Origin of the sequence: Streptomyces sp. NPDC007205, from assembly GCF_040634095.1 — a bacterium.
GTDB lineage: Bacteria > Actinomycetota > Actinomycetes > Streptomycetales > Streptomycetaceae > Streptomyces.
In genome coordinates, this window is the sequence record NZ_JBEYEW010000006.1 from 104271 (window position 1) to 160743 (window position 56473).

49 protein-coding genes, 1 tRNA gene and 2 pseudogenes are annotated in these 56473 nt (G+C 71.2%); 19 read left to right on the forward strand and 33 right to left on the reverse strand.

All coding sequences use genetic code 11. The features are described from left to right. The 5 genes and pseudogenes from ABZ624_RS13090 to ABZ624_RS13110 form a co-directional block, all read right to left on the reverse strand. Positions 1 to 238 (reverse strand): annotated as a pseudogene (locus tag ABZ624_RS13090) (hypothetical protein); the annotation flags it as partial. Then, positions 196 to 1533 (reverse strand): AAA domain-containing protein, encoded by a 1338-nt coding sequence (locus tag ABZ624_RS13095; RefSeq protein ID WP_360086360.1) that lies wholly within the window; start codon positions 1531 to 1533, stop codon positions 196 to 198. The pseudogene ABZ624_RS13090 and the gene ABZ624_RS13095, both read right to left, overlap by 43 nt. Next, a pseudogene (locus ABZ624_RS13100) lies at positions 1530 to 3119 on the reverse strand (hypothetical protein). Before ABZ624_RS13100 ends, ABZ624_RS13095 begins: the two are co-directional and overlap by 4 nt. Further along, positions 3110 to 4222 carry a hypothetical protein gene (locus tag ABZ624_RS13105; protein WP_360086940.1) on the reverse strand — a complete coding sequence of 371 codons (1113 nt, stop codon included), beginning with the start codon at positions 4220 to 4222 and terminating at the stop codon, positions 3110 to 3112. The pseudogene ABZ624_RS13100 and the gene ABZ624_RS13105 overlap by 10 nt, the downstream one beginning before the upstream one ends. Further along, positions 4215 to 5168: a phosphatase PAP2 family protein gene (locus tag ABZ624_RS13110; protein WP_360086363.1), complete on the reverse strand. Its 954-nt coding sequence runs from the start codon at positions 5166 to 5168 to the stop codon at positions 4215 to 4217. Before ABZ624_RS13110 ends, ABZ624_RS13105 begins: the two co-directional genes overlap by 8 nt. Before the next feature lie 215 nt (positions 5169 to 5383). On the opposite strand from ABZ624_RS13110, the gene ABZ624_RS13115 reads away from it, so the two are divergent. Continuing rightward, complete coding sequence (locus ABZ624_RS13115) at positions 5384 to 5980, forward strand: histidine phosphatase family protein (protein ID WP_360086366.1); 597 nt, start codon at positions 5384 to 5386, stop codon at positions 5978 to 5980. Between the two features lie 108 nt (positions 5981 to 6088). Here the strand turns inward: ABZ624_RS13115 and ABZ624_RS13120 are convergent, their stop codons facing one another. Then, positions 6089 to 7558 (reverse strand): hypothetical protein, encoded by a 1470-nt coding sequence (locus tag ABZ624_RS13120; RefSeq protein WP_360086369.1) that lies wholly within the window; start codon positions 7556 to 7558, stop codon positions 6089 to 6091. Positions 7559 to 7824: 266 nt separating this feature from the next. Between ABZ624_RS13120 and ABZ624_RS13125 the strand changes: the two genes are divergently transcribed. Together ABZ624_RS13125 and ABZ624_RS13130 are read left to right on the forward strand one after the other, a co-directional pair. Then, the gene (locus tag ABZ624_RS13125; RefSeq protein WP_360086372.1) at positions 7825 to 8238 is read left to right on the forward strand and encodes a hypothetical protein; all 414 of its coding nucleotides are present in this window, start codon (positions 7825 to 7827) and stop codon (positions 8236 to 8238) included. Positions 8239 to 8272: 34 nt separating this feature from the next. After that, positions 8273 to 9160, forward strand: coding sequence for a fused MFS/spermidine synthase (locus ABZ624_RS13130; protein ID WP_360086375.1), 888 nt, complete (start codon positions 8273 to 8275; stop codon positions 9158 to 9160). 4 nt (positions 9161 to 9164) lie between these two features. Here the strand turns inward: ABZ624_RS13130 and ABZ624_RS13135 are convergent, their stop codons facing one another. Further along, positions 9165 to 9671, reverse strand: a complete 507-nt coding sequence (locus ABZ624_RS13135) for a hypothetical protein (protein ID WP_360086378.1) — start codon at positions 9669 to 9671, stop codon at positions 9165 to 9167. A 99-nt stretch (positions 9672 to 9770) separates the two neighbouring features. Between ABZ624_RS13135 and ABZ624_RS13140 the strand changes: the two genes are divergently transcribed. The 4 genes from ABZ624_RS13140 (at position 9771) to ABZ624_RS13155 (ending at position 13933) form a co-directional block, all read left to right on the forward strand. Further along, positions 9771 to 10490, forward strand: a complete 720-nt coding sequence (locus ABZ624_RS13140; protein WP_360086381.1) for a response regulator transcription factor — start codon at positions 9771 to 9773, stop codon at positions 10488 to 10490. Further along, on the forward strand, positions 10487 to 11869 hold the full coding sequence (locus ABZ624_RS13145; RefSeq protein ID WP_360086384.1) for a HAMP domain-containing sensor histidine kinase: 1383 nt from the start codon (positions 10487 to 10489) through the stop codon (positions 11867 to 11869). The genes ABZ624_RS13140 and ABZ624_RS13145 overlap by 4 nt, the downstream gene beginning before the upstream one ends. A 132-nt stretch (positions 11870 to 12001) precedes the next feature. Continuing rightward, positions 12002 to 13468, forward strand: coding sequence for a cellulose binding domain-containing protein (locus ABZ624_RS13150; protein WP_360086387.1), 1467 nt, complete (start codon positions 12002 to 12004; stop codon positions 13466 to 13468). A 93-nt stretch (positions 13469 to 13561) separates the two neighbouring features. Continuing rightward, positions 13562 to 13933 (forward strand): trypco2 family protein, encoded by a 372-nt coding sequence (locus ABZ624_RS13155; protein ID WP_360086390.1) that lies wholly within the window; start codon positions 13562 to 13564, stop codon positions 13931 to 13933. A gap of 22 nt (positions 13934 to 13955) precedes the next feature. Here ABZ624_RS13155 and ABZ624_RS13160 read toward each other — a convergent pair whose 3' ends face one another. The 4 genes from ABZ624_RS13160 to ABZ624_RS13175 all read right to left on the reverse strand — a co-directional run bounded on the left by ABZ624_RS13160 (position 13956) and on the right by ABZ624_RS13175 (position 18721). After that, positions 13956 to 15374, reverse strand: a complete 1419-nt coding sequence (locus ABZ624_RS13160) for a GH1 family beta-glucosidase (RefSeq protein WP_360086393.1) — start codon at positions 15372 to 15374, stop codon at positions 13956 to 13958. 109 nt (positions 15375 to 15483) lie between these two features. Then, on the reverse strand, positions 15484 to 16368 hold the full coding sequence (locus ABZ624_RS13165) for a carbohydrate ABC transporter permease (RefSeq protein WP_360086396.1): 885 nt from the start codon (positions 16366 to 16368) through the stop codon (positions 15484 to 15486). Then, on the reverse strand, positions 16365 to 17390 hold the full coding sequence (locus ABZ624_RS13170; protein WP_360086399.1) for a sugar ABC transporter permease: 1026 nt from the start codon (positions 17388 to 17390) through the stop codon (positions 16365 to 16367). The genes ABZ624_RS13165 and ABZ624_RS13170 overlap by 4 nt, the downstream gene beginning before the upstream one ends. Then, entirely contained in the window at positions 17387 to 18721 is a 1335-nt protein-coding gene (locus ABZ624_RS13175; RefSeq protein WP_360086402.1) for an ABC transporter substrate-binding protein, read from the reverse strand. The genes ABZ624_RS13170 and ABZ624_RS13175 overlap by 4 nt, the downstream gene beginning before the upstream one ends. 404 nt (positions 18722 to 19125) lie before the next feature. On the opposite strand from ABZ624_RS13175, the gene ABZ624_RS13180 reads away from it, so the two are divergent. Next, complete coding sequence (locus ABZ624_RS13180; protein ID WP_360086405.1) at positions 19126 to 20181, forward strand: LacI family DNA-binding transcriptional regulator; 1056 nt, start codon at positions 19126 to 19128, stop codon at positions 20179 to 20181. Positions 20182 to 20337: 156 nt separating this feature from the next. Here the strand turns inward: ABZ624_RS13180 and ABZ624_RS13185 are convergent. The 4 genes from ABZ624_RS13185 to ABZ624_RS13200 all read right to left on the reverse strand — a co-directional run bounded on the left by ABZ624_RS13185 (position 20338) and on the right by ABZ624_RS13200 (position 23192). Continuing rightward, positions 20338 to 20410, reverse strand: a tRNA-His gene (locus tag ABZ624_RS13185). A 104-nt stretch (positions 20411 to 20514) separates the two neighbouring features. Further along, on the reverse strand, positions 20515 to 21117 hold the full coding sequence (gene orn / locus ABZ624_RS13190) for an oligoribonuclease (RefSeq protein ID WP_360086408.1): 603 nt from the start codon (positions 21115 to 21117) through the stop codon (positions 20515 to 20517). A gap of 187 nt (positions 21118 to 21304) precedes the next feature. Beyond that, complete coding sequence (locus tag ABZ624_RS13195) at positions 21305 to 22522, reverse strand: helix-turn-helix domain-containing protein (RefSeq protein WP_360086411.1); 1218 nt, start codon at positions 22520 to 22522, stop codon at positions 21305 to 21307. A gap of 379 nt (positions 22523 to 22901) precedes the next feature. After that, positions 22902 to 23192, reverse strand: a complete 291-nt coding sequence (locus tag ABZ624_RS13200; RefSeq protein WP_360086414.1) for a hypothetical protein — start codon at positions 23190 to 23192, stop codon at positions 22902 to 22904. Between the two features lie 315 nt (positions 23193 to 23507). Between ABZ624_RS13200 and ABZ624_RS13205 the strand changes: the two genes are divergently transcribed. Continuing rightward, positions 23508 to 24035, forward strand: coding sequence for a universal stress protein (locus tag ABZ624_RS13205; protein WP_360086417.1), 528 nt, complete (start codon positions 23508 to 23510; stop codon positions 24033 to 24035). Between the two features lie 136 nt (positions 24036 to 24171). Then, a complete protein-coding gene (locus ABZ624_RS13210) occupies positions 24172 to 24732 on the forward strand; it encodes a GPR1/FUN34/YaaH family transporter (RefSeq protein WP_360086420.1) in 561 nt (186 codons plus the stop codon). 71 nt (positions 24733 to 24803) lie between these two features. Here ABZ624_RS13210 and glmS read toward each other — a convergent pair whose 3' ends face one another. Beyond that, positions 24804 to 26621 carry a glutamine--fructose-6-phosphate transaminase (isomerizing) gene (gene glmS / locus ABZ624_RS13215; RefSeq protein ID WP_360086423.1) on the reverse strand — a complete coding sequence of 606 codons (1818 nt, stop codon included), beginning with the start codon at positions 26619 to 26621 and terminating at the stop codon, positions 24804 to 24806. A gap of 12 nt (positions 26622 to 26633) precedes the next feature. Further along, complete coding sequence (locus tag ABZ624_RS13220) at positions 26634 to 26891, reverse strand: hypothetical protein (protein ID WP_031159739.1); 258 nt, start codon at positions 26889 to 26891, stop codon at positions 26634 to 26636. 166 nt (positions 26892 to 27057) lie between these two features. Here ABZ624_RS13220 and ABZ624_RS13225 point away from each other — a divergent pair, with 166 nt between their 5' ends. Beyond that, positions 27058 to 28623, forward strand: a complete 1566-nt coding sequence (locus ABZ624_RS13225; protein WP_360086426.1) for a metallophosphoesterase family protein — start codon at positions 27058 to 27060, stop codon at positions 28621 to 28623. A 177-nt stretch (positions 28624 to 28800) separates the two neighbouring features. On the opposite strand, the gene ABZ624_RS13230 is transcribed toward ABZ624_RS13225, so the two are convergent. Then, a complete protein-coding gene (locus ABZ624_RS13230; RefSeq protein WP_360086429.1) occupies positions 28801 to 28947 on the reverse strand; it encodes a hypothetical protein in 147 nt (48 codons plus the stop codon). A 17-nt stretch (positions 28948 to 28964) separates the two neighbouring features. Between ABZ624_RS13230 and ABZ624_RS13235 the strand changes: the two genes are divergently transcribed. Beyond that, the gene (locus tag ABZ624_RS13235; protein ID WP_360086432.1) at positions 28965 to 30569 is read left to right on the forward strand and encodes a beta-N-acetylhexosaminidase; all 1605 of its coding nucleotides are present in this window, start codon (positions 28965 to 28967) and stop codon (positions 30567 to 30569) included. On the opposite strand, the gene ABZ624_RS13240 is transcribed toward ABZ624_RS13235, so the two are convergent. From ABZ624_RS13240 to ABZ624_RS13295, 12 genes are all read right to left on the reverse strand, one after another. Continuing rightward, a complete protein-coding gene (locus ABZ624_RS13240; RefSeq protein ID WP_360086435.1) occupies positions 30533 to 31276 on the reverse strand; it encodes a hypothetical protein in 744 nt (247 codons plus the stop codon). The two genes, ABZ624_RS13235 and ABZ624_RS13240, sit on opposite strands and share 37 nt — an antisense overlap. A 42-nt stretch (positions 31277 to 31318) precedes the next feature. Beyond that, the gene (locus ABZ624_RS13245) at positions 31319 to 33088 is read right to left on the reverse strand and encodes an IucA/IucC family siderophore biosynthesis protein (RefSeq protein ID WP_360086438.1); all 1770 of its coding nucleotides are present in this window, start codon (positions 33086 to 33088) and stop codon (positions 31319 to 31321) included. Continuing rightward, positions 33085 to 33630: a GNAT family N-acetyltransferase gene (locus tag ABZ624_RS13250; protein WP_360086441.1), complete on the reverse strand. Its 546-nt coding sequence runs from the start codon at positions 33628 to 33630 to the stop codon at positions 33085 to 33087. Before ABZ624_RS13250 ends, ABZ624_RS13245 begins: the two co-directional genes overlap by 4 nt. Further along, positions 33627 to 34913 carry a lysine N(6)-hydroxylase/L-ornithine N(5)-oxygenase family protein gene (locus ABZ624_RS13255; protein WP_360086444.1) on the reverse strand — a complete coding sequence of 429 codons (1287 nt, stop codon included), beginning with the start codon at positions 34911 to 34913 and terminating at the stop codon, positions 33627 to 33629. Before ABZ624_RS13255 ends, ABZ624_RS13250 begins: the two co-directional genes overlap by 4 nt. After that, entirely contained in the window at positions 34897 to 36339 is a 1443-nt protein-coding gene (gene desA, locus ABZ624_RS13260; RefSeq protein WP_360086446.1) for a lysine decarboxylase DesA, read from the reverse strand. Before desA ends, ABZ624_RS13255 begins: the two co-directional genes overlap by 17 nt. Before the next feature lie 114 nt (positions 36340 to 36453). Beyond that, positions 36454 to 37275, reverse strand: a complete 822-nt coding sequence (locus ABZ624_RS13265) for a siderophore-interacting protein (RefSeq protein WP_360086449.1) — start codon at positions 37273 to 37275, stop codon at positions 36454 to 36456. A gap of 10 nt (positions 37276 to 37285) precedes the next feature. Further along, on the reverse strand, positions 37286 to 38332 hold the full coding sequence (locus ABZ624_RS13270; protein ID WP_360086452.1) for an ABC transporter substrate-binding protein: 1047 nt from the start codon (positions 38330 to 38332) through the stop codon (positions 37286 to 37288). Positions 38333 to 38447: 115 nt separating this feature from the next. Then, positions 38448 to 38864 carry a hypothetical protein gene (locus tag ABZ624_RS13275; protein ID WP_360086455.1) on the reverse strand — a complete coding sequence of 139 codons (417 nt, stop codon included), beginning with the start codon at positions 38862 to 38864 and terminating at the stop codon, positions 38448 to 38450. A 590-nt stretch (positions 38865 to 39454) separates the two neighbouring features. Then, positions 39455 to 40615: an acyl-CoA dehydrogenase family protein gene (locus tag ABZ624_RS13280; RefSeq protein WP_360086458.1), complete on the reverse strand. Its 1161-nt coding sequence runs from the start codon at positions 40613 to 40615 to the stop codon at positions 39455 to 39457. Positions 40616 to 40620: 5 nt separating this feature from the next. Then, on the reverse strand, positions 40621 to 41556 hold the full coding sequence (locus ABZ624_RS13285; RefSeq protein WP_360086943.1) for a hydroxymethylglutaryl-CoA lyase: 936 nt from the start codon (positions 41554 to 41556) through the stop codon (positions 40621 to 40623). A gap of 17 nt (positions 41557 to 41573) precedes the next feature. Beyond that, the gene (locus tag ABZ624_RS13290) at positions 41574 to 43499 is read right to left on the reverse strand and encodes a biotin carboxylase N-terminal domain-containing protein (protein WP_360086461.1); all 1926 of its coding nucleotides are present in this window, start codon (positions 43497 to 43499) and stop codon (positions 41574 to 41576) included. An 11-nt stretch (positions 43500 to 43510) separates the two neighbouring features. Continuing rightward, positions 43511 to 45127, reverse strand: coding sequence for a carboxyl transferase domain-containing protein (locus tag ABZ624_RS13295; protein ID WP_360086464.1), 1617 nt, complete (start codon positions 45125 to 45127; stop codon positions 43511 to 43513). A gap of 109 nt (positions 45128 to 45236) precedes the next feature. Between ABZ624_RS13295 and ABZ624_RS13300 the strand changes: the two genes are divergently transcribed. From ABZ624_RS13300 to tesB, 4 genes are all read left to right on the forward strand, one after another. Continuing rightward, positions 45237 to 45833 (forward strand): TetR/AcrR family transcriptional regulator, encoded by a 597-nt coding sequence (locus tag ABZ624_RS13300; protein ID WP_360086467.1) that lies wholly within the window; start codon positions 45237 to 45239, stop codon positions 45831 to 45833. Positions 45834 to 45858: 25 nt separating this feature from the next. Next, entirely contained in the window at positions 45859 to 46431 is a 573-nt protein-coding gene (locus tag ABZ624_RS13305; protein ID WP_360086471.1) for a Uma2 family endonuclease, read from the forward strand. A gap of 100 nt (positions 46432 to 46531) precedes the next feature. After that, complete coding sequence (locus ABZ624_RS13310; protein WP_360086474.1) at positions 46532 to 47689, forward strand: acyl-CoA dehydrogenase family protein; 1158 nt, start codon at positions 46532 to 46534, stop codon at positions 47687 to 47689. A 47-nt stretch (positions 47690 to 47736) separates the two neighbouring features. Further along, positions 47737 to 48603, forward strand: a complete 867-nt coding sequence (gene tesB, locus ABZ624_RS13315; RefSeq protein ID WP_360086477.1) for an acyl-CoA thioesterase II — start codon at positions 47737 to 47739, stop codon at positions 48601 to 48603. 63 nt (positions 48604 to 48666) lie between these two features. Here the strand turns inward: tesB and ABZ624_RS13320 are convergent, their stop codons facing one another. Then, a complete protein-coding gene (locus ABZ624_RS13320) occupies positions 48667 to 49455 on the reverse strand; it encodes a phosphatase (protein ID WP_360086480.1) in 789 nt (262 codons plus the stop codon). 62 nt (positions 49456 to 49517) lie between these two features. Continuing rightward, complete coding sequence (locus ABZ624_RS13325; protein ID WP_360086483.1) at positions 49518 to 50984, reverse strand: helix-turn-helix domain-containing protein; 1467 nt, start codon at positions 50982 to 50984, stop codon at positions 49518 to 49520. 134 nt (positions 50985 to 51118) lie between these two features. Between ABZ624_RS13325 and ABZ624_RS13330 the strand changes: the two genes are divergently transcribed. Genes ABZ624_RS13330 through ABZ624_RS13340 form a run of 3 tightly spaced genes read left to right on the forward strand, consistent with a single transcriptional unit; the run spans position 51119 to position 55304 of the window. Then, on the forward strand, positions 51119 to 52579 hold the full coding sequence (locus ABZ624_RS13330; protein WP_360086486.1) for a sodium:solute symporter: 1461 nt from the start codon (positions 51119 to 51121) through the stop codon (positions 52577 to 52579). A gap of 56 nt (positions 52580 to 52635) precedes the next feature. Continuing rightward, on the forward strand, positions 52636 to 53616 hold the full coding sequence (gene speB, locus ABZ624_RS13335; protein ID WP_360086489.1) for an agmatinase: 981 nt from the start codon (positions 52636 to 52638) through the stop codon (positions 53614 to 53616). Continuing rightward, complete coding sequence (locus tag ABZ624_RS13340) at positions 53613 to 55304, forward strand: thiamine pyrophosphate-binding protein (protein ID WP_360086492.1); 1692 nt, start codon at positions 53613 to 53615, stop codon at positions 55302 to 55304. The genes speB and ABZ624_RS13340 overlap by 4 nt, the downstream gene beginning before the upstream one ends. 216 nt (positions 55305 to 55520) lie before the next feature. Here ABZ624_RS13340 and ABZ624_RS13345 read toward each other — a convergent pair whose 3' ends face one another. Beyond that, positions 55521 to 56420 carry a LysR family transcriptional regulator gene (locus ABZ624_RS13345; RefSeq protein WP_360086495.1) on the reverse strand — a complete coding sequence of 300 codons (900 nt, stop codon included), beginning with the start codon at positions 56418 to 56420 and terminating at the stop codon, positions 55521 to 55523. Between the last annotated feature and the right edge of the window lie 53 nt (positions 56421 to 56473).

Genomic DNA, 56473 nt, shown 5'->3' on the forward strand with positions numbered 1-56473 from the left:
GCGGGCCGGCGCTCGGGGTGCTGGTCAGGGCCGCCAGATCACTCGGTGCTCGGACCAGTGGTCCCATGTGGACATCATCGCCTCCCAGCCGTCCGGGCTGTTTCCCATGGCCGCCTCCGGCGGCGGGCCGGACTCCGTCCGGCGAGGTGGCGGCGGTGAGTTCGGTGCTTGTCGGGCCGGCGCTCGGGGTGCTGGTCAGGGCCGCCAGATCACTCGGTGCTCGGACCAGTGGTCCCATGTGGACATCATCGCCTCCCAGCCGTCCGGAAACTTCACCAGCGTGCCCAGCTGGACCGGTTCCGTGGACGGGTAGTCGTCCAGGAGGTCGCCGACGCCCGCGCGGCAGACCACGATGCAGGCGTGGCGGTGCCGGGAGGCCAGGACGCACAGGCGGCCGGTCTCCAGGTGGAAGGCGGTGGCGTCGGGGCGGCCGGAGAGCGGGTGCAGGACGACCGTGACGTCGTACTCCCGGCCCTGGAGACGGTTCGCGGTGTCCACCGTGACATCCGCCACGCCCAGCTCGGCCAGCGCCGTGCGGACCGCCGCCGCCTGGTCGCGGTGGGCCGTGCCGACGGCGATGCGGTCGGCGGTGAGCGGAACGGGAGAGGGCGAGCGCTCGGAGGTCGCCGCGCCGCCTCGGTCCAGCAGGCGGCGTACGACCGTGGCCACGGCCCGTACCGCCTCCGGATCCGTGCGCGGGGTGTGCCGGGCGGGCAGCTCCAGCAGGCCCCAGCCGGATGCCGCCGCCTCGTCGATCACCTGGTCCGGGCCGGAGCCGTCCGAGGGGATCGCGAAGGTCAGCCGGCGGTCGCCGTGATCGGTGCCGCTGCGGAAGGGCGTGTAAGGGTAGAAGGCGTCCGAGACGAGGGGGGCCGCTGAGGCCGGGAGGCGCCAGGAGACCGGCAGGCGGTGCTGGGGCAGGCCAGGGTTGTGGGCCAGGAGGGTGGTCACGGCGGATGACGAGGGGTCGTACGACAGGCCCGCCCACTGCTCGCTGCCGACGATCGCGAACGGGTCCAGCTGGCCGGGGTCGCCCACGAACAGCGCCCGCTCGAAGAGCCCCGCCACGGCCAGCAGGGAGTCGGACCGCATCTGGTACGCCTCGTCCACGATCGCGTGCCGCCATGGCTCGTCGACCCTCACATGCGCCCACTTCGCGGCCGTGGACAGCACGACCTGCAGGCCGTTCAGGTCGGCCGCCTTCGCGGACGTGCGCACCTGCGGCAGATCGTCCAGCGCCTTGTCGTAGGCGTCGGTGTCGCTGCTGTGCAGCCGGCCGACCGGCAGGTCCGGGCTCTTCTCGGCGAGCCGGAGGACGAGATCGTCCACCTGCGCGTTCGTCTGCGCCACCACCATCAACGGACGGCCCGCCCCGGCCAGTTCCAGCGCCGCGCGGACCACCAGCGTCGACTTGCCCGCGCCGGGCGGGGAGTCCACGACCACACCGCGCTCGCCGCCGTGCAGGGTGTCGTGGAGGATCGCGTCGGTGGCACGGTCGGCGGCGGCCCCGGGATCGAAGTCGGCCCTCGTCACAACACGTCCTCCTCGGTCACCGAGTCGGGGACCTCCGGTACGGCCTCACCGGGCGGCCCGCCGTGCGTCCACGGGGTCTCCTCCGGGTCGGGCAGCCTCGCCCCGCCGCGCTGCTCGTGCTCGAAGAGGGTGAAGCACACCCGGTCGCCCTTCTCCGGCACGGACCCGGGCTCCGGCTCCTTGCCGCGGCCCATCTTGTCCATGACCCGCAGCACGAGACCGTCCTCGGAGTCGGGTCCGACGAACTCCGCCGACTGCGGCCTGCCGCCCAGCGAGCGGTACACCTTCGCGCGCTCCGCCAGATGCGGCCGGTCGTCCGTGCGGACCGTCACCAGCGGGCGCGGGCTCGGCCGCCTGCCCTCGCTGTACGCCATCACGACATCGGTCACCTCGCCCGCGAACGCCTCCCCGGCCAGCCGCCGCCCCGCCATCACCAGCGGATCGTCCAGCGCCTCCTGCGCCTCAAGACGGGCCTGCTCGCGCTCGCGCGTGGCCAGCTTGTTCGCCGCCGTCACCGCGTCGTCCCGGCGCGGCTGCGGGGGCTCGCCGGCCAGCACCCGGTCGCGGTGGCCGGTGAAGGACCAGCGGTCGCGGGTCCAGCGCTCCTCCACGTGCGCGCCCTCCGGCAGCGCCCGCAGCAGGTCCAGGCCCCGCCACACCGCGTCCCAGGTGGGCCGGGTGCGGCTTGCCACCAGGTCGCGGATCTCCCCTTCGGCCGCTGTGAGCGCGGCCAGCCGGTCGTCGGCGGCCAGGGCGTCCTCGGCGGCGGCGAGTGCCCCGCGTGCGCGGTCGTAGCGCTCGATCGCCGGGGCCAGCAGCCTGTTGTCGAACGCCGGGTCGGTGGCGGGACCGGCCGGCGGGCACAGCAGCTGGCCGGCCGCGTCCCGGGCCAGCTCGGCCCGGCGCGCGGCCTCGGCGCCGGAGGTGCCCTCGGGAGGGTCGATCCAGGCGAGCAACGCCCCCAGGTGCTGGTCCTCCAGACCGGACTGGCCGGTCGCCCAGTGCCGGGACAGCAGATCGGTCAGGGCCAGGAGGAGCGAGGAACCGGGGACCCGGGACCGCTCGCCCTAGTGGGTCAGCCAGCGGCCGAGCAGCGGCACCCGGGGCGGCGCCGGGTAGGGCGCCTCCGGGTCCTGCTCCGCCGTACGGCGGAACCGCATCGAGCGGCCCAGCAGCCGTACGAAGTCCAGGCCAGCGCGGCTCGGCACGATCAGCTGGGGCGCGTCCGCGCACAGCTCCACCTCGACCTTGACCCGCTTGCCGGTCTCCGGGTCGGTCTCGGTGCGCTCGGCCGCCTCCACGGACCCGGCACAGGAGTCGATGTACGGCAGGACGGCATCGGCCAGGTCGGCGAGGAACGTGAAGCGCAGATCGCGGTCGCGGGGCTGCGGTACGACCAGCAGGCGCGGCGCGTCCCGGTCGGTGCCGACGAGCGCGCCGAGCGGGGCGCCGGCCTCACCGGCGGTGGTGAGCGGCACGAACACCAGGGGGCGCGCGGACAGATGCCGGTGCCGGACGGTCGCGGCGGGCTGGGCCCGGCCGGTGGCGACGGCCTCGAGCCGGGCGAGAGCGGTGATCAGGGACACGGGGCGACCTCCCGGTGCGCCGCGTCCGTCAGCGCCTCCGCGCGCAAAGCCGCCGCCCGGCGCAGCGCCGCGACCGCGGGGTCGTCCGGGTCGCCGGTCTCGCCGCGGGCCGCCGCGAGGACGTCCTCGACCGTGCTCAGACCGCCCAGTTCGGCGCGCAGGGGACGGCCGAGACGGGTGACGGCGCCCTGTGCGCGGGAGCGTTCCCGGCAGTGGAAGGCCAGTTCGCAGGCGGACAGGCACTCGGGCGCGTACGTCGCAGGGACTGCCTCGACGGCCGCCGTCAGCTCCTCGGCGTCCCGGTCGGGCGCGAAGCACAGGCCCTCGGGCAGGGCCCCCGCGATCTCCTCGATCCGGGTGAGCCGGGCCAGCTGGCGGGCGGTGACCCCGCGCTGCTTGCGGACGTCGACGGCGGAGCCGGCGGGCAGGTTCGAGAAGTCCTTCGGGCACACGAGCAGGATCCGGTGCCGTACGACCGGGGCGGGGGTGTGCTCTTGGGCGCCGAGCCGCGCGGCGACCTCCTCCAGTGCCAGCACGTACACCGCCGCCTGCCGGGCCGCCGCGCCGACCTTCGCCGGGTCCGCCGAGCCGTCCAGCAGGGGGAAGGACTTGATCTCCACGACGGACCAGCTGCCGTCCGGGTGCACCACCACCGCGTCCGGCTCCAGGAAGGCGAGCGAACCGGCCACGTCCAGCGCCAGCATCGGATGGTCCAGCAGCGTCCAGCCGCCCGCGCGCGTGGCCTCGCGCAGCGCCAGCGCCGTACGCGCCGTACGCCCCTCGGGGCCGTGCGCGGTCAGGTCGGGTACGGCGGCCCCTTCCGGCGCCGTGGCGCCCGGGTCGAGCCGGGCGTGCGTCAGCCGCAGCAACTCGGCACCGCCGTCGGCCTTCACCTTCGCCTCGAACGCGTTCCCGCGCGTCAGCGCGAACTGCGACTGACCGAACGCGGACGGCGCGCCCAGCGCGCTCGCCAGCCGCGCCTTGTCCACCCCGGCGCCGTCCAGGACCGCCCGCCTGGCGCACCCGGGGTTCGCGGCGAGCGCCGCGAGGGCGCGCGCGTCCAGGGCCTTGGCCGGTACGTCGGGACCGCGCAGCTCAGCCAGCCGGTGTCGGAGCCCCTTCTCCCGCGTCGCTGGGGGAGATGTCCGGCTCGGCCCCGGCGTCGAGCCGCGACTGGCGCTGCCGTGGAATTCGCTCACCCGCGGAAGTCTGGCATCCGGCACTGACAATCGGGGAACCCGTGCCGTCCGTGACCGGGGTGCGGCGCGGGAACAGCCGGGGCAGGCGGGCCCGGAGCAGGCCCACGGCCCGCATCACGGGCGGCGCCAGCAGGTGGCCGACGCCCATCACGGCGACACCCGCGACCGCGTCGAGGAAGTAGTGGTTGGCGGTGCCCATGACCACCAGCGCGGTCCCCAGCGGATAGCCGACGGCGACGGCCTTCGCGAGGCGGGTACGGCCGTGGCGCCACAGCATCAGCCCGCACCACAGCGCCCAGCCGACGTGCAGGCTCGGCATCGCCGCGTACTGGTTGGTCATCCCGCCCATGCCGCGCGGCGCGCTCGCCTCGCTGCCCCACCAGCCGTACGAGCTGTAGTGCGCCATGGTGTCCACGAAGCCGTGACCGGCGGAGAGCAGCCGGGGCGGGCAGGTGGGCAGCAGAGTGAAGCCGATCAGGCCGATGAGCGTGGACGTCATCAGCCAGGTGCGGGCCCGCCGGTAGTGCTCGGCGTGGGCCCGGAACAGCCAGATCAGGAGGGCGGGCGTGACCAGGTAGTGCAGCGAGGCGTACCAGAAGTCCGCCGGTACACCGAGCCAGGGCGCGCGCGTGAAAAGCCGGTTGAGCGGGTGCTCCGCGTCGAGGTGCAGGGCCTTCTCGAAGCGCAGGATCGCCAGGCCGTGGTCGACGGCGGAGGGCACGTCACCGCGGGCGAGGAGGCGGCCGGCCGAGTAACAGCCGTAGACCAGGAGGATCAGCGGCAGCTCGGTCCACCAGCGCAGCCGGGGTCGCGCGGTCACCTCGGTGCCCGGTGTCTCGGTCTGCGGCATCCGATCGCCCTCCCCCTTCTGCGGTGCGGCGCCCCCCGGAGGGCGGCCGTGCCACTTTACGGTGTCCGTATCCCGCCCATGCGGGCGCTCCGGCCCCCAAAGACGCTGAGAACGCCCGCCGGGTTGCCCCGAACGGGTGTGAGCGATGATGGAGAAGTCCTCTCTCGTCCCTCTCGTGGCGTCCGTGTGACGTCCTCCTCCCGGAAAGGTCTCCCATGGCACCGCGCATCCTGCTGGCCCGGCACGGACAGACGGAATGGTCGCTGTCCGGCAAGCACACCGGCAGGACCGACGTGCCGCTGCTGGAGGAGGGCCGGCGGGGAGCCAAGCTGCTCGGCGAGCGGCTGCACCGCGCTCCGCTGGACGGGCTGCCGGGGGTGGAGGTGCGCACCAGCCCGCTGGCACGCGCGCGTGAGACGTGCGAACTGGCCGGCTTCGGGGACCGGGCCACCGCGTGGGACACGCTCATGGAGTGGGACTACGGCGCCTACGAGGGGATGACGCCGGCCGAGATCCAGGCCGTGCGGCCGGGGTGGCTGATCTGGCGGGACGGGGTGCCGGAGGGCGAGAGCCTCGCCGAGGTGACCGCGCGCGCGGACGAGGTGGTCTCCTGGGCCCGCTCGTCCGACCGCGACGTCCTGGTCTTCGCCCACGGGCACATCCTCCGCTCCATCGGAGCGCGATGGCTGGGCCTGCCGCTGGACTTCGCGGCACGGATACGCCTGAACCCGACCTCGCTGTCGGTCCTCGGCTGGGCTTACGGCGAGCCCGCCGTCGAGAGCTGGAACGACCTGGGGCATCTGGCCGGCTGAGCCGGGGCGGGGTCGCTCGCCCGCGCGTGCCGGGTGCCGCTGAGCGCCCTGAAGGGGCCGGGGGGACTGGCGATCAGCCCCCGCCGGTCCGCGGCCGGCGCCTGCCTGTCACGCCCTCCCCGTTCTCGGCATCGACGCATGCCGGTCCAGGAACTCCGACACCCCGGACGCCCGCCGGTGCGGCAACAGCACCCGAGCCGTTCCCGCCAGCATCCCCTGGACGCGGGAGGACTGGACCTGGTCCAGCAAGGCCAGCACCCGAAGCCCCGCCGCAGCCGCCTCGTCGGGACGACCCTCGCGGGCCAGGTCGTCCGCCAGTTCGGCCATGTACAAGGCGATGTTCCGGGTGAAGTGCGGATCCTGCAGATGGGCCGCCCGGCGCGCGTGCCGGGACGCGCGCCGCCAGTCACCCAGCATGGACCAGCACTGCGCCTCCAGCCCCTCCAGCTCGGCCTCTCCGTAGAAGCTCATCCACTCGGGGTCGGCGTCCGAGCGGCCCCGCGCGAACAGCGTCTGGGCCCGGACGAGTGCCTGTTCACAGCCCGTGCGGTCGGCGAGCCCCGCCCAGCCGCCGGCTTCGCGCAGCGCGAGCAGGGACATCAGGCGCGCTGAACCGAGCGGAGCGGCCGCACGCTGGGCGGCCTGCGCGGCACGGACCGCCTCCCGCGGGCGGCCGGCGTCCCGCGCCAGGAACGCGGTGTTGCAGAAGGCGTGTGCCTCCAGTGCCGGGTCCCCGGTCATCCGGGCCGTGGCCAGCGCCTCCGCATAGTGCGAGCGGGCGTCGTCGAAGCGGCCGGAGTCGTGTGCCAGCCAGCCGACGGAGATGGCGAGTTCACCGGCGCCCGAGTGCAGCCGGTCGGCGGTGGTCTGCCGGGTCGCGCCGGCGTCCAGCAGCGCGTAGGCCGCGCGCAACGGAGTCGCCGCGCGCCGGTAGAGGCCGTCCGCGCCGTGCCGGTCGTCGAGCAGCCGGATCCGGCGGACCGCCTCCTCCAGGGCGGCCGCCTCGGAGGTTCCGGGCCGGCGAGTGGTCCGGACCGCCGCGGCGGCGTCCGGGGTGAGCCCCAGCGGGCCCAGCGTGGCGGCGGCCACCGTGGCGCCTCCGCCGGTCATGAATGCGCGACGCAGCACGTCGCTCTCCTCGTGGTTCGGATGGTCTTTCGCGTACGGCTCGTGCGTGCCGTACGGGTCCTGCCTGTCATACGGTTCGAACGCCGCCGGCGTCTCACCGGCCTCCTGGCCCTCACCGGTGATGAGCCCCTCGGGCGCGGCCGCCGTCGTCCGCGCCGCGCGCCCGCGGACGGACGAGCGGGACGCGAAGCCGAGGTCGGTGAGCGTACGGCCGGGGAACATATGCAGAAACACCCGTTCGTACGCGTAGTTCGGGCAGCGGATCTCGCCCGCCTCGACCCTGCCGACGTACCGCGCGTCACAGCTCACCCGCTCACCGATCTCGCGCGCGGCACGGCGTACCAGTGCTGCGAACTCGGCCGGTGAACGACTGCCACGCAGATGCCGGAAGGCGAGGTTCGGCCGGGGTGGCCGTTCGGGCTGTGACGCGGTCTCGGTTGACGACGCCATGGCCGGGTCCTCTCGTGCGAACCGTCGAACCATGCCGGACCCGGGGCGGATTCGGGACGAGTTGCCCGAGTGACGCCCTGGTTCCGGCGGGCATGAACGTACCTGCTGTGCAGGACCCGCCACGCTGTGTTTGGCTACAAACCGGATATCTCATGCACGATCTGCCATGAACTGCCATCCTTTGCGGCGCACTTGTGCCGTAGCCGTTGACGCGTTCACGCGTTGGACCCCATGGACCGCAACAGGGCTGTGTGGTGGAGGCCGGCATGGAGACCAGCCAGAGCAACGAACCTCGTACCTCGCCGTCGTCGGCCGTGCAGACCGCGGCGGCCGCGGCGGCCTGCGACCTCGTGACGGTACCGGCCCGGCAGGGCCTCGAGGCGGTCGACATCCTGCGGCGCGGCGCCGGTGACGCGATGGGACCCGTGCTGCACGACGGCGGCTGCGCCACCCTCGGCTTCCTGGTTCCGGCCGGCACGGCGGCCTGCTGGGACATGCCGGGCAGCACCTGTACGGAGACGGACGGGCGTGGACTCAGACTCGACCCCGAGCCACCGGTGGCGGGCTCCGACTGGCTGCTGCCGCCCGGCGAGGCCGACCTCGCCACCGACCCGGTGGTGCTGCGCCGGGCCCTCGGAGAGGCGGCCCGGCTGATCGAGGCGGCCGACAGCTGCCGGTGAGGCGCCCGCCCGGACCGGCTGCGAAAATGGTCCGATGGGCAGGTCCAGGAGCACACGGCAGACACGGGACACGCGGCGCGGGGCGGCCGCCGTCGAAGCCGTCGTGGAGGCGGTCGACGGCGGGCTCGCACAGCTCGTGCCCGACCCCGACCGCAACCGGGCCTGGACGCTGCTGATCGACGGCGCGCCCCAGTCGCATGTCGACCTGGACGACCCCGCGTATCTGTCCTTCGAGTACCAGCGCCGCCTCGGCCATGTCATCGACCTTCTCGCCCCGCCCGGCAAGCCGGTGCACGCCGTGCACCTCGGCGGGGGCGCGTTCACCCTCGCCCGGTACACCGCCGCGACCCGCCCCCGGTCCACCCAGCAGGTCGTCGAACGCGACGCGGCCCTGGTCCAACTGGTACGCCGGGAGCTGCCGTTGGACTCGAACGCGCGGATCCGGGTGCGCTCGGCGGACGCCCGCGCGGGGCTGGCGAAGGTCCCGGACGGGTGGGCGGACCTGGTCCTCGCGGACGTCTTCAGCGGCGCCCGCACCCCCGCCCACCTCACCTCCACCGAGTTCCTGGACGAGGTCCGCCGGGCTCTGAAGCCGTCCGGGGTCTACGCCGCCAATCTGGCCGACGGCCCGCCGCTCGCCCATCTGCGCGGCCAGATCGCCACCGCCGCCGCCCGGTTCGCCGAACTCGCGCTGATCGCCGACCCGGCCGTCCTGCGCGGCAAGCGCTTCGGCAACGCCGTCCTGGTCGCCTCCGACGCCCCGCTCCCGCTCGCCGACCTCACCCGCCGCGCCGCCTCCGACCCGCATCCGGGCCGGGTCGAACACGGCAAGCCGCTGCGGGACTTCACCGGCGGCGCGCTCCCGGTGACGGACGACACGGCGGCGGCCTCCCCAGCGCCGCCACCCTCCGTGTTCCGCTGAGCGTTCAGTAGTTTCCGATCTCCACGTGCGGCGGGCCGTCGTGCCAGGTGCACATCACCGACACCCGGTCCGTGCCCTTGGTGAACTCCACCCGGATCCAGGTCGAGGTCTTCCACACCTGCATCGACCAGCCCGTCCCCGGCGTCGCCGACACCAGCGTGGCGTCGGCCGCGCCCAGCTCGAACACCGCCCGGCCGCCGCCGGTGTCGTACGACTTGACCTGCCCGGACGCGGAGGCGGCGGCGCTTGGGGAGGGACCCTGCGTCCGCGTGGGCGGCGGGGTCGGTGCCGTCGGGCTGCTCGACGGCCGGTGCGACGGGGACGGCCGGTGCGTCGGCGGGGCAAGGGCCTTCGTGTCCTGGGCCGTCGCGCCGGACTCCGTGACCGGCAGGGCGCGCGGGGGGTCGTACGCCGTCCCCGCCATCACCGTGTGCACGCCCCACCACGACAGCGTGACCGCCGCTCCCGTCGCGAGCAGCCATGCCAGTACGTGTACGAGTCCTCTGCGCATCGCGGGCCATACTGCCTCAGGGGGACCGCGGTGCGCACATGCTCCGAGTTGTCCACAGGCGCCCGCCCGGTGTGGTCCGCATGGCGTACGGTGCGGCGCATGGCAAGTGTGCTCGTGGTCGAGGACGACCAGTTCGTACGCTCGGCGCTCATCCGGCATCTGACCGACGCCGCACACACCGTGCGCAGCGTCGGTACGGCACTGGAGGCGCTGCGCGAGGTCGCCCATTTCCGCTTCGACGTGGTCATCCTGGACCTCGGACTGCCGGACCTGGACGGCTCCGAGGCGCTGAAGATGCTCCGTGGCATCACCGACGTGCCCGTCATCATCGCCACCGCACGCGACGACGAGACGGAGATCGTCCGGCTGCTCAACGCCGGTGCGGACGACTATCTGACCAAGCCGTTCTCCGTCGAGCACCTGTCCGCCCGGATGGCGGCCGTACTGCGCCGGGCCCGCTCCGGCGGCGGGGAGGCCCCGCCCTCGTCCGTGCTCCGCGTCGGCGGCCTGACCGTCGACCCGCTGCGCCGCCAGGCCGAACTGGACGGGACCCGCCTCGACCTCACCCGCCGCGAGTTCGACCTGCTGGCCTTCCTCGCCGGGCGGCCCGGGGTTGTCGTCCCGCGCAAGGAACTCCTCGCCGAGGTCTGGCAGCAGTCCTACGGCGACGACCAGACCATCGACGTACATCTGTCCTGGCTGCGCCGGAAACTGGGGGAGACGGCCGCCCGGCCCCGTTATCTGCACACGCTCCGGGGTGTCGGTGTGAAGCTCGAACCCCCCGTGGAACCATCCGCGGACGGGGAGCCGGTGCGATGAGATGGGCCCTGGTCAAGGTGTGTCTGGCGGTCACCACGATGGTCGTGGTCGCCTTCGCGGTCCCGCTCGGGCTGGTCGTCAAGGAGATGGCCCGAGACCGGGCCTTCTCCAACGCCGAACGGGAGGCCGCCGCGGTGGCGCCCGCGCTGTCCATCACCACCGACCGGGACGAACTGGAGCGCGTCGTGGCCTCCGCCGGCGCCGACTCGGGAATGGCCGTGCACCTGCCCGCCGCCGACGGCCGCTCCGCGCTCGACCTCGGCAAGCAGCGCGCCGCCGGCAGGGACATCCAGGCGGTGCGCAAACTGGGCCGGGCCTCCACGGCCTCCGTCTCCGGCGGCTCCGCACTGCTCCAGCCGGTCGCGCTCGGCTCCGGCGCCATAGCGGTCGTCGAGGTCTACGTCCCCGAGTCCGAGATGACCAACGGCGTCGGCACGGCCTGGGCGGTGCTCGCGGCCGTCGGCCTCGCGCTGATCGTCGGCTCGGTCGCGGTCGCCGACCGGCTCGGGGTGCGTATGGTGCGGCCCGCCCGGCGGCTGGTCGAGGGCGCGCACGAACTGGGCGAGGGCCGGCTGGGCGCCCGGGTGCCGGAGGACGGCCCGACCGAACTCAGGCTGGCCGCGGCGGCGTTCAACTCCATGGCCGACCAGGTCGTCCAACTCCTCGCGAATGAACGCGAGTTGGCGGCAGACCTCTCCCATCGCCTGCGCACCCCGCTCACCGTCCTGCGGCTCAACACGGCCTCCCTGGGCGCAGGGCCGGCCGCCGAGCAGACCCGGGCCGCCGTCGCCCAGCTGGAGCGCGAGGTCGACACCATCATCCGTACGGCCCGGGAGGCCAAGCCGCAGACGGTCGCGGCCGGATCCGGCGCCGGATGCGACGCGGCCGAAGTGGTGCGCGAGCGCATGGAGTTCTGGTCCGCGCTCGCCGAGGACGAGGGCCGCAAGTGGCGGGTGGCCGGCGTGGAGCGGCCGGTGCGCATACCCGTGGCCCGCGCCGACCTGGCCGCGGCCCTCGACGCCCTGCTCGGCAATGTCTTCCGGCACACCGCCGAGGGCACCGCCTTCGCGGTCGACGTGCACAACGGCGAGGACGCGGTGATCGTGCTGGTCTCCGACGCGGGCCCCGGCATAGCCGACCCGGACGCCGCGATGGCCCGGGGCCGCGGCTCCGGGAACACCGGCTCGACCGGTCTCGGCCTCGACATCGTGCGCCGGCTCGCCGAGGCCACCGGCGGGGACGTCCGGATCGGTTCCTCGGTGCTGGGCGGCACCGAGGTGCGGCTCTGGTTCCAGGTGGACGGGCGGGGGCCGGTGGCGCGGGGCCGTACGCGAAGACGCCGATCGGGCAAACCGGTCCCGACTGGTCTCGACCATTAACCGCCCCCGATCCCTTCCTTAAGCGAAGCCTAAGGTCTGCAACGGCCGTCCCGATCAGGCCTTTTGTCCGATTCCGGATCGCTAGCGTGCTGCCGCACCTCACCCCCGTGAACAGCGAAGGCAGGCACGCGCATGAGCACGCACCGGCGCAGGATCAGTGGCAGGAACAAGGCGATAGGCGGTCTCGTGGCCGCGGCCGTCGTCGGTGGCGGCGCGGTCCTGCTCACCGGCACCGCCCACGCGGCCGGCGTGAACGCCGCGTACACCAGGACCAGTGACTGGTCCACCGGCTACACCGCCCAGTACGTCGTCACCAACAACAGCGGACAGCAGGAGAAGACCTGGACGCTGGAGTTCGACCTCCCCGCGGGCGCCAGGCTCAGCTCCCTGTGGAACGGCGAGTCGAGCGTCAGCGGTGCGCACGTCACCGTGAGGCCGGCGAAGTGGGACACCGAGGGCCTCGCCCCCGGCAAGTCGGTGACCGTCGGCTTCGTGGTCGACGGCAGCGGCGCCCCGACGGGCTGTCGTGTCGACGGCGCCCAGTGTTCCGCGGACGCGGGCCCCACCCCCGAGCCGAGCGGCCGCCCCACCCGGACCCAGCCGCCGGCCCCGACCACCACACCGAGCAGGAGCGCCACCCCCACCCCGACCAGGACGGCCACTCCCACCCCGACCGCCGGCCACACGACCGGCAACGGCACCACCGCCTCCGCCGGCTTCGCCCCCTACGTCGACACCTCCCTCTACCCGGCGTTCGACCTGGTCGGCGCGGCCGACGCGACCGGCGTGAAGAACTACAACCTCGCCTTCGTCACCGACGGCGGCGGCTGCACCCCCAAGTGGGGCGGCGTGACCGACCTGACCAGCGACGGCGTCGCCGCGCAGATCGGCTCCCTGCGTGCCAAGGGCGGTGACGTCCGGGTCTCCTTCGGCGGCGCGTCGGGCTCCGAACTGGCCACCACCTGCTCTTCCGTGGACGCGCTGGCGGCGGCGTACGGCAAGGCGGTCGACGCGTTCAAGCTCACCAAGGTCGACTTCGACGTCGAGGGCGGCGCGCTGCCGAACACGGCGGCGAACACCCTCCGGGCGAAGGCGATAGCGAAGCTCCAGGCGCAGCACCCGGACCTGGACGTCTCCTTCACCCTCCCGGTGATGCCCGAGGGCCTCACCCAGGACGGCGTGAACCTCCTGTCCGACGCCAGGGCCAACGGCGTGAAGACCGGCACGGTCAACATCATGGCGATGGACTACGGCGCCTCGTACAGCGGCGACATGGGCAGCTACGCCGAGCAGGCCGCCACGGCCACCCAGGCCCAGGTCAAGAGCGTGCTGGGGCTCTCCGACTCCGCCGCCTGGAAGACGGTCGCGGTGACCCCGATGATCGGCGTCAACGACGTCTCCTCCGAGGTCTTCAAGGTGGACGACGCCACCCAGCTGGTGAACTTCGCCCGGTCCAAGGGCCTCGGCGGCCTGTCGATGTGGTCCGCGGCCCGCGACAAGCAGTGCGCCGGCGGCGCCAAGCCCACCGCCGACGCCACCTGCAGCTCGATCGTCCAGGACAAGAACGCCTTCGCGAAGGCGTTCGGCGCCTTCAACTGACCCCCACGCACTCCCCTCGGCGAGGGGCGCGGCACGACGGAGGGGTGCCGCGCCCCGGTAGCACCGGGACAACCAGTGGACGAGGGGGACGCGGTGACCGAACTGTCCGCCGAGCTACGCGAGTTGAGGCAACAGCTGACGTCGGCCCTGACAGACGGGGACGGACAGCTCGTACGGTTCGAGCCGGGACCGGTGGAGGTCGAGACCACCGCCGCCGTCACCCGTGAGGCAGGCGTGGACGCCAAGGTGCGCCTGGGCTGTCGGCCCGAGCTGCCGGCAGTCACCGACCCGGACGAGGCGCGGCGGCGAGGCCGCGAAGCGCTGGGCGGAATTCACCGAAGTCGGCCTGGGCGACACCCCGGCCCGTGCACTGTGGAGGCGACTGATGGACACGTACACCCCCCGTTTCCTCTCGATCCGTCCCTGACCGCCGTGAGCGCCGAGGATCTGTTCGTGGAGGCGTGACGACACGCCCGCAAGGCCCCCGCTACACCTCCGGCAGCACCCCCGTCCGCGCCGCCTCCCCGTACCACCGTGCGCTCGACTTCGGTGTCCGCTCCAGTGTCCCGTAGTCCACGTAGACCGCCCCGAACCGCTTCCCGTAGCCGTACGCCCACTCGAAGTTGTCCAGCAGGGACCACAAGTAGTAGCCGCGGACGTCGGCACCGTCCGTGATGGCCCGGCGGACCTCCGAGAGATGGCCGTACAGGTATGCGATGCGCTCGAGGTCGTGTACGCGGCCGTCGGGGCCGGGCTTGTCGTCGTAGGCGGCCCCGTTCTCCGTCACGTACAGGGGCAGACCGGGCGCCTCCCCCGTGTAGCGCAGGAGCAGGTCGTACAGGCCCGTCGGGTCGATCGTCCAGCCCATCTCGGTGCGCTCGCCCGGCGTCTGGTGGAACCGCACGTCGCCGGCGCCCGGCCAGGGGGAGTGGTCGCTGGCGCCGTGGCCGTCGGCCCGCGGGCCCTTGACTCCGCCGGGCGCGGCCGAGACCAGGGCCGGGGTGTAGTAGTTCAGGCCCAGCGCGTCCAGCGGGACGTTGATCGTGCGGGCGTCGCCGTCGAGGACGTACGACCAGTCCGTGACCGAGGCCGTCGCCTCCAGCAGCGACGAGGGGTACGCACCGTGCAGCATCGGGCCGTGGAAAACGCCGTTGGCCAGGTCGTCGATCCTGCGGGCCGCCGCGATGTCGGCGGGGTCCTGGGAAAGCGGCCGTACCACGGACGAGTTGAGGCTGATGGCGATCTCGTTCCGGGCCGGCATCACCGAGCGCAGGGCCGAAGCCGCCAGGCCGTGTCCGAGGTTCAAGTGGTGGGCAGCGCGCAGGGAGCCTGCCGGGTCGGTGCGGCCGGGGGCGTGGACACCCGAGCCGTAGCCCAGGAAGGCGCTGCACCAGGGCTCATTGAGGGTGATCCACTGCTCCACCCGGTCGCCCAGTGCCTCGCCGACCAGCCGGGCGTACTCGGCGAACCGGAACGCGGTGTCCCGCTGCGGCCAGCCGCCCGCGTCCTCCAGCTCCTGCGGCAGGTCCCAGTGGTAGAGGGTGAGCGCCGGCTTGATGCCATGGGCGAGGAGTTCGTCCACCAGGCGGCGGTAGAAGTCCAGACCACGCTGGACCGCGGGGCCCCGGCCCGTCGGCTGCACCCGGGACCAGGAGACCGAGAAGCGGTACGCGCTCAGGCCCAGCTCCGCCATCAGCGCCACGTCCTCGCGGTAGCGGTGGTAGTGGTCGACAGCGATGTCACCGGTGTCACCGCCGGCCGTCCTGCCCGGCGTATGGCTGAAGGTGTCCCAGATCGAGGGGGTGCGGCCGTCCTCCCGTACCGCCCCCTCGATCTGGTAGGCCGACGTCGCGGCCCCCCAGAGGAAGGCGGAAGGAAAGGTCACGGCGGTAACGGGTTCAGGCATGGAAGCGCTCCCATTGGGGGTCGTAGGAGACCTGGCGTAGCGGGTGGGGTGGGGGAGGGAGAGGCGGAGAGGGGCCGGGGTGGTGGTCCGGCCCCTCGGGAGGAGACCGTCAGCCCTTGATCGCGCCCTGCATGATCCCGCCCACGATCTGCTTGCCGAACAGGACGAACGCGACCAGCAGCGGCAGGGTGCCCAGCAGCGCGCCCGCCATGATCACCGCCTGGTCCGGGACATAGCCGGTGCCGAGCGAGTTCAGGGCCACCTGCACGGTCGGGTTCTGCTGGTTCAGGGCGATGATCGGCCACAGGAAGTCGTTCCAGGCGAACACGAACGTCAGCAGGCCGAGTACGGCCATGGCCGGACGCGCCGCCGGGAAGACCACGTGCCAGACGATCCGCAGGCTGCTCGCGCCGTCCACCCGGGCCGCCTCGATCAGCTCCGTCGGCAGCGCCTGCACCAGGTACTGCCGCATGAAGAACGTACCGAAGGCGGTCACCAGGCTCGGCAGGATCACCGTCTGCAGCTGGTTCGACCAGCCGAGGTCCGACATCCACAGGTACAGCGGTACGACGGCCAGCTGCGGCGGGATCATCATCGTGCCGATGGTCAGCAGGAGCAGCAGGCTGGAGAAGCGGAACCGCAGTTTGGCGAAGGCGAAGCCGGCCAGGGTCGAGAACAGCACCGTGCTCACCGTGATCGTGCCCGCCACGATCACCGAGTTGAACATCGCGGTACCGAGACCCGCCTGGTCCCAGGCCGTCTGGAGGTTCTTGAACAGGTTGCCGCCGAACCACAGCGGCGGCGGGGTCTCGTCCAGCCGGTGGGCGGTGCGGGAGGCGGCGATCGCCGTCCACACCAGCGGAGCGAGGGAGACCAGCGCGAAGACGGTGAGCACGACGTACGTCACCGGGCCCGCGTGCAGCTGCTTGCCCGCGCCGGTCCGGCCCCGGCGCCGGTACGCCTTCCGGGGCAGCGTCAGTTCAGTGGTCGTCATCGGGACTTCCTCAGCCGTCGGGTGAGCAGCAGGTTGACCGCGGCGACGACCAGCAGGAGCAGGAACATCGACCAGGCGATCGCGGACGCCTTGCCGAGGTTGCCGATGATCCAGCCCTGGTCGTACATGTACAGGCCGAGCGTCTGGTACTGGTGCTCGGAGCCGCCCTTGGACCCGCTGACGCCGCCGAACAGCAGCGGCTCACCGAAGAGCTGCGTCGCGCCGATGGCCGAGACCACGACCGTGAACAGGATCGTGGGCCTGAGCTGCGGGATCGTCACATGCCGGAACTGCTGCCAGCGGTTGGCGCCGTCGATCGCCGCCGACTCGTACAGATCGGTGGGGATCGCCTGCATGGCCGCCAGATAGATCAGCGCGTTGTACCCGGTCCACCGCCAGATCACGATCGATGACACCGCGAACTGCGAACCCCAGTCGGCCTCACGCCAGTTGACCGGGCCCACCCCGAAGAAGTGCAGGATCCAGTTGACCATGCCGCCGTCCCACGAGTACAGCAGCGTGAACACCAGGGTCGCCGCGGCCACCGAGGTGGCGTACGGGGTCAGCATCACCACGCGCCAGACGGTCGAGCCGCGCAGCCTGTAGTTCAGCAGGTGGGCGAGGCCGATGGCCGCAAGCAGCTGTGGCACGGTCGAGATGACACCGATGGTCAGGGTGTTCTTCAGGGCGTTCCAGAAGAAGTCCGAGGACCACAGGTTCTTGTAGTTGTCCAGGCCCGCCCACGTCTGGTGGTCCAGCGCGGACAGCTGCACATGGTGCAGCGAGTACCAGGCCGTGTAGAGCAGCGGGACCAGCGTGAACGCCGCGAACAGGACGAAGAAGGGGGACACGAACGCGTACGGCGACGCCTTCATGTCCCAGCGGTACAGCCGGCTGCGCCAGGAGTGGGCGTCCGCCGGCGTACCGCGACCGTGAGCGCCCCGGGCCGCGCCCGGCGGGATGCCGGGCGCGGCGTCGGCGCTCGACGCGGAGTGCGCGAGAGCCTGCTTGGGACCGGTCACTGGCCGAGCACGTCCTTGATCTCCTGGGAAGCGGCGTCCCAGCCCTGCGCGGGCGACTTGCCCTTCTGCTCGACCTGGAGGATGCCGATGTCGCTGATCGCGGTGTCGATCGGCTTGTCCTTGGGACCGAGGGGCTGCGCCGGGATGGTCTTCGCCGCGTCGGAGAAGATCTGGGTGATCGGGGCGCCCGAGAAGTACGCCGTGGTGTCGGGCTGCGGCTTCAGGCTCGGGTACACCGACGGGGTCGACGGGAAGCTGGCCTGCTTGGCGAAGACCTTCGCCTGCTGCTCGGGCGCGGTCAGCCACTTCGCCAGCGCGACGGCCTCCTTCTGGTGCTTGGTCGCGGTCGGCACGCCGAGGAAGGAGCCGCCCCAGTTGGACGCCGCCGGCGCCGCCGCCACGTCCCACTTGGCCTTGCCGGAGTCACCGGACTTCTGCTCGATGTAGCCGATCATCCAGGCAGGGCAGGCGACGGAGGCGAAGCTGCCGTTGGCGAATCCCTGGTCCCAGGTCGGGTCGAACTGCTTCAGCTTCGCCGACATGCCGCTGGTGGCGGCGGTCATGGCGGCGTCCCAGGCCTTCTTCACACCCTCGGACCTGTCCCAGACGACGTTGCCGTCCTTGTCGTAGTACCGCTCGCTCGCGCCGCCCACCGCCGCCATGTAGACGGAGGCGGCGGAGTCCACGAACTTGGTGCCCTTGGGCGCCTTCTTCATGTACTGCTTGCCGACGTCGACGTACTTGCTCCAGTCGCCCTTCCACATCTGGGCGAGCTTGGTCCGGTCGGTCGGCAGGCCGGCCTGCTGGAACAGGTCCTTGCGGTAGCAGATGGCCATCGGCCCGGTGTCGGTCCCGAGCCCGATGAGCTTGCCGTCCTTGGTGGTGGCCTGGGCGTTCTTCCAGTCCAGCCACTGCGACTTGTCGACCTCCTTGCCGAGGTCCAGGAACTTGTCCGCCTGGGTCTGCACGGCCTCGGTGATGTTGCCGATCTCGATGGCCTCGATGTCGTCCGTGCCGGAGCCGGCCTGGAGGCGGGTGAGCACCTTCGGCCAGTACACGTCGGTACGGGTGGTGACGTTCTCCTTGATGTTGATGTCCGGATGCAGCTTCATGTACTCGTCGTAGAGGCCGGCCTGCTTGTAGCCGAAGACGCCGAAGGTGCCGATGGTCAGCGTGATCTTGCCCTTGCCACTGCCGTTTCCGCCGCCGTCCGAGTCGTTGGACGAGCCGTCGTCCGAGTCCTTGGCACAGCCGGCCAGCAGCCCCGTGGTCAGCGCGGCCACGGCCGCGAGGGCCATCAGCCGCTGGGACCGGCGGATGCTCGTGCGCATTGCGTCCTCCTGTTGCCTGACGTGCCGACCCCCCGGCCAACTGCATGGAATCGGGCCCGTTCGTACTCGCTGCGGCTCGGGCGGGGAACGTGCGGGTTGTGTAGGTGTCAGGTACTGTGGGAGCGCTCCCACCTGTGATGTGTTGAAGAGTCGTCGGTTCGGGGCGGGGTGTCAAGGGAGCGGACGGCGGCAACTGCGTTCAGTTATCGGCCCGTTAAGTGGACCAGTTGTCTTCCGGTGTTTTCGAGCGCCGGTCGTCGGTATTCAGCCTGTCCGGCGTGTGAGGACGAGGCCGAAGGCCGGTGACGGGGGCCCGGGGGCGCGGCCCCTGGGACGGCAACTGCCGCGAACGGTGCTGTTACATTCCAGCCAGCACCAGGAGTAGGTCGAGAGAGGCGGAGCCCATGGCAAGCCACGGAGCGCGGGGCCGCAGCGGGGGTCGGCCCACGCTCGAGGAGGTCGCCGCCCGGGCCGGGGTCGGCCGGGGCACGGTCTCGCGGGTGATCAACGGCTCGCCCCGGGTCAGTGACGCCACCCGCGCCGCGGTCCAGGCGGCCGTGGCCGAGCTCGGCTATGTCCCCAACACGGCGGCCCGTGCCCTCGCGGCCAACCGCACCGACGCCATCGCCCTCGTCGTCCCCGAGCCGGAGACCCGGTTCTTCGCCGAGCCGTACTTCTCGGACATGCTGCGCGGTGTCGGCTCCGAACTCTCCTGCACGGAGATGCAGCTGCTGCTGATCTTCGCGGGCAGTGACCGCGAGCGACAGCGCCTCGCGCAGTACCTGGCGGCCCACCGGGTGGACGGTGTCCTGCTCGTCTCGGTCCACGCCGACGACCCGCTGCCCGACCTGCTGGCCCAGCTGGAGATCCCGGCCGTGATCAGCGGCCCCCGCTCGGCCGGCGAGACGCTCACCTCGGTGGACTCGGACAACTACGGCGGCGCCCGCTCGGCGGTGGAGCACCTGCTGTCCCGGGGCCGCACCCGCATCGCTCACATCACCGGCCGCCTCGATGTCTACGGCGCCCAGTGCCGCGCCGACGGCTACCGCGACGCCCTGCGTGAGGCGGGCCGGGAGGTGGACGAACTCCTCGTCGCGCCAGGGGACTTCACGGAGGAGGGCGGTCGCCGGGCGATGACCGTGCTGCTGGAGCGGTGCCCCGGCCTGGACGCGGTCTTCGCCGGCTCGGACGTGATGGCGGCCGGCGCCCGGCAGGTGCTGCGTGAGGCGGGCCGCCGTATCCCGGACGACGTGGCGCTGGTCGGCTACGACGACTCCGCCATCGCCCGCCACATGGACCCCCCGCTCACCAGCGTGCGCCAGCCCATCGAGGAGATGGGCCGCGCGATGATCGACCTGCTCCTCACGGAGGTCGCCGACCGCCGCCCGCCCCTGTCCCGGGGGCTGGAGCGACGGCACGCGGTGCTGCCCACGGAGCTGGTGAGGCGGGCGTCGTCCTAGGTCCTGTCGTCAGATTCCCGCCTGCCCGGCGGGCTTCTTGCGTGCGCGGCGGCCCGTCGGCTCCGTTGCCCCAGCCGTCTCTGCGGTACGGAGCTGGTGACAAAAGAATCAGCCGGTGACTCCGTCTCTCGACGGTGTCACCGGCTGATCGGTGAGGGTGAGTGACGGGACTCGAACCCGCGGCATCCTGGACCACAACCAGGTGCTCTACCAGCTGAGCTACACCCACCATGACCGGCGGTGGAACTTGTCGTTTCCCCGACCGGCCGAGAAGAAGTCTACAGGGTCCGAAGGGGTGCTCGCGCACACGTTTTCGCGAGCCCCTCTTCAGAGCTACTGCGCGGGCAGGACGTGTTTGGCGGCGATCGCCTTCGCGGTGTCGGAGTCCGGGCCGGGCTGCGGGACGAAGATGGCCTCGCGGTAGTAGCGCAGCTCGGCGATCGACTCGCGGATGTCGGCGAGGGCCCGGTGGTTGCCGTTCTTCTCCGGGCTGTTGAAGTACGCCCTCGGGTACCAGCGCCGGGCCAGCTCCTTGACGGAGGAGACGTCGACGATCCGGTAGTGCAGCCAGTCCTCCAGGGTCGGCATGTCGCGCAGCAGGAATCCGCGGTCGGTGCCGACGGAGTTGCCGCACAGCGGGGCCTTGCCGGGCTCCTTCACGTACTCCTTCACATACGCGAGGACCTGCTCCTCGGCGTCCTGGAGGGTCGTACCGTTCCCCAGTTCGGCGAGCAGTCCGGACGCGGTGTGCATCTGACGCACCACCTCCGGCATCGTCTCCAGCGCCTGCTCCGGCGGCCGGATGACGATGTCCACCCCCTCGCCGAGTACGTTCAGCTCGGAGTCGGTGACGAGGGCGGCCACCTCGATGAGAGCGTCGTCGGACAGCGAGAGGCCGGTCATCTCGCAGTCGATCCACACCATGCGATCGTTCATGCGACCACCCTAAAGCGGGCCTGAGCTTTTGTGGCGCCCTGTGCTGGTGCAGAGCTTGCCGGGGGCTGCGCCCGCAGACCCCGCTGTCGGCCTTCGGCCTCGTCCTCAAGCGCCGGGCGGGCTGGTTTTCACCGGCCTGCACCGAAAAGAGAGGGGGCGAGTGTGTGCTCGCCCCCTTCCCTTCCGCTCAGCTACCGGCCCGTGGCCCCGGCAGCAGCCCCACCGCGCCCGCCGCCGTGCGGCGGCTCTGCATCGGTACGCCGCTGTCGCGGTCCGGGTGCAGTACGGGTGCGTGGCCCATCGGGCCGGGACCCGCGAGGCCCATGGGCGGGCCCGGCTGCCCGGACGCGGACATCGGCGGCTCCGTGTCGGCCGGCTTGTCGCTCTGCGGCCTGCGGGCCCGGTAGGCGGCCCGGTAGGCGGCGGGGGACGAGCCGAGCTGGCGGCGGAAGTGCCCGCGCAGCGCGACGGGGGAGCGGAAGCCGCACCGGCCCGCCACCTCGTCCACGGAGTAGTCCGACGTCTCCAGCAGGCGCTGGGCCTGGAGCACCCGCTGCGTGATCAGCCACTGCAGCGGCGCGCTGCCCGTCAGCGAGCGGAACCGGCGGTCGAACGTACGGCGGCTCATATAGGCGCGTGCCGCCAGGGTCTCCACGTCGAACTGCTCGTGGAGGTGTTCCAGCGCCCAGGCGACGACCTCGGCCAGCGGGTCGGCGCCGATCTCCTCTGGTAAAGACCGATCGAGGTAGCGCTCCTGGCCGCCCGATCGGCGCGGTGGGACCACCAGGCGCCGGGCGAGCGCGCCGGCCGCCTCGTTGCCGTGGTCCGTCCGCACGATGTGGAGACAGAGATCGATTCCGGCCGCCGTACCCGCCGACGTGAGCACATCGCCGTCGTCGACGAACAGCTCCCGCGGATCGACGTGCACCGACGGATAGCGCTTGGCCAGCGTCGGCGCGTACATCCAGTGGGTGGTCGCCGGGCGGCCGTCCAGCAGTCCGGCCGCCGCGAGCACGAACGCGCCCGTGCACAGCCCGACGATCCGGGCACCCTCCTCATGCGCCCGGCGCAGCGCGTCGAGCGCTTCCTCCGGTGGCGGCGCGGTGATCGAACGCCAGGCCGGTACGACGACCGTCCCGGCGCGCGATATCGCCTCCAGCCCATGCGGTGCGGTGAGTTCCAGGCCCCCTGTGGTCCGCAGCGGGCCCTCTTCTCCGGCGCACACCAGCAGTCGGTAGCGCGGGACGCCGGCGTCCTGGCGGTCGATTCCGAACACCGACAGCGGAATGGAACTCTCGAAGATGGGGCCGCCGCTGAACAGCAGCACCGCGACGATCTCCTTGCGGCGACGTCCGGAAAGTTTCCGGGCCGCGGCTTCCGGCGCGGCAGTGGAGTCGTGGCTCATACTGCTAAGCCCCCCTCGGTGGTCGCGGCTCCTCGGTTGTGTCGCTCCTGCACGTTTCCCCTCGGTCCTGCACGAGTCCCCCGCCGTAAAGACAGTCAAGATCGAATCTACTGGCTCCCGCGGTCTCACGGTGACCAGTTCCACACGCCCCAGATTGTCGACATGACAACTTGGCGTGAAGCATTCGATCACGAAGCGTTGCACTCGCGGAGCGTGGAGGGAAGTGCGCCTTGTCGCAGTGGCCAAACCGCGTAGGGTGCGCAACTGCCCGTAGACCCTTTCCGTGCAGGTCGAACGGGGGTTGAAGGGTGCTCGGAGGCCCTGTGGGGTGACATTCAGAAGTTGGCTGAAAAGATGCGTTCGGGGGTATGGAAACCGGTCAGTCGACCGGTGTCCGTCGGCGGGTGTGACGTCCGCCTCTTTGCTTCGGGCAACGCCTGCGGCCGCGAGCGCTCCGTTCGGCGCACCGCTCGGAGCGGCGCAGCAGGAGCCGGCACACCGCCGTGACGGCGGCCAGGCCCAGCGCCGCGCCCGCCGCGCCGGCCAGCGAGGTGCCGTACCAGACCAGCACCACGGGGACGAGGACGCAGCTGAAGGCGGCCCAGCGGATCACATCGCTCACGGTGTCCGGCGCGGGATGCGGATCGGAGGTGGATCGGGGACCGGGCATCACTCGTACTCCCTGTGGCGGTGGCTCACCCGGTTCAACGTCTGTTCGAGCGGTCGGTCACCGGCCGTACGTCTGTGAATCCTGAGCAAACCGCCTGTACGGGGCAGCAACCATTGCGTTACGGGCGCGGCTCGTGCATGCTCCGGTGAACCCCTCCGGGTGTCGGGGACCGCTTACGGAGCGTGCGCGGGAACTGGGCCCGGAAGGCGTGCCGCCGTACCCTTGGGGGTATGGGGTTGGGAAGATGTTTCCCGGACACAGCTCCGCCGCACACTGTCGTCCCACCCATAAAAGGATCACAACGCCGAGACAGCCATGGCCGGTCACGAATTCTTCGAACCCGCGGACCGCAAGCGGCCGGTCGCCGACCCCACGGCGGCCGATCCCCTGGCGGCGGAAGAGCCACGCCCCTCGTGCGACCCCGCCTTCCGGCACGGAGTCGTCGTCGGCTTCGACGGCTCCACCTCCAGTGAACGCGCCCTGGCCTACGCCATCGGCATGGCCCACCGCTCCCACGCCGGCCTGATCATCGTCCATGTCGCCAACCGGCTGCCGACCACCGTGTGGGCCGGCTGCGAGCCGCCCGTCTTCGTCGACGTGCCGGACCACCGCACCGAGGTCCTCGGGCTGGAGCTGGCGTGCGCGGACTATCTGTCCGAGGTGCCGTGGATCCTGGTGGAGCGCGGCGGCGACATCTGCCACGAGCTGGAAGAGGTCGGCAAGGAGTACGAGGCGGACGCGATCGTCGTCGGCTCCACCCACGGCATCGTCGGCCGGATCTTCGGCTCCGTCGCGGGGCGGCTCGCCAAGCGGGCCCGGCGGCCCGTGATCGTCATTCCCTGACGCTCCCAACTCCCTGGCGCGGTACGGCGACTCCCTTTGTGCAGCGCGAAACTACTGGCGCGTAGAGGTGGTTTGTGCCCTTGTGAAGGGCATACATCGGTCACCGCACAACTGCACGACATGAAGGGAGCCCGCTGTGGACAACGAAGTCTCCGCGGGAAGCGGAAGCACCACCGTGGTCGGCCGACTCGCCCTGGGGATAACCCTGCTGGCGTTCGGGCTCGGTACCACCGGAGTGATCCACGGAGTGGCGGCGTCCGACGCCGTGTCACTGGCCCACTATGTGGGCGGAGTTGCCCTGTTCCTCGTCGGCCTGCTGGCCTTCCGCGGCGGTGACGCCGCCTCCGGTACGGGCTTCGTGGCCCTCGGCGCACTGTGGTTCACCTGGGCCGTCGCGGGCCACTCGTCCGCCGACGGAGCCGGGCTCTTCCTGCTTCTGTTCGCCCTCGTGGCGCTCACCCTGACCCTCGCCGGCGGGGACGGCCTCGGCCAGGTCGTGCACGGGCTGCTGTTCCTGGCGATGCTGGTGCTGGCGGTCGCGGCCTTCGCCGACAGCTCCTCCCTGGCCAAGGCCGGCGGCTGGGTCGCCGCGGTCTCCGGTGCGGTGGCCTGGTACGCGGCGACGGCCGCGCTGGCCCACTGGCCGACGACGCTTCCGGGGCGTGCCGCCGGCCGGGGGGTGACGGCCACCGGCTGATTCCCAGCGGCACCGGAAGGACCCCCACGTGCTCGGTGGCACACGTGGGGGTCCTTTCTGTCGTCGCGGTACTACTCCACCGTCACCGACTTGGCCAGGTTGCGCGGCTTGTCGATGTCCCGGCCCAGGGCCTTCGCCGTGTGGTACGCCAGCAGCTGCAGCGGGATGCCCATCAGGATGGGGTCGAGCTCGTCCTCGTTCTTCGGGACGACGATCGTCTGGTCGGCCTTGTCCTGGTGCTGGTGGGCCACCGCGAGGATCTTGCCGCTGCGGGCCTTGATCTCCTCCAGGGCCGCGCGGTTCTTCTCCAGCAGGTCGTCGTCGGGGACGATCGCCACCGTCGGCAGGGCCGGCTCGATCAGGGCCAGCGGGCCGTGCTTCAGCTCGGAGGCGGGGTAGGCCTCGGCGTGGATGTAGGAGACCTCCTTGAGCTTCAGGGAGGCCTCGCGGGCCACCGGATAGCCCCGGACACGGCCGATGAAGAGCATCGAGCGGGCGTCGGCGTACAGCTCGGCCAGCTCCTTGATCTGCTCCTCCTGCTTGAGGATCTCGGTGATCTGCTCGGGCAGCCTGCGCAGGCCCTCGATGATCCGCTTGCCGTCGCGGACCGAGAGGTCACGGGTGCGGCCGAGGTGCAGGGCGAGCAGCGCGAAGGCCACCGTCATGTTGGTGAAGCACTTCGTCGAGACCACGCAGACCTCGGGGCCCGCGTGGACGTAGATGCCGGCGTCCGCCTCGCGGGCGATCGCCGAGCCGACCACGTTGACGACGCCGAAGACCCGGGCGCCCTTGCGCTTCAGCTCCTGGACGGCGGCGAGCACGTCGTACGTCTCACCGGACTGGGAGACGGCGACGTACAGGGTGTCGGGGTCGACGACCGCGTTGCGGTAGCGGAACTCGGAGGCCGGCTCGGCGTCGGCGGGGATGCGGGCCAGCTCCTCGATCATCTGGGCGCCGATCATGCCCGCGTGGTACGAGGTGCCGCAGCCGAGGATCTTCACCCGGCGGATCTGCCGGGCCTCGCGCGCGTCCAGGTTCAGGCCGCCGAGGTGCACGGTGGAGAAGCGGTCGTCGATGCGGCCGCGCAGCACGCGGTCCACGGCGTCGGCCTGCTCGAAGATCTCCTTGTGCATGTAGGTGTCGTGGCCGCCCATGTCGTACGACTCGGCCTCCCACTCCACGGTCGTGGGCTCGGCGGTGGTGCGGGTGCCCTCGGTGGTGTAGGTGCGGAAGTCGTCGGCCTTGAGCGTGGCCATCTCGCCGTCGTCGAGGGTCACTATCTGGCGGGTGTGGGTGACCAGCGCGGCGATGTCGGAGGCGACGAACATCTCCTTCTCGCCGATGCCGAGGACCACCGGGGAGCCGTTGCGGGCCACCACGATCCGGTCGGGGAAGTCGGCGTGCAGGACGGCGATGCCGTAGGTGCCCTCGATCACGCGGACCGCCTGGCGGACCTTGTCCTCCAGCTTCTCGGCCGTGGCACGGGCGATGAGGTGGGTGAGCACCTCGGTGTCGGTCTCGGAGAGGAACTCGACGCCGTCCGCCTCCAGCTTGCGGCGCAGGTCGGCAGCGTTGTCGATGATGCCGTTGTGGACGACGGCGACCTTGTTGTCGGCCGACATGTGCGGATGGGCGTTGACGTCGGAGGGGGCGCCGTGGGTGGCCCAGCGGGTGTGGGCGATGCCGGTGGTGCCCTTGAAACGCGCCGGGACCTTGGCCTCCAGGTCGCGCACCCGGCCCTTGGCCTTGACCATCTTCAGGCCGGCCGCCTTCGGGGAGGTGACGACGATGCCCGCGGAGTCGTAGCCGCGGTACTCCAGCCGCTGCAGCCCTTCGAGCAGCAGCGGGGCTACGTCACGCTTCCCGATGTATCCGACAATTCCGCACATGTATGGGTATTCCTAGCCGTAGACGATGCGGCGCAGCTGCCGGAGCGTCAGCTCGGGCGGTGCCACCGCTCGGTACTTGAGGTCCGCCGAGACCCGTTCGAAGATCTCGGCGTTGACCAGGCCCTGGGCCTGCAGTTCACGGTGACGGCGACGGACGTAGTCCTCCGTCGACTCGTCGAAGTAGGCGAGCACGTCCTGGATCACCCGCAGCGCCTCGCCCCTGGCCAGGGGCGTGGACCGCGTCAGGTGATCAACCAGTTCGTCGTGCACCCGGTAGATCCTGGGGTACGGGACCCGGTTTCGCAAGGAGCGTGCCCGATTTCGGGCAGACCTCCGCCGTGAGTGCTGTTGGATCTCTGTTCGCAAGCCGTCCACTCTGTGTCCTGCATCTCGTTGCCGGGACCCACGAGTTTCGGACGCCATGGACATTCCTCGTATGGGAGTACCCGAGAAGCTGGCCGAGCGCATGAGCATGGCCGAGCAGCACGAGTACCTGCGCGCCAGATTCTCGCGGCGCAACCTGATCAGAGGTGGCGCGGTCACGCTGGGCGCCGTCGCGGGTGGCGCGTTCGTGCCGGGCGCCACCGCCCGGGCGGCCGTGCCGACGCAGGCCACCGCCCCCGCCGCCGAGACGGTCGACGGCGCCCTCGTCGCCCCCTTCGGCCGCCACCTCGCCTACGGCAACGACCCTCGCACGGAGATGACCGTCTCCTGGCAGGTCCCGGTCGCCGTGAAGAAGCCGTTCATCCGCATCGGCGCCCACCCCTGGGACCTCTCCCGCAAGATCGAGGCCGAGGTCCGCAGCCTCTACACGCCGGCCGGCGTCGGCGCGAGCGGCGACCACACGCAGTACTACCTGCACGCCCGGCTCACTCACCTGCGGCCCGGCAGGACCTACTACTACGGCGTCGGCCACGAGGGCTTCGACCCGGCCGAGCGGCACCTGCTGGGCACCCTGGGCACCTTCACCACCGCCCCCGCCCACAAGGCGCCGTTCACCTTCACCGCCTTCGGCGACCAGGGCGTCAGCTATCACGCCCTGGCCAACGACAGCCTGATCCTGGGCCAGAACCCGGCCTTCCATCTGCATGCCGGCGACATCGCCTACGGCGACCCGGCCGGCCAGGGCAAGACCACCGACACCGGCTTCGACTCACGCACCTGGGACCAGTTCCTGTACCAGACCGAGTCGGTCGCCAAGCAGATCCCGTGGATGGTCTCGTACGGCAACCACGACATGGAGGCCTGGTACTCGCCCAACGGCTACGGCGGCGAGGAGGCCCGCTGGACCCTTCCGGACAACGGCCCGGACGCGAAGAACCTGCCCGGCGTCTACTCCTTCGTCCACGGCAACACCGCGGTCATCTCGCTGGACCCGAACGACGTCTCCTTCGAGATCCCGGCGAACCTGGGCATATCCGGCGGAACTCAAACCAACTGGTTCGAGGCCCAGCTGAAGAAGTACCGGGCCTGTGAGGACATCGACTTCATCGTCGTGTTCTTCCACCACTGCGCGTACTGCACGTCCACGGCGCACGCCTCGGAGGGGGGCGTGCGCCAGGAGTGGGTGCCGCTGTTCGAGAAGTACCAGGTGGACCTGGTCATCAACGGCCACAACCACCAGTACGAGCGCACCGACGTCATCAAGGCCGGCCAGGTCACCAAGAAGCTGCCGATCGGCGGCACCGCCTACCCCGAGACCGAGGGCGTGGTCTACGTCACGGCGGGCGCGGCGGGCCGCAGCCTGTACGCCTTCTCCGCCCCGGACTCCTACGAGGGCCACGAGCACGAGGTGGACTCGGTCGCCTCCTTCATCAACACCAAGGACGGCAAGGTCGACGAGACCGTCACCTGGTCCCGGGTGCGCTACCTCAACTACTCCTTCCTGCGCGTGGACGTCACCCCCGCGCCGAAGGGCCGTCAGACCACCCTGACGGTGTCGGGCATCGCCGAGACCGGCGACCGCATCGACCACTTCACGGTCTCCCGCACGGCGAAGTGAGTCATCCGGCGGGCGGTCCTCACCTCCGCTTGAGGACCGCCTGCTCGGCCAGGGCGAACCCCTCCCCGGCTCCTCCCCGGTCAGGGCCTCGTAGCGCTGGACCAGCGTCCGGGGCCGCCCCTGCTCGCAGGGGACACCGGCCAACGTCCCCAGCGGCAAGGCGAGTTCGCGCCCAGCTCACGGCGGAGCAGGCTCACGTTTCTTCTCCCGGCCCGGGGTGAGCCGCAGGGCATCGCCGTCGAAGGTCCGGGTGCCGTCCTTCTGGATGATTTCCGCCGTGGAGGGATTGTTTCCCCGGATCTGCGGGAGAGTGGTCTCGACCACATCTGAAGGGAGCGCATGTGAGACGCACGCACAGCACGACTCCCCGCACCACCCGCCTGCTCGGATCACTGCTGCTGCTGGTGGCGGCGGCCGGTGTGTTCACGCTCGGCGCCGCCCCCGCGGCGAGAGCGGCCGCCCCCACCCCGCTGGACCGGGTGATCCCGGCACCCGCCTCCGTCACGCCCGGCGGAACGCCGTACCGCATCACGCGGGCGACCGGCGTCCGGGTCGACGACTCCGCCGAGGTCCGCCGGATCGGCGCGTACCTCACCGGCATCCTGCGGCCCTCCACCGGCTACCCGCTGCCGCTCACCGACCACGGCACCGGAGGTATCCGACTCCGCCTCGCACAGGGCGACTTCGGTGCCGAGGGCTACCGGCTGCACAGCGACGCGGGCGGCGTCACCATCACCGCGAGCGCCCCCGCAGGCCTCTTCCACGGCGTGCAGACCCTGCGTCAGCTCCTGCCGGCGGCGGTCGAGAAGAGGACCGTGCAGACCGGCCCCTGGCAGATCGCCGGCGGCACCGTGGAGGACCGCCCCCGCTATTCCTACCGGGGCGCCATGCTGGACGTCTCCCGGCACTTCCTCACCGTCGACCAGGTCAAGCGGTACATCGACCAGTTGGCCCTCTACAAGATCAACGAGCTGCATCTGCACCTCAGCGACGACCAGGGCTGGCGCATCGCCTTGGACTCCTGGCCGCGTCTGGCCACCTACGGCGGCTCCACGGAGGTCGGCGGCGGCACGGGCGGCTACTACACCAAGGCGCAGTACCAGGAGCTCATCCGGTACGCGGCCTCCCGCTATCTGGAGGTCGTCCCCGAAATCGACATGCCCGGCCACACCAACGCGGCCCTCGCCTCCTACGCCGAGCTCAACTGCGACGGCGTGGCACCCCCGCTGTACACCGGTACGAAGGTCGGCTTCAGCTCGCTGTGCGTGCCCAAGCAGGTCACCTACGACTTCGCGGACGACGTGATCCGGGAGCTGGCCGCCCTCACCCCCGGCCGCTACCTCCACATCGCCGGCGACGAGGCGCACTCCACCAGTCACGCCGACTACGTGGCGTTCATGGACCGCGTGCAGCCGATCGTCGCCAAGTACGGCAAGACGGTCATCGGCTGGCACCAGCTCACCGGCGCCCACCCGGTCCCGGGCGCCCTCGCCCAGTACTGGGGCCTGGACAGCACCAGCGCGGCGGAGAAGGACCAGGTCGCCAAGGCCGCCCAGAACGGCACCGGCCTGATCCTCTCCCCTGCGGACCGGATCTACCTCGACATGAAGTACACCAAGGACACCAAGCTGGGCCTGGACTGGGCGGGCCTGGTCGAGGTCAAGCGGTCGTACGACTGGGACCCGGGCGCCTACCTTCCGGGCGCGCCGGCTTCGGCCGTCCGGGGCGTGGAGGCGCCCCTGTGGTCGGAGACCCTGCAGAAGTCCGCCGACATCGAGTACATGGCGTTCCCCCGCCTGCCCGGCGCCGCCGAACTGGGCTGGTCCCCGGCGGCCACGCACGACTGGGACACGTACAAGGTGCGACTGGCGGCCCAGGGCCCGCGCTGGGACGCCCTGGGCATCACCTACTACCACTCACCCCAGGTCCCCTGGCCGGCGAACTGACCACACGCCGACGGACACCCCGGAGGACCGCACTCCGGGGTGCCCGTCCGTCTTCGGAGCCGGCTGCCGAAGCAGGCCGGCTGGAGCTCGTCTCTCACGCGCGCCCAGGTATGGGTGTCCAGGGCGTCGTGGGGTCCGAGGCGGGAGAGTTCGGTGCCGTCGCGGGCCAGGGCCGCGATGACGGGACGGACTCCGCGGCCGGTGGCGCGGGGAGACGTCCAGACGGCGATGAGCCTGCGCTGCTCGGGAGCCTCGATCCGGCGGGCACCGATGAGAACATGGCCCACGTCCGGCCCGAGGCGCACGATGTCGCAACCGATCCATGGGGCTGCGGCGGGGGAGTCAGGAGGGTCGAGGCGGTGGGTGAGGCTGAGGGAGCCCGCGGTGTGGCGGACGTCGAGCACATCGACGTCGGCACCGTCGTCTCCCTCTCCATCGCCCCAGCCGCCTCCCAGGTACTGCCACTGCTCGTCGTGCCACTCCAGGAGCTCGGTGTGCTCACGCGTCCGCGATGACTTCGGGCGCCACAGCGCCCAGATCGCCGCGACTCCCGAAGCGGCGTCGACATCGGCCGACACCACGGTCAGCACGCGCCGCGGCATCCACCACGGCTGCGGATCGGCCCTCGCCTGCACCCGCCTCACCACGCCCAGCATGAACGCCTCCCACCAGGGCCCCGCCCACACCGCCGCTCCCCATGCCCGCATGCGCCTGCGATACCCGATGCGCGGGGCCATCAAGCCCCACGCTCAGAACCCGGCGATCGGGTTCTTCAGTGTGCCGATCAGCTGGAGGGCGCCCGAGGGGTCGGTCAGGTCCACCATCTGCTGGTTGTTGCGCAGCTGGAGGCGGTTGAGGCAGGACAGTGCGAACTCGGGGGCGAACATGTCGTACTGGCGGAACCGGTCGGCCAGTTCGGGGTTCGCGTCCTGGTACTCGTGGGTGACCTCGGCGACCGTGCGCCAGAAGGCGTCCTCCTGGAGGATTCCCTCGGCGGCGAGGTGGGCGGCGAGGAAGCGGAAGAAGCAGTCGAAGACGTCCGTGAAGAGCGACAGCAGCTTCTTGTCGTCCGGGACCTCGACGCGGATCCGCCGGACCTCCGGCGGCAGGACCGCGTCCGGGTCCATCACCGCTATCTCCTCGGCGATGTCCTTGTAGACCGCCCGCTGGACCACCCCGTCCTTCAGCACCAGGATCACGTTCTCGCCGTGCGGCATGAAGACGAGGTCGTAGGCGTAGAAGCTGTGCAGGAGCGGGGTGTAGTACGCCCGCAGGTACCGGCGCAGCCACTCCGCCGGCGTAAGTCCCGAGCGGGTGATCAGTGCGCCCGCGAAGGAGGCACCGGTGTGGTCCACGTGCAGCAGGGAGGCCATGGTGGCCAGGGACTCGCCGTCCTGGAGTGAGGGCACCGGGCTCTCCCGCCACAGTGCGGCCAGCATCTTGCGGTAGGGCGAGTAGCGGTCGGTGGCCCGCTCGTACTCCAGATGGCGGTAGCCGACGGCCGCCCGCTCCCGGATGATCGTCAGACCGGTCGACTTCAGCACGGCGTCGTTCTCGATCAGCTGGGCCAGCCAGTCGTTGATGGCCGGGGTCGCCTCCATGTAGGCGGCCGACAGCCCGCGCATGAAGCCCATGTTGAGGACGGACAGGGCCGTCTTGACGTAGTGCTTCCCGGGGTGCGAGGTGTTGAAGAAGGTCCGGATGGACTGCTGGGCCAGGTACTCGTCGTCGCCCTCGCCGAGGCAGACCAGGTGCCGGCGTGCCACCTCGGCGGCGAAGGTGACGGACAGCTTGTTCCACCACTGCCAGGGGTGGACGGGGATGAGGAGGTAGTCGGCGGGGTCGAGGCCCTGGTCGGTCAGCCGGCCGTGGAACCGCTCCACGGTCACCGCCCCCAGCTCCTGCCGGATGAAGTCCTCGTAGGCGATCCCGGCGCCCGCCGTGAACGCGGCCCGCGAGCGGTGCGCGGCCAGCCACACCAGCCGGACGGGGCTCGCGGTCTCGGGGGCGTAGGAGAGGTACTCGTGGATGCCGAATCCGAGCCGGCCGTTGTTCGCGACGAAGCAGGGGTGGCCCTCGGTCATCCCGGTCTCGATCGCCTGGAAGCCGCCGTCCGCCAGCTCCGCGGAGGTAATGCGGGGCTTGGTGAGCTTGTAGCAGGTGCCGGAGAGGGTGGAGGAGATCTCCTCCAGATAGACCGGCAGGATCTCGTCGCTCAGCCCCAGGGACTCCTTCAGCTCGATGAAGAAGTCCAGGGCGGCCGGCGGGAGTTCGGCGCCGTCGCGGTGCCGGGTGATGGACTCCGCGTCGACCTGCCAGTGGTCGAGGGCGCGTCGGACGGCGGAGAAGCGGTAGGAGGTCAGGCCGTCGTCGCTGCGGACGACGTACCCGTCACCCTCCTGCGCGGGCGTGATCAGGCGCTCGTGCGTGAACTCGGCGAGCGCCTTGCGTATCAGCAGCCGGTTGGCGGTCTCCCAGCGCTCGGGGGAGAGGTGGGCCACGGCGTCGGCGACGGTCATGCGGCCACCCCCGTCGCGGCGGCGAACTGCTCGCGCGTGCAGAAGCTCAGCAGCGCCTTCTTCTCCGGCTTCCGGACCTCCCGCTCGGCCACGAACCCGACGGCCTCGTTAAGTGCGTGTACGGCCGTGTTGCGCACGTCCGGCTCGACCACGACACGCTCCACCGCCGGGTCCTCGAAGAGGTGGGCCAGCACCGCGGTGATGACGGACCTGGTGAAACCATGGACGGGCGTGTCGGTCGCCGGGGTGAGGAAGTGCATGCCGATGTCCCCCGGCTGTGCCTCGTACAGGCCGGCCAGCTCGCGGTGCGCGGGGTCGTACTTCTCCATGAGGAAGGCGGGTTCGCCGTCGCGCAGTCCGAGCAGGGCGTGGTGGTGCTCGTCCGCCGCGATCTGCATGTAGGCCCGCTCGACGTCCTCCAGTTTCGCGTCCTGCATCATCCAGAAGGCGGCCTTGGGGTGGGTGACCCAGGAGTGCAGGAGCCCGGCGTCCCGCAGCGGGTCGACGGTGCGGAACGTGAAGGTCGTGTTCGTGCTGGTCATACGGCGAACTCCTGGAATGCGACCGTCTTCTCGACCGGGTAGTACTCGCTGCCGAGCAGCTCGCGGATGATGTACGCGTTGCGGTACGCGCCCATGCCCAGGTCGGGGCTGGTGATGCTGTGGGTGTGGACGCCGGCGTTCTGCAGGAAGACACCGCGGCCGGTGACGTCGATGGCGTAGTTGCGGGCGACGTCGAAGCGGCCGTGGCCGTCGAAGCGGAGGCGGTCCCGGATCGGGGCGAGGAAGGCCGGGGGCTCGTAGTGGTAGCCGGTGGCCAGCAGCAGGCCCTCCGTGCGGATCTCGAAGTCCTTGTCCTGCTCGTCCTGGTGGAAGCCGAGGGTGTAGGTGCCGCTCTCGTAACGCGCGCTCTTCAGTGTGGAGTTGGTGAGGAGGCGGGTGGGGACCGGGCGGTCACCGCTGACGGCGTTCTTCTGGTAGAGCAGGTCGAAGATCGCGTCGATCAGATCCGAGTTGATGCCCTTGAACAGGCCCTTCTGCTGCTTCTCCAGCCGGTAACGGGTCTCCTCGGGCAGCGCGCGGAAGTAGTCGATGTAGTCCGGGGAGGTCATCTCCAGGGTCAGTTTGGTGTATTCGAGGGGGAAGAACCGCGGGGAGCGGGTGACCCAGTTGAGCTGGTAGCCGTGGACGTCGATCTCGGCGAGCAGCTCGTGGTAGATCTCTGCGGCGCTCTGGCCGCTGCCGACGATCGTGATCGACTTCTTCGTCTGCAGCTCCGTCTTGCGGTGCATGTACTGGGAGTTGTGCAGGACGGCGTCACCGCCGAGCCCCGCGCAGGCGGGCGGTACGTGGGGGACCGTGCCGGTGCCGAGGACCAGGCGCCGGGCGCGGTAGGTGCCGCCGTTCCCGGTGCGGACGACGTACAGCTCGTCCTCGTACGTCACCTCCGTGACCGTCGTGTCGAACCGGACGCTGCTCAGCTTGCTCGCCGCCCAGCGGCAGTAGTCGTCGTACTCGACCCGCAGCGGATAGAAGTTCTCGCGGATGTAGAACGAGTACAGTCTGCCTTTCTCCTTCAGGTAGTTGAGGAAGGAGTACGGCGAGGTCGGGTCGGCGAGGGTGACCAGGTCCGACATGAACGGGGTCTGCAGGTGGGCGCCGTCCAGGAACATCCCGGCGTGCCACTCGAAGTCCGGCTTGGAGTCCAGGAAGACGCCGTCCAGACCGGCGATGGGTTCGGTGAGGCAGGCGAGGCCGAGGTTGAAGGGGCCCAGCCCGATCCCCACGAAGTCATGAACACGGGTGGCTTCAGGAAGCGCGGTCAAGGGACTCTCCCAGGTACTGCTCGGCGTGGTCGGCGATCAGGTCGAGGACGGCGGCGATGTCGGCCGCCCGTGTCTCGGGGTTGAGCAGGGTGAACTTCAGGTAGTGACGGCCGCCGACCCTGGTGCCGGCGACCACGGCGTCGCCGGAGGCGAACAGGGCCTTGCGGGCGTAGAGGTTGGCGCGGTCGATCTCGGCCGGGTCGGTGACGGCCGCCGGGATGTAGCGGAAGACGAGGGTGGAGAGGGCGGGCTCGACGACGACGTCGTAGCGGGGGTCGGCGGTGAGCAGCTGCCAGCCCTCGGTCGCCAGGTCGCAGACCGCGTCGAAGAGTTCACCGATGCCGTCGGCGCCCATCACGCGCAGGGTCATCCACAGCTTGAGGGCGTCGAAGCGGCGGGTGGTCTGCAGGGACTTGTCGACCTGGTTGGGGATGCGTTCCTGCACCATGCGGCGCGGATTGAGGTAGTCGGCGTGGTAGGTGGCGTGCCGCAGGGTGGCCGCGTCCTTCACCAGGACGGCGGACGAACTCACCGGCTGGAAGAAGGACTTGTGGTAGTCGACGGTGACCGAGTCGGCGCGCTCGATGCCGTCGATACGGTCCCGGTACTTCAGGGAGGCGAGCAGCCCGCAGCCGTAGGCCGCGTCGACGTGCATCCACACGGCGTACTGGGCGCACAGCCCGGCGATCTCCGGGAGCGGGTCGATGGAGCCGAAGTCGGTGGTGCCGGCGGTGGCGACGACCGCCATGGGCACCAGCCCGTCGCGCCGGCAGCGCTCCAGCTCATGGGCGAGGGCGACGGTCTGCATCCGCTTGTCGTGGTCGACGGGGACGGTGACGACGGAGTCCGGGCCCAGCCCCAGCAGTTTCGCGGACTTCTGCACGCTGAAGTGGCTGACCTCGGAGGCGAAGACACGCAGTTTCGCGAGGCTGTCGCTCTTGGCCTCCTCTCGGGCGAGGAGCAGCGCCTGGAGGTTGGACTGGGTGCCGCCGGAGGTGAACACCCCGTCGGCGGCGGGGCCGAGGCCGATGCGCCAGGCGGTCCAGTCGATGAGCTTGCGCTCGATGAGGGTGCCGCCGGCCGACTGGTCCCAGGTGTCCAGGGAGGAGTTGACCGCGGAGAGCACGGCCTCGCCGAGCACCGCCGGGATGACCACGGGGCAGTTGAGGTGGGCGAGGTAGCGGGGGTGGTGGAAGCAGACGGCGTCCCGGAGGTAGACGTCCTCCAGTTCGTCGAGTGCGGCGGCGGTGTCGCCGAGCGGCCGGTCGAGGTCGATGGCGTCCACGCGGGGGGCGAGGGCGTCCACGGTGACGCCGGTGAACGGACGGTCGGTGGTGGCGAGTTTGGCCGCCACCCGCTCGACTCCTTCGGTCACGGAGCTGCGGTAATGCTCCGCGGTGAGGCCATTGAGCAGGTGCGAGCGCATGTGGGGGTCCTCCGAGGGGACAGTCCGTGCGGGGGTTTCGACTTAGGTTAGCCTAACCTAAGTCATTTGGATCAAGGCATGCCTGACCCGTGACCGGTGTCACTCCAGAGGGAGTTACCCGGCGGCCCGCAGTTGTTCCTCGGTCATCCCCTGCCGCCAGTACCCGACGAAGGTCACCCGCCGCCGGTCGACGCCGCGCTCGCCGACGAAGTGCCGCCGCAGCGCCTTCACGTGCCCCGACTCACCGGCGATCCACACGTAGGGCCGGTCGGCAGCGGGCAGTTGGGCGGCCCGTACGGCATCGACGGCCATGGGGGACCCGTCGTGCCGTACGAGCCACGTGATCTCCGCATCCGCCTCGGTGCGCACGTCCTGGATGTCCCCGGCGTGCGGCACCTCCAGCCAGGCGCGGGCGCGGGCGCCGGCGGGAAGGGATTCGAGGATCGCGGTCGCGGCCGGTACGGCGGTCTCGTCGCCCCACAGGACGACGAGGTCGGCGTCCTCGGGCGGGCGGAAGCGGATCGCGCGGTTGTCGGCGACGGCCGGCCCGAGCAGCAGCACCCGGTCACCGGCGGTCGCCCGGGAGGCCCAGTGGGAGGCGGGGCCCGCCGGGGTGTGCAGGGCGAAGTCGATGTCGATTTCGTCGGGGTCCCGGCGCAGGGACCGCAGTGTGTACGAGCGCATCACGGCCCGTACGTCATCGGGTAGGTCGCGCCAGGCCTGCCACCACCCGTCCCCCAGCTCCAGGGGAACGACGGGCTCCGGCTGACCCGGGTGCGGCAGGAACAGGGAGAGGGACTGGTCCCGTCCGTCGGAGTGGAACCCGTGCAGATCGGCTCCGCCGAAGGTGACACGGACGAGCGACGGTCCCAGCCGCCGGGTCCGTACGACGTGCAGTGAGAAGAAACGGAACGGGGCGGCTACGGCCGTCGTCATCAGGGGCTCCTCAGCTAACCTTCTTGGCCTTCTCCAAGGCCTCGGCCAGGTTGTTCAGCAGCGGCACGCACTTGTCGTACGACAGGATCGGCTCGGGGGAGCGGGGGACGACCTGCCCCGCCTTCACCGCGGGCAGCTTCTTCCAGGTGGGCTTGGTGATGCCGGCGGGCTGGATCGTCGAGGACCGGTCGTCCATCATGATGATGTCGGCCTGGTACTTGTCGACGTTCTCCCAGCTCAGCGACTCGTACCAGCCGCCACTCTGCTTCTTGGCGCTCTCCGGCGGCTCGACGAAGTTCACGCCGAGGGCCTTGAAGTACTCCAGGTCGGCGGAGAGGTTGGTGCCGGAGACGTAGAACAGCTGGTCGCTCGCGCTGCCGGCCATCACCTTGATGCCGGGCTTGGCTTTGGCGGCGGCGCGCAGCCGTGCGGCGGCGGCCTCGAACCGCTTCCTGGCGTCGGTGACCTTCGCGGCCTTCATGTCCGCGCCGAGCGACTCGGCCAGGTCCCACATGCGCTGCAGCGGCTCGGTGAGCTGACGGTCGTAGACGGAGATGCCGACGCTCGGCGCCAGCTGGGCGATCTTCTTCTTGGACTCCTCCGGTACGTACCACAGCGTGCCGGCGTCGTCGAACATCGTGGAGATCAGCACGTCCGGCGCGAGCGACGCGTACTTCTCGATGCTGAACTGGCCCCAGGTGTTGCCGAGGACCGTCACCTTGCTGACGTCCATGTCGCCGGCCTGGACGTCGGGCTTGCCGTCCTTGGTCGTCGTCGGGCCGAAGACGCCCTTGACCTGGATGCCGTAGTCGTAGAGCGCGGCGCCGACCCCGGTGAAGGCGACGATGTCCGCGGGGACCTTGCCGAGCTTCACGGCCGTGCCGCGGTCGTCCTTGAAGGACCAGGGGCCGGACCTGGCCGCCTTCGACCCGCTGCCCGTGCCACTGTCTTTGCCCTTGTCCTCCCCGCAGGCGGTGAGCGCGGCGGCCAGTCCGACGGCGCCGCCCGCGGTGAGAAGGCCGCGGCGAGTGAGGTGGGTGGCACGGGCGTGGGGCATGGGTACGACTGCTTTCGAACGGGGCGAAGCGCCCGCCGGACAGGTTGAAGGTAGGTTAGCCTAACCTCATCTGTTGTCCAGGGGGGCTCTGTTCCTCTGTTCGATGCCCGACGTCTCAGCTCACCCGGAGGGTGGCCTTCCACGGCGCGAGGGTGCGGGGACACGCGTACCCGGGGTCGGCGTGGCACTTCCGTACGACGGAGATGGTGCCGGTACCCGGGCTTTCCGCATGCAGGACCGCGTAGGCGTCACCCGTCGGCCTCATGCCTGCGACCGTCCGGCCCAGGACGCGGGCACCGCCGGCGTTCGGCATGCCCCATGTGTACGTCAGACCCCGCTCGCGGTAGGCCGTCAGCCGGATCTCGGTGTCGTCACCGACCGACCGGGCCACGCTGCGGCCGTTGTCGGCATTGGTCAGGACGAGACGCCCGGCCAGAGCGGAGTGCGGCGCGGCGGAAGCCGCCGTGGTGACCATCGCAGCGGTCACCGCCAGCCCCAGCATCACTCCGGTCGCACACTTCGCGGCTTTCACGGTTACCTCCACAGACAGATGACGGACGCGCTGACCAACGTCGGGCACGCCCGTCACGCAATGCTCTGCCCGGAAAACCACCTGATTCGCCGAACCATGTGCGCGGGTGTCGCCGGCGGTCAGGCCGTGGCGGGCTCGGATTCCCGTTCGCAGCGCGGTAGGAGGCTGTGGCCATGAGCCGTTCCGCGTCGGTGATGGCCCGGGCGCGGAATGTCTGGACTCGGACCAGGACGACACCCGAGCAGAACTCGTCCCTGACGAATTCCGCGAGCACCAGCAGCAGTCCCCTGGTGCCGCCCATATACGCTCCGAGCCCGATCACCGTATAGGCGCCGACCGCCCCGCACCCGAACAAGGAGGTCGCCCAGCCGCTGCGGAGCGCCCGCGGAAGCCGGTCGGCCAGATAGGCGCCGAGAACGGCGACGAGCACCGCGCAGCTGCGGATGTCACCGAACGTCGCTGCGGACAGTGGCGTGGTTTCGGGCGGCGCGTTGTGCGTCCTGCTGTGCGGGTGGCTGGGTGGCTGGGTGGCTGCCCTGGCGCCGGGGCCGGCCCCCGAACACCCGTAACTCCGAAAGCGCGGGGCCGTCTCAGCTCACCAAGCCCAGCTCCCGGGCGATCAGCATCCGCTGGACCTCGCTCGTGCCCTCGCCGATTTCCAGGATCTTGGAGTCGCGCCACATACGGGCCACCGGGTACTCGTTCATGAAGCCGTAGCCGCCGTGGATCTGGGTGGCGTCGCGGGCGTTGTCGACGGCGACGGTGGAGGAGTAGAGCTTGGCGAGGGCCGCCTCCTTCTTGAAGGGTTCGCCGGCCACCAGGCGGGAAGCGGCGTCGCGCCAGGCGAGGCGGGCCGTGTGGGCCTTCATCTCCATGTCGGCGATCTTGAACTGGATGGCCTGGTTGGCACCGATCGGCCTGCCGAAGGCGTGGCGCTCCTTCGCGTACTTCACCGACTCGTCGACGCAGCCCTGCGCGAGGCCGGTCGCCAGCGCCGCGATCGCGATACGGCCCTCGTCGAGGATGCGCAGGAACTGGGCGTAGCCGCGGCCCTCCTCGCCCAGGAGGTTGGCCGCCGGGACGCGTACGTCCTGGAACGACAGCTCACGGGTGTCCGAGGCGTTCCAGCCGACCTTCGAGTAGGGGGCCGCGACCGTGAAGCCCGGTGTGCCGGACGGGACGATGATCGACGAGATCTGCGGCTTGCCGTCGGGCTTGCGGCCGGTCACGGCGGTCACCGTCACCAAGCCCGTGATGTCCGTGCCCGAGTTGGTGATGAAGCACTTCGTGCCGTTGATCACCCATTCGCCGGTGTCCGGGTCCAGGCGGGCCGTCGTACGGGTCGCGCCCGCGTCGCTGCCGCCGTCCGGTTCCGTCAGGCCGAACGCGCCGAGGATCTCGCCCGCGCACAGGCGGGGCAGCCACTCGCGCTTCTGCTCGTCCGTGCCGAAGAGGTGGATCGGCATGGCGCCCAGGGAGACGCCCGCCTCCAGGGTGATCGCCACCGACGAGTCGACCCTCGCCAGTTCCTCCAGGGCGATGCCGAGGGCCAGATAGTCGCCGCCCATGCCGCCGTACTCCTCCGGGAACGGCAGCCCGAACAGGCCCATGCGGCCCATCTCGCGGACGATCTCGTACGGGAACTCGTGCCGCTCGTAGAAGTCGCCGATCTTCGGCGCCACCACGTCGTGCGCGAACTCCTCAACTGTACGGCGGAGTTCCTCCAGCTCGGGGCTGAGACGGTGGTCCATGCTGATCACTGGTCCTTGTGGGGCTGTGTCGTTTTACCGAGTGCGCGGACGGTGCGGGACGGGCTGGGCCGGTCCAGGTGGGCGGCCATCCACACGCTGGTGGCGGTCAGACGGCCGAGGTCGACGCCGGTCTCGATGCCGAGGCCGTGCAGCATCCAGACGAGGTCCTCGGTGGCGAGGTTGCCGGTGGCGGACTTGGCGTAGGGGCAGCCGCCGAGTCCGCCGGCCGAGGCGTCGATCGTGGTCACCCCGTGCTCCAGGGCCGCATAGGTGTTGGCGAGCGCCTGGCCGTAGGTGTCGTGGAAGTGCACGCCGATCATGTCGGTCGGCACGCCCTTCTCGTTGAGCAGGTTGAGCAGTTCGAGCACATGGCCCGGTGTGGCCACGCCGATCGTGTCGCCGAGGCTCAGCTCGTCGCAGCCCATGTCCCTCAGGGCCGTGCAGACGCGGGCCACCTGGTGGAGGGGGACCGCCCCTTCCCAGGGATCGCCGAAGCACATGGAGACATAGCCGCGTACGTGCACACCCGCGTCCTTCGCCTGCCGCACCACCGGCTCGAACACGGCCAGCGACTCGTCCAGCGTGCGGTTGAGGTTGGCCTTCGCGAAGGACTCGGTGGCGCTGGCGAACACCGCGATCCGGCGGGCGCCGAGTGCGAGCGCGCGGTCCAGGCCACGCTGGTTCGGCACCAGGACGGGCAGGTCCACGTCGAGATCGGAGACCTGCGAGAACAGCTGCTCGGCGTCCGCTAGTTGGGGCACCCACCTCGGGTGCACGAAACTCGTCGCCTCGATCGTCGTCAGGCCCGCCTCGGCCAAGCGGCGGATGAACTCCTCCTTGACCGACGTCGGTACGGCCATCTTCTCGTTCTGCAGCCCGTCACGCGCGCCGACCTCGTGGATCCGCACCCGCGCGGGCAGGTCGCCGGCCGGTACGACCATGGGCAGTCCGTGGTCACTCACTCCGCCACCACCCCTTCCTCGTCGTGCGGCGCGATCACGGCGAGCACCTGGTCCATGGCGACCGTCGTGCCCGGCGTCACGTCCAGCTCGGCGACCGTGCCGGCGTGCGGGGCGCAGATGACGTGCTCCATCTTCATCGCCTCGACCACCAGCAGGCTCTGGCCCGCGGCCACGTCATCGCCGACCGCGACCTTCACGACGGTCACCGTCCCGGGCATGGGCGCGGTCAGCGAGTCCGCGCCCGCGTGTCCGGACCGGGTGAGGGATGCGGCGACCGGGTCGTGGTCGCGCACGTGCCAGGCGTCGCCGTCCCGGCCGATCCAGTCACCGGCCCGGTGGAAGGCGTGACGGACGCCGTCCAGGGTGACCGTCACCCGGTCGTCGGTGACGGTGTGGGTGCCCCGGGGGGTGTACGTCACCGGTTCCTGCAGCCGCAGGTGGAAGGCGGGCGGCTTCGGGGTGCCGCCGAGGCGCCAGCCGCTCGGCACCGAGAAGGGGTCGGTCCAGCCCTCCGCACGGGGCTCCAGTGCCTCCAGGCGTACGGCGGCCGCCGCCTCGTACACCGCCTCCGGCACGTCGGCGGGGACCAGCTCGTCCACCACCCGCTCCACGAGCCCCGTGTCCAACTCGCCCGCCACGACCGCCGGATGCCCCAGCAGGCGGCGCAGGAAGCCCGCGTTGGTCTGCACGCCCAGCGTGACCGTCTCCGCGAGGGCCGCTCGAAGCTTCCTCAGCGCCGTCGCCCGGTCCGGGCCGTAGGCGATCACCTTGGAGAGCATCGGGTCGTACAGGCTGCCCACCTCGGTGCCCTCGCTGAGCCCGGAGTCGGTGCGGATGCCGTCGCCCTGCGGTTCGTCCAGGAGCAGGACGGTGCCGCCGGACGGCAGGAACCCGCGTGCCGGGTCCTCCGCGCAGATCCGCGCCTCCACCGCGTGGCCGGTCAGCGTCACGTCCTCCTGCGCGAAGCCCAGCCGCTCCCCGGCCGCCACCCGCAGCTGCCACTCCACCAGGTCCAGGCCGGTGATGAGCTCGGTGACCGGGTGCTCGACCTGGAGACGGGTGTTCATCTCCATGAAGTAGTACTGCGTCGGGTCCCCGCCCGGCACGATGAACTCCACCGTGCCCGCGCCCCGGTACCCGCAGGACCGGGCCGCCTGCACGGCCGCCTCGCCCATCGCCGCGCGGGTCCGCTCGTCCAGCAGGACCGAAGGCGCCTCCTCGATGATCTTCTGGTGCCGCCGCTGGAGCGAGCACTCGCGCTCGCCGAGGTGGACCACGTTCCCGTGGCCGTCGGCCAGCACCTGGATCTCGATGTGCCGGGGCCGGTCGATCCACCGCTCCACCAGCAGCGTGTCGTCACCGAAGGAGGCGCGGGCCTCGCGACGGGCGGCGGCGATCTCCTCCTCCAGCACGGTCATGTCCCGCACCAGGCGCATGCCCTTGCCGCCGCCGCCGGCGGAGGGCTTGAGCAGCACGGGCGCGCCCAGTTCGCGGGCCGCCGCGGCGAGGTCGGGGTCACGGCCGCCCGGCACCACCGGCACCCCGGCCGCCTGCACCGTCTCCTTGGCGCGGATCTTGTCGCCCATGAGCGCGATCGCGTCGGCCGACGGGCCGATGAAGACCAGCCCCGCCTCCTCGCACGCGCGCGCGAAGCCCGCGTTCTCGGCGAGGAAGCCGTACCCGGGGTGCACGGCCTGGGCGCCGGTGCGGGCGGCGGCCTGAAGCAGCCGCTCGACGGACAGATAGCTCTCGGCCGCGGGCGCCGGCCCGATCCGTACCGCCGTGTCGGCCTCCCGGACGTGCCGCGCGTCGGCGTCGGCGTCGGAGAAGACCGCCACCGAGCGCACGCCCAGTGAGCGGAGCGTACGGATGACGCGTACGGCGATCTCGCCCCGGTTGGCGACCAGCACTGTGTCGAACACGGTTCCCCTCCTCACATCCGGAAGACGCCGAACTGGGGCTCTCCCAGCGGCGCGTTGGCACAGGCCGTCAGGGCGAGTCCGAGCACCTGACGGGTTTCCAGCGGGTCGATCACGCCGTCGTCCCAGAGGCGGGCCGTGGCGTAGTAGGCGTTGCCCTGGCGCTCGTACTGCGCGCGGATCGGCGCCTTGAAGGACTCCTCGTCCCCGGCGGGCCACTCCTCGCCGCGGGCCTCCAGCTGGTCCCGCTTGACGGTCGCCAGCACGGATGCGGCCTGCTCGCCGCCCATCACGGAGATCTTGGCGTTGGGCCACATCCACAGGAAGCGGGGGGAGTAGGCCCGGCCGCACATCGAGTAGTTGCCCGCGCCGTACGACCCGCCGACCACCACGGTCAGCTTCGGCACGCGTGTGCACGCCACCGCCGTCACCATCTTGGCGCCGTGCTTGGCGATGCCGCCCGCCTCGTAGTCCTTGCCGACCATGAACCCGGAGATGTTCTGCAGGAACACCAGCGGGATGCCGCGCTGGTCGCACAGCTCGATGAAGTGGGCGCCCTTCTGGGCGGACTCGGAGAAGAGGATGCCGTTGTTCGCGACGATCCCGACCGGGTGGCCGTGGATGCGGGCGAAGCCGGTGACGAGCGTCTGTCCGAACTCGGCCTTGAACTCGGCGAACCGGGAGCCGTCGGCCACGCGCGCGATGATCTCGCGGACGTCGTAGGGAGTGCGGGAGTCGACCGGGACGGCGCCGTACAGCCCGTACGGATCCACCTTCGGCTCGACCGCCGGCTGCACCTCCCAGGGCAGGGGCCGCCGGGCCGGAAGCGTGGCGACGATGTTCCGGACGATCCTCAGGGCGTGCGCGTCGTCCTCGGCGAGGTGGTCGGTGACACCGGAGACCCGGGAGTGGACCTCGCCGCCGCCCAGCTCCTCCGCCGTGACGACCTCACCGGTGGCGGCCTTCACGAGCGGCGGGCCGCCGAGGAAGATCGTGCCCTGGTTGCGGACGATCACGGCCTCGTCGCTCATCGCCGGGACGTACGCCCCTCCGGCCGTGCACGAGCCGAGGACGGCCGCGATCTGCGGGATCCCGGCGCCGGACATCCGGGCCTGGTTGTAGAAGATCCGCCCGAAGTGGTCCCGGTCGGGGAAGACCTCGTCCTGCATCGGCAGGAAGGCGCCGCCGGAGTCGACCAGGTAGACACACGGCAGCCGGTTGTCGAGGGCCACCTCCTGGGCGCGCAGATGCTTCTTCACGGTCATCGGGTAGTACGTGCCGCCCTTGACCGTGGCGTCGTTCGCGACGATCACGCACTCGTGTCCGCTGACCCGGCCGATCCCGGCGATCACCCCGGCCGCCGGAGCCTGCCCCTCGTACATCCCGTCGGCCGCCAGCGGGGCCAGCTCCAGGAAGGGCGAGCCCGGGTCGAGCAGCGTGTCCACCCTGTCCCTCGGCAGCAGCTTGCCGCGCGCGGTGTGCCGGGCCCGTGCCTTCTCGCCGCCGCCGAGCGCCGCCGCGGCCAGCTTGCCGCGCAGCTCCTCGACCAGTGCGAGATGAGCCCGTTCATTGGCCCGCCAGGCCTCCGACGCGGGATCTGCCGCGCTCCGGAGCTCCGGTGCCTCCTGCATCCTGCGGTCCCCTCACCGGTGATCGAACCTGTTGGTCGAACGTGTTAATGAGCGTTAACCATTTCCTTCAGGTTAACGACCGCTAACCCCGCTGTCTAGAATTGCCTGCATGGTCACCAGAACCGACGCCCCGACCCGCCGCGAGCAGATCCTCAAGGAGGCCGCCCGGCTCTTCGCCGAGCGCGGCTTCCACGGCGTCGGTGTCGACGAGATAGGCGCCGCGGTCGGCATCAGCGGCCCCGGCCTGTACCGGCACTTCCCGGGCAAGGACGCGATGCTCGCCGAGCTGCTGGTGGGCATCAGCGGCCAGCTGCTGACCGGGGCCAAGCGGCGCCTGGCGGAGGCGGACGGCCGGATGGGCTCCTCCGCCGTCCTCGACTCCCTGATCGAGGGACACATCGACTTCGCCCTGGACGACCGTCCCCTGATCACCCTGCACGACCGCGAGCTGGACCGCCTCCGCGACAGCGACCGCAAGCTGGTCCGCCAGCTCCAGCGGCAGTACGTCGAGCTGTGGGTGGAGGTGGTCCGCGAGGTGTACCCGGGCCTGTCGGAGCCGTCGGCCCGCTCGGCCGTCCACTCCGTCTTCGGCCTGCTGAACTCCACGCCCCACCTGGGCCGCGCGGGGACGTTGCCCGGCCGCGGGGCGACGGCGGCGCTGCTGCACCGGATGGCAAGGGGGGCGTTCGCGGCGGCGGGGGAGTAGTGGCGCGGGTCACTATCATCGGGATATGGACTACGCGAAGATGCGCGTGATCGCCGAGGAGCTCGATGCCTGGGCCGAGCGAGTCGAAGGGGCCTGGAGCGTCGAGATCGGGCCGTCAGGACCCGTACTGGCCATGAAGCGGCCGCCGATGCGGCATCAGGGTGCCGCGCACCGCATCCGCGAACAGCTCGACGGGCAGGTGCCGGCCACTCACCCCGGCTACGTCTGCGCGAACGGCCCCCAGATCGAGCACCCGGCGATCGGCCGTATGCGCCGCCCGGACGCGGTGGTCATCCCCGAGGCGGCCCTTGACGAGGAGGGCTTCGCCGTCGATGCGACGCAGGTGCCGGCGGTCGTCGAGGTCGCTCCGGTGAGCCCGCACCACGAGTTCGGTGAGAGGCTCGCCGACTATGCCGCCATGAGCATCCCGCACTGTCTGATCGTCGACCCGCGCACCGCCACCGTCGAGGTCCACTCCGACCCGTGCAAGGGCCGCTACGTCCGCAAGGAGTCGTACATCTTCGGCGACTGGGTGTCGTTCGGCCCCTGGACTGTGGACACCTCCGGCTTCCGCCGGTACGGCAAAGCCGGAAACTGACCGGACCGCGTGGTCAAGCTCACCCTGGACGCCGTAGCGTACTCGCCGGTATCTTCGAGTCTGAGCAAGCGCTTAGACAGGGTACCTGGAGGTGGGCGGCGTGCGCCGTACGGTGTTCAACGAGGATCACGAGGCGTTCCGGGAGACCCTGCGCGCCTTCATCGAGGCCGAGGTCGTCCCCGTCTACGACGAGTGGTTCGCCGCCGGCCAGGCGCCGCGCGACTTCTACTACAAGCTCGGCGAGCTGGGCATCTTCGGCATCAGCGTCCCCGAGGAGTTCGGCGGCGCCGGCCTGGACAGCCACAAGTTCGAGGCCGTCGTCTACGAGGAGACCGCCCGCGCGGGCGTGAACTTCGGCGGTTCCGGCGTCCACGTCCTGCTGGCGCTCCCCTACATCAAGATGCTCGCCACCGACGAGCAGAAGAAGCGTTACCTGCCGAAGTTCGCCACCGGCGAGGAGATGTGGGCCATCGCGATGACGGAGCCGGGCACCGGTTCCGACCTCGCGGGCATGAAGTCCACCGCCAAGCTCTCCGAGGACGGCACGCACTACGTCCTCAACGGCGCCAAGACCTTCATCACCGGCGGCGTCCACGCCGACCGCGTGATCGTGTGCGCCCGCACCGCCGCGCCCACCGCCGAGGACCGCCGGCACGGCATCTCCCTGTTCGCCGTGGACACCAAGTCCGAGGGCTACTCCGTCGGCCGCAAGCTCGACAAGCTGGGTCTGAAGACCTCCGACACCGCCGAGCTGGCCTTCGTCGACGTCAAGGTCCCGGTCGAGGACCTGCTCGGCGAGGAGAACAAGGGCTTCTCCTACCTCGGCCACAATCTGGCCTCCGAGCGCTGGGGCATCGCCTTCGGCGCCTACGCGCAGGCCAAGGCCGCCGTCCGGTTCGCCAAGCAGTACGTCCAGGAGCGCACCGTCTTCGGCAAGCCGGTCGCCCACTTCCAGAACACCAAGTTCGAGCTGGCCGCCTGCCAGGCCGAGGTGGACGCCGCCGAGGCCGTCGCCGACCGCGCCACCGAGGCCCTGGACGCCGGTGAGCTGACCCCCGCCGAGGCCGCCAGCGCCAAGCTGTTCTGCACCGAGGTCGCCCACCGTGTCATCGACCGCTGCCTGCAGCTGCACGGCGGCTACGGCTACATGAACGAGTACCCGATCGCCCGCCTGTACGCGGACAACCGCGTCAACCGCATCTACGGCGGCACCAGCGAGATCATGAAGACGATCATCGCCAAGGACATGGGCCTGTAAGGGCCGTGTGACCGGGCGCGATCCACCGGCCGGTACAACAGAAACCCATGAGCCAGGCACTCCAGGATCTCCTCGATCTGCTCGACCTGGAGCAGATCGAGGAGAACATCTTCCGCGGCCGGTCCCGCTCCGCCGTCGTCCCCCGCGTCTTCGGCGGGCAGGTCGCGGCACAGGCGCTGGTCGCCGCAGGCCGGACGGTCCCCGCCGACCGCCCCGCCCACTCCCTGCACGCCTACTTCCTGCGCCCGGGCGACCCCGGCGCACCGATCGTCTACACCGTCGACCGCATCCGCGACGGCCGGTCCTTCACCACCCGCCGCGTGGTCGCCGTCCAGCACGGCAAGCCGATCTTCCACCTCTCGGCGTCCTTCCAGACGTACGAAGAGGGGCTGGAGCACCAGGCGCCCATGCCCGCCTCGCCCGACCCGGCGACCCTGCCCACCTCGCAGGAGCGGCTGCGCGGCTACGACCACCTCGCGCCCGAGGTCGTCGAGAGGTTCCTGCAGGCCCGCGAGGCGATCGACCTCAGGTACGTGGACGAGCCGCCGTACGGGCAGTTCGGCGCGCCCCGCGAGCCGCACTCGCAGGTGTGGTTCCGCACCAACGGCAAGCTCGACGACGACCCCCTCCTGCACGTCGTCCTCGCCACCTACGTCTCCGACATGACCCTCCTCGACTCCGTGCTGCTCGCGCACGGCCGCGGCGGCTGGGCCGTAGGGGATGTCGTGGGCGCCTCCCTGGACCACGCGATGTGGTTCCACCGGCCCTTCCGCGCCGACGAATGGCTGCTGTACGACCAGGAGTCGCCGTCCGCACACGGCGGCCGCGGCCTCGGCCAGGCCCGTATCTACACGCAGGACGGCCGGCTCGCCATCACGGTCATCCAGGAGGGCGTGGTCCGCGTCCCGCGCTGAGCCCGGGCGCGACCATGGTGATCACGGTGACCGTGGTGATCACGGTCCCCGGCGCGTACCGCGTTACGCCATTCCGGCCTCGGCCAGCAGATACGCCGTCAGGGGGTCGTAGTAACGCGGGCTGACCACATGGTCGTCGAGGGGTACGGCGACCTGCAGGGTGCCCTCGGACTCGGCGAGGAACAGCGCCGGGTCGTTGCAGTCGGCGTACCCGACCGCGTCCAGGCCGTGCTGTCCGGCGTACCCGGCCCAGCCGTGGTCGGCGACCACCAGGTCCGGCAACGGGCGGCCCTCCCGCTCAAGTCCCGTCAGAATGGCCCGCATCGGCTCGCCCGAGTGGGTGTGCCACAGCGTCGCCCCGTGCTCCAGCACGGCCACGTCCGCGAACTGCATGACGTACCCCTCGTCCGTCTGCAGCCCGTCCGGGATGACCACGATCTCGCAGCCGGCGGCGCGCAGCGCGGCGGCCGTGGCCCGGTGCACGTCCAGCAGGCCGCCCGGGTGTCCGGTCGCGAACAGCACCCGCTGCTGCCCCTCGGCCGCCTTGCGCAACCGCGCCGCCATCCGCTCCAGCGCGTCCACGGTCAACTCGGGGTCGATGGTGTCCTGCCCGTACCGGTATTCGGGATCGTCGCTGACACCCACCCGCTCGGCCATCACCGCGAGCACGTCCTGCTCGTCGGTCCAGCGGTCGCCGAGTTCCAGACCGAACCAGAAGTTGCGGTCGCCGTTGGCCAGCCTGCGGTAGTGGGAGAGGTTGTTCTCGCGGGGCGTGGCGACGTCTCCCGCGATACGGGTCCTCACCAGGTGGTCGACGAGCTGGGCGCGGCTGGGTGTCCCGGATATCGGCATGCCTCCCATTGTGGGGCAGCGTCCTGTGCGCGTCCTCGGCATATCGCACGCTGGGACGGGGGTCACTTGCCGCCGCGCAACGCGAACCACAACTCCATGCGTACGTCAGGGTCGTCCAGGTCGGCGTCCAGCAGCGCCGCGCACCGGGCGATCCGCTGCCGCACGGTGTTGCGGTGCACCTGGAGCGCCACCGCCGTACGGTCCCAACTGCCGTGCAGCGACAGCCAGGTACGCAGGGTCTCGGCGAGCGGCGGATGGGCGCCGAGCGGTGCGAGCAGCGCCCGGGCGTGGGCCTCGGCCTCCTCCCGCGGCACCAACTCCGCCAGCCCGGGCCGGGCCCGGTGCCGGACCAGCGGCGTACGGGTGGCGCGGGCGCGGGCCAGCGCCCGCGCCGCCTGGCCGTCGGCGGCCGGCCACTCGGGCGGCTCGACGGCAGAACTGACCCCGAGGGTCCAACCGGCCTGCGGCTGCGGCTCCCGCCCGGCCGGCACCAGCACCCGTACGGCATCACGGGCGAGGTCGACCAACGGCGACCCCAGCGCGGCCCCCAGCGCGGAGGCGGCCACGGCATCCGGCAGCTGGCCCTCCGGCCGGGCGTGCACGACGACCCACCGCCCGGCTCCGAGGAGCGGCGCGACCGCCTCGGGCGCCGAGCCGAGCAGCAGCCGCACGAGCGCGGAGGACCGGGCCGCCCCGGCACCGCTCTGGTGCTCGCCGGTGAGGAGCGACAGCAGGACGGAGGCGACGGAGGCGATGGTGTGGTCGCCGGGTTCGCGGTGGGGGGTGGCGACGCCGAGCACGAAGCCCTCTCCGGCACCGAGGGCGTAGGCGGCGAGGTGGGTGTCGCCGAGGGTGTCGGTGGCGGAGGTGGGAGCCGGGCGCCCCGTGGGTCGTACCACCTCCGCCAGACCCGTCAGTGCCTCCCGCGCCTCTTCCGCCGGCTCCCGTCCCGCGCCCGCGATCTGCGTGCCGTCGGGGCCGTACAGCACCGCCCGGCCGCCCAGGCGCCGGGCCAGCTGGCGCAGGACCGAGGGGACCGGATCGGGTCGGGAGGCGGCGGAGGCCAGGCTTTGCTGGGCCTCCGTGACGCGGCGGAGTTCGGCCAGGCGGGCCTGGGCCATCAGCTGCCACACCGCGCGGGCCACACCGGAGAACGTGGTCCGGGGCGGGACCTCCAGCAGCGGAAGGCCGTAGGAGTCGCAGGCCGCGACCAGCGCACGCGGGACCGTGTCGTGGACGGGGGCGAGACCGAACCCGAGGGCCGCGCCGCCCGCCGCCACGATCCGGGAGACGTAGTCGTCGAAGTACGTCCCCGATCCCGCCGCCTCCGGGACGTGCACCCCCGCCGTCAGCAGCAGCTCGCCGCCCAGCAGGTACGGGTACGGGTCGGCCATCTCCGAGGTGTGCGCCCAGTGGATGACGATGCCGGGGTCGGAGGGGCCCGCGATCTGGCGCAGGGCGAGGTCCTCGCGGGCCAGCAGAGCCGTGAGAGACACCGGTGGCGTGGGGGGAACAGTGGGATCCGGCATGGTGTGCGTTCTCTCCATATCGTCCCGCTCGAATGGATGAAACCTACACTTCGCAGTCGCTTTCCGGCCACCTACTGTCGATGGACGTCACCCGCCGGCGACCCCCAGTGCGACTACGAGTGAAGGAGGGCCCCATGGCCGTCGACTACACAGTGATCGTCGTCTATCTGGCCGGCATGCTGGCCATGGGCTGGTGGGGCATGCGCCGTGCCAGGTCCAAGAGCGACTTCCTGGTGGCGGGCCGCCGCCTCGGCCCTGCGATGTACTCCGGCACCATGGCCGCCATCGTCCTCGGCGGCGCCTCCACCATCGGCGGCGTCGGCCTCGGCTACCGGTACGGCCTCTCCGGCGCTTGGATGGTCTTCACCATCGGCCTCGGCCTGCTGGCCCTCTCCGTCTTCTTCTCCGCCCGCATCGCCCGCCTGAAGGTCTACACCGTCTCCGAGATGCTGGACCTGCGCTACGGCGGCCGGGCGGGCGTGATCTCGGGCGTCGTGATGTGGGCGTACACGCTCATGCTCGCGGTGACCTCGACCATCGCGTACGCCACCATCTTCGACGTCCTCTTCGACATGAACCGGACCGTCGCGATCATCCTCGGCGGCTCGATCGTCGTCGCCTACTCCGCCCTCGGCGGCATGTGGTCGATCACGCTGACGGACATGGTGCAGTTCGTCGTCAAGACGATCGGCGTCCTGCTCCTGCTCCTGCCCGTCGCCGTGGTCAAGGCGGGCGGCTTCTCCGAGATGAGGGCCAAGCTGCCGACCTCGTACTTCGACCCGCTGGGCATCGGCGGCGAGACCATCTTCACCTACGTCCTGATCTACACCTTCGGCATGCTGATCGGCCAGGACATCTGGCAGCGCGTGTTCACCGCCCGCAGCGACAGGACCGCGAAGTGGGGCGGCACGGTGGCCGGAACCTACTGTCTGGCCTACGCCCTCGCCGGAGCCGTCATCGGCACGGCGGCCAAGGTCCTCTACCCCCGGCTGGGCAGCCCCGACGACGCCTTCGCCACCGTCGTCAAGGACGAACTCCCCATCGGCGTACGGGGACTGGTGCTGGCCGCCGCCCTGGCCGCGGTGATGTCGACGTCCTCCGGTGCGCTGATCGCCTGCGCCACGGTCGCGAACAACGACATCTGGTCGCGGCTGCGGGGCGTGGTCCGGCGTGACGGGGACGCGCACGACGAGGTGAAGGGCAACCGCGCCTTCATCCTGATCATGGGCGTGGCGGTGATCGGCACCGCGATCGCGCTGAACAACGTCGTGGAGGCCCTGACGGTGGCGTACAACCTCCTCGTCGGCGGCCTGCTCGTGCCCATCCTCGGCGGGCTGCTGTGGAAGCGCGGCACCGTGCAGGGCGCACTGGCCTCCGTGATCGTGGGCGGCCTGGCCGTCATCGGCCTCATGGCCGGGTACGGCATCCTCGCCGACGAACCCGTCTACTACGGCCTCCTGGCCTCCCTCGCCGCCTACGTCGCCGTATCCCTGGCGACCAGGCCCACCGACGAGGCGGTCCTGACCGCCTGGCGCGAGCGTCTCGCCGGACGGTCCGCCGAACTCGTGTCCGAACCGGTCCCCGCTCCCCAGTAGAGTCGTAGGGAAAGCAGTACATGCGCGACGAAGCGCAGGAAAGAAGGCATTTCATTATGAGCAGCAACGAGACGCCCCGCGGCCCCGTCGACTCCTCCCGCATCCCGCGGTACGCCGGCCCCGCGACCTTCGCCAGGCTGCCCCGCCTCGACGAGGTCGGCACCGCCGACGTCGCCGTCGTGGGCGTGCCGTTCGACTCCGGCGTCTCGTACCGGCCGGGCGCCCGCTTCGGCGGCAACGCCATCCGCGAGGCGTCCCGGCTGCTGCGCCCGTACAACCCCGCGCAGGACGCCTCTCCCTTCGCCCTGGCCCAGGTGGCGGACGGCGGCGACATCGCCGTGAACCCGTTCAACATCAACGAGGCCGTGGAGACCATCGAGGCGGCTGCGGACGACCTCCTCGGCACTGGCGCCCGCCTGATGACCCTCGGCGGCGACCACACCATCGTCCTGCCCCTGCTGCGCTCGGTGGCGAAGAAGCACGGCCCCGTCGCCCTGCTCCACTTCGACGCCCACCTGGACACCTGGGACACCTACTTCGGCGCCGAGTACACGCACGGCACCCCGTTCCGCCGCGCGGTCGAGGAGGGCATCCTCGACACCTCCGCGCTCTCCCACGTCGGCACCCGCGGCCCCCTGTACGGCAAGCAGGACCTCACCGACGACGAGAAGATGGGCTTCGGCATCGTCACCTCGGCGGACATCTACCGCCGGGGCGCCGACGAGGTCGCCGACCAGCTGCGCCAGCGCATCGGCGACCGCCCGCTGTACATCTCGATCGACATCGACTGCCTCGACCCGGCGCACGCGCCCGGCACCGGCACCCCGGAGGCGGGCGGCATGACCTCCCGCGAGCTGCTGGAGATCCTGCGCGGTCTGGCGTCCTGCAACCTGGTGTCGGCGGACGTCGTCGAGGTCGCTCCCGCGTACGACCACGCGGAGATCACCTCGGTGGCGGCCTCCCACACGGCCTACGAACTGACCACCATCATGAGCCGCCAGATCGCGGCGGCCCGGAAGGACGCGGAAGCGAAGTGACCCACGACCACGACCTGGTACTCCGCCCGACGGCGGCACAGATCTCGACCGCGCTGAACCCGCCCCCGGGCCGGAACGGCGGAGACCTGGTCGTGGAAACGCTGGCCGGGCTCGGCGCGACCACCGTCTTCGGCCTGCCCGGCCAGCACGCCCTCGGCATGTTCGACGCCCTGCGCCGCTCCTCGCTGACGTATGTCGGCCTGCGGGTGGAGAACAACGCGGGCTTCGCGGCGGACGCGTACGGCAGGATCACGGGAGAGGCGGCCCCGCTGCTGCTCTCGACGGGGCCGGGCGCGTTGACGTCCCTCGCGGCGCTCCAGGAGGCCGCCTCCGCCTCCGCCCCCGTACTGGCGATCAGCAGCCAGATCCCGACGGCGGGCCTGGGCGGCGGCCGCCACGGCTACCTCCACGAACTCCCGGACCAGGCCGCCTCGTTCCGGGGCGTGGTGAAGTCCGTCCACACGGTCCGCACCCAGTCACAGATCCCGTCCGCCATCGCGGCGGCCTGGAAGTCGGCGCTGACGGCACCGCACGGCCCGGTGTGGGTGGAGATCCCGCAGGACGTGCTGCTGGCTCCGACCGCGCTGCCGGTGGTGACGGCACCGGACGCGACCCCGGAGGACCTGGTGCCGCGCCCCGAACTCACGGCAGTCGCCGCGGACCTGCTGTCGCGGGCCGCCCGCCCGGCGATCATCGCGGGCGGCGGGGTCGTACGCTCCGACGCATCGGGCAAGCTGCTCCAGCTGGCCGAGAAACTCCAGGCCCCCGTCGTGACGACCTTCGGCGGCAAGGGCGCGTTCCCGTGGCACCACCCGCTGTCCCTCCAGTCCTGGCTGGAGGACCGCCACACCACGGACTTCCTGGAGGACGCGGACGTACTCCTGGTGGTCGGCTCGGGCCTCGGCGAACTCTCCTCCAACTACCACACGTTCAAGCCGCGTGGCCGAGTGATCCAGATCGAGGCGGACCTCGGCAAACTGGAGTCCAACCACCCGGCCCTCGGCATCCATGCGGACGCCCGCCTGGCCCTGCAGGCGCTGCTGGAGACGGTGCCCGAGCGGGTGGACGCCGAGGCCCCGGAGCGCGTACGGACCCTCCTCGGTAAGGTCGCCGACCGCATCTCCTCCCAGGAACTCACCCTGGAACAGCACGTGTTGGCCTCGGTGCGCAGGGCCCTCCCCGCCCACTCCCCGTCCTTCTGGGACATGACGATCCTGGCCTACTGGGCCTGGTCCGCCTTCGACCCGCAGGGCTCCAACCACATGCACTCCGCCCAGGGCGCCGGCGGCCTCGGCTACGGCTTCCCGGCGGCCCTGGGCGCGGCGGCGGCCGACCCGAGCCGCCCGGTACTGGCCGTCTCCGGCGACGGCGGAGCCCTCTACTCGATCGCCGAGCTGGCCACGGCCCGCCAGTACGACCTGCCCGTCACCTGGCTCATCGTCGACGACGGCGGCTACGGCATCCTCCGCGAGTACATGACGGACACCTTCGGCCAGGCGACGGCGACGGAGCTGTCCCGCCCGGACTACGCGGCCCTGGCGGAGTCCTTCGGCGTCCCCGCGGTCCGTACGACCCCGGAGACCCTGCAGGAGGACCTGGCGAAGGCGCTGGCGGCACCGGGCCCGTCGGTGGTCGTGCTCCCGGCGGTGCTGCGGATGTTCGCGCCTACGCATCTGGGCACGAGCTGATCACTCCTTGCGGTCGCTCTTCCAACTGCCCATGCACCTGGTCGACTACGTCATCGTGCACGAATTGGTGCATGTGAGGGTGCCGGGGCACGGAGCCCGATGGCCGCCGCCTCCCGGTCCGACCTGGACCACGTACGCGCCTGCCTCGTACGCGACCGCGAACGGCGCTGCTTCGGTACGCAGGGTAGCGACACATCCGCGGACGTTCGGCGTTCCTCAGGCGTTCCCGTCCGGTGCCAGGACCGCGGCCGCCAGATGGTCGCGGAACCAGCGGTGGCCCGGGTCGGCCGCGTTGCGGGGGTGCCAGGCCATCCCGAGGTCCAGGGGTGCCAGGTCGAGGGGGACCGGGAAGGTGCGCAGGCCCAGCGCGGCGATGGTGCCGGGGAGCCAGTCGGGCAGGGTGAGGGCGACGAGGTCGGTGTCCCGGGCCAGCATCAGCGCGGCCGTGTAACCGGGCACGACCACCGCGGTCCGGCGCCGCAGTCCGAGGTCCGCGAGCGCCCGGTCGATCGGCCCGGTGCGCTTGCCCAGCCGGGAGACGCCGATGTGGCCGGCCGCGGCGAAACGGCGGGCGTCTATCCGCCCGTGGAAGAGGGGATGACCGCTGCGGGCGACACCGACCAGGTGCGCGCGCCTGAGCTGGCGGGTGTGGATCTCGGGATCCAGATGGTCGAGGACGCCCAGTTCGACGTCGACCAGCCCCTGCCGCAGCGCGGGGCCGCCCTCCACCGCCTCCGGCAGGAAGACCACGTCCACGTGCGGGGCCTCCGCGTGGACCCGGTCGGTCAGGGTCCCCGCCAGCCCCGTCAGCAGCAGGTCGGTGGCCTGCACCGTGAACGTGCGCCGCAGATGCACCGGTTCGAAACCGGCCCCCGGCCGAAGGACGTCGTCGCAGCCGCGCAGCAACACGGCCACCTCCTCGCGGAGTTCCAGCGCCCGCGGCGTCGGCACCATCCGCTGGCCCGCACGGACCAGCAGCGGATCACCGACGGCACGGCGGAGCCGGGCCAGCGTACGGCTGACCGCCGCGGGTGAGGTACCGAGCCGCTCGGCGGCACGGGTCACGCTGTTCTCCTGGAGCAGGGCGTCCAGGGCGCGCAGCAGATTGAGATCCATGGACGCTCCTGAGCTGTGTTCTTACGTCTGAGGCAATGATTGCGTGCCGATCT

What these genes read in the sequence shown, in the direction of transcription:
- ABZ624_RS13345 (WP_360086495.1), bottom strand. Translation starts at nt 56,420, where the DNA reads ATGGATCTCAATCTGCTGCGCGCCCTGGACGCCCTGCTCCAGGAGAAC.
- ABZ624_RS13145 (WP_360086384.1), top strand. Translation starts at nt 10,487, where the DNA reads ATGAGATGGGCCCTGGTCAAGGTGTGTCTGGCGGTCACCACGATGGTC.
- ABZ624_RS13300 (WP_360086467.1), top strand. Translation starts at nt 45,237, where the DNA reads ATGGTCACCAGAACCGACGCCCCGACCCGCCGCGAGCAGATCCTCAAG.
- orn (WP_360086408.1), bottom strand. Translation starts at nt 21,117, where the DNA reads ATGAACGATCGCATGGTGTGGATCGACTGCGAGATGACCGGCCTCTCG.
- ABZ624_RS13165 (WP_360086396.1), bottom strand. Translation starts at nt 16,368, where the DNA reads ATGACGACCACTGAACTGACGCTGCCCCGGAAGGCGTACCGGCGCCGG.
- ABZ624_RS13160 (WP_360086393.1), bottom strand. Translation starts at nt 15,374, where the DNA reads ATGCCTGAACCCGTTACCGCCGTGACCTTTCCTTCCGCCTTCCTCTGG.
- ABZ624_RS13270 (WP_360086452.1), bottom strand. Translation starts at nt 38,332, where the DNA reads ATGCCCCACGCCCGTGCCACCCACCTCACTCGCCGCGGCCTTCTCACC.
- ABZ624_RS13110 (WP_360086363.1), bottom strand. Translation starts at nt 5,168, where the DNA reads ATGCCGCAGACCGAGACACCGGGCACCGAGGTGACCGCGCGACCCCGG.
- tesB (WP_360086477.1), top strand. Translation starts at nt 47,737, where the DNA reads ATGAGCCAGGCACTCCAGGATCTCCTCGATCTGCTCGACCTGGAGCAG.
- ABZ624_RS13330 (WP_360086486.1), top strand. Translation starts at nt 51,119, where the DNA reads ATGGCCGTCGACTACACAGTGATCGTCGTCTATCTGGCCGGCATGCTG.
- ABZ624_RS13140 (WP_360086381.1), top strand. Translation starts at nt 9,771, where the DNA reads ATGGCAAGTGTGCTCGTGGTCGAGGACGACCAGTTCGTACGCTCGGCG.
- ABZ624_RS13175 (WP_360086402.1), bottom strand. Translation starts at nt 18,721, where the DNA reads ATGCGCACGAGCATCCGCCGGTCCCAGCGGCTGATGGCCCTCGCGGCC.
- ABZ624_RS13280 (WP_360086458.1), bottom strand. Translation starts at nt 40,615, where the DNA reads ATGGACCACCGTCTCAGCCCCGAGCTGGAGGAACTCCGCCGTACAGTT.
- ABZ624_RS13265 (WP_360086449.1), bottom strand. Translation starts at nt 37,275, where the DNA reads ATGACGACGGCCGTAGCCGCCCCGTTCCGTTTCTTCTCACTGCACGTC.
- ABZ624_RS13305 (WP_360086471.1), top strand. Translation starts at nt 45,859, where the DNA reads ATGGACTACGCGAAGATGCGCGTGATCGCCGAGGAGCTCGATGCCTGG.
- ABZ624_RS13295 (WP_360086464.1), bottom strand. Translation starts at nt 45,127, where the DNA reads ATGCAGGAGGCACCGGAGCTCCGGAGCGCGGCAGATCCCGCGTCGGAG.
- ABZ624_RS13195 (WP_360086411.1), bottom strand. Translation starts at nt 22,522, where the DNA reads ATGAGCCACGACTCCACTGCCGCGCCGGAAGCCGCGGCCCGGAAACTT.
- ABZ624_RS13245 (WP_360086438.1), bottom strand. Translation starts at nt 33,088, where the DNA reads ATGACCGTCGCCGACGCCGTGGCCCACCTCTCCCCCGAGCGCTGGGAG.
- ABZ624_RS13200 (WP_360086414.1), bottom strand. Translation starts at nt 23,192, where the DNA reads ATGCCCGGTCCCCGATCCACCTCCGATCCGCATCCCGCGCCGGACACC.
- ABZ624_RS13205 (WP_360086417.1), top strand. Translation starts at nt 23,508, where the DNA reads ATGGCCGGTCACGAATTCTTCGAACCCGCGGACCGCAAGCGGCCGGTC.
- ABZ624_RS13180 (WP_360086405.1), top strand. Translation starts at nt 19,126, where the DNA reads ATGGCAAGCCACGGAGCGCGGGGCCGCAGCGGGGGTCGGCCCACGCTC.
- ABZ624_RS13150 (WP_360086387.1), top strand. Translation starts at nt 12,002, where the DNA reads ATGAGCACGCACCGGCGCAGGATCAGTGGCAGGAACAAGGCGATAGGC.
- ABZ624_RS13130 (WP_360086375.1), top strand. Translation starts at nt 8,273, where the DNA reads ATGGGCAGGTCCAGGAGCACACGGCAGACACGGGACACGCGGCGCGGG.
- ABZ624_RS13325 (WP_360086483.1), bottom strand. Translation starts at nt 50,984, where the DNA reads ATGCCGGATCCCACTGTTCCCCCCACGCCACCGGTGTCTCTCACGGCT.
- ABZ624_RS13135 (WP_360086378.1), bottom strand. Translation starts at nt 9,671, where the DNA reads ATGCGCAGAGGACTCGTACACGTACTGGCATGGCTGCTCGCGACGGGA.
- ABZ624_RS13250 (WP_360086441.1), bottom strand. Translation starts at nt 33,630, where the DNA reads ATGACCAGCACGAACACGACCTTCACGTTCCGCACCGTCGACCCGCTG.
- ABZ624_RS13320 (WP_360086480.1), bottom strand. Translation starts at nt 49,455, where the DNA reads ATGCCGATATCCGGGACACCCAGCCGCGCCCAGCTCGTCGACCACCTG.
- ABZ624_RS13285 (WP_360086943.1), bottom strand. Translation starts at nt 41,556, where the DNA reads ATGGTCGTACCGGCCGGCGACCTGCCCGCGCGGGTGCGGATCCACGAG.
- speB (WP_360086489.1), top strand. Translation starts at nt 52,636, where the DNA reads ATGAGCAGCAACGAGACGCCCCGCGGCCCCGTCGACTCCTCCCGCATC.
- ABZ624_RS13225 (WP_360086426.1), top strand. Translation starts at nt 27,058, where the DNA reads ATGGGAGTACCCGAGAAGCTGGCCGAGCGCATGAGCATGGCCGAGCAG.
- ABZ624_RS13115 (WP_360086366.1), top strand. Translation starts at nt 5,384, where the DNA reads ATGGCACCGCGCATCCTGCTGGCCCGGCACGGACAGACGGAATGGTCG.
- desA (WP_360086446.1), bottom strand. Translation starts at nt 36,339, where the DNA reads ATGCGCTCGCACCTGCTCAATGGCCTCACCGCGGAGCATTACCGCAGC.
- ABZ624_RS13125 (WP_360086372.1), top strand. Translation starts at nt 7,825, where the DNA reads ATGGAGACCAGCCAGAGCAACGAACCTCGTACCTCGCCGTCGTCGGCC.
- glmS (WP_360086423.1), bottom strand. Translation starts at nt 26,621, where the DNA reads ATGTGCGGAATTGTCGGATACATCGGGAAGCGTGACGTAGCCCCGCTG.
- ABZ624_RS13120 (WP_360086369.1), bottom strand. Translation starts at nt 7,558, where the DNA reads ATGGCGTCGTCAACCGAGACCGCGTCACAGCCCGAACGGCCACCCCGG.
- ABZ624_RS13240 (WP_360086435.1), bottom strand. Translation starts at nt 31,276, where the DNA reads ATGCGGGCATGGGGAGCGGCGGTGTGGGCGGGGCCCTGGTGGGAGGCG.